46 protein-coding genes and 2 pseudogenes (1 of these 48 only partly in view) are annotated in these 57,671 nt (G+C 59.2%); 35 read left to right on the top strand and 13 right to left on the bottom strand.

Going from position 1 to position 57,671, the window contains the following annotated elements:
- Positions 1-139 carry the 5' portion of a tyrosine-type recombinase/integrase gene (locus ACYP5B_RS25305; protein WP_459571513.1) on the bottom strand. 434 nt of this gene lie to the left of the window's left edge, so 139 of the gene's 573 nt are visible here — the first part of the coding sequence; its start codon is at positions 137-139; its stop codon lies beyond the left edge, outside the window.
- Here ACYP5B_RS25305 and ACYP5B_RS25300 point away from each other — a divergent pair.
- The 3 genes from ACYP5B_RS25300 (at position 138) to ACYP5B_RS25290 (ending at position 4,282) form a co-directional block, all read left to right on the top strand.
- Complete coding sequence (locus tag ACYP5B_RS25300; RefSeq protein WP_459571512.1) at positions 138-590, top strand: DUF2958 domain-containing protein; 453 nt, start codon at positions 138-140, stop codon at positions 588-590. The two genes, ACYP5B_RS25305 and ACYP5B_RS25300, sit on opposite strands and share 2 nt — an antisense overlap.
- 841 nt (positions 591-1,431) lie before the next feature.
- On the top strand, positions 1,432-2,508 hold the full coding sequence (locus ACYP5B_RS25295; protein WP_459571511.1) for a Rieske 2Fe-2S domain-containing protein: 1,077 nt from the start codon (positions 1,432-1,434) through the stop codon (positions 2,506-2,508).
- Between the two features lie 403 nt (positions 2,509-2,911).
- Positions 2,912-4,282, top strand: a complete 1,371-nt coding sequence (locus ACYP5B_RS25290) for an MFS transporter (RefSeq protein WP_459571510.1) — start codon at positions 2,912-2,914, stop codon at positions 4,280-4,282.
- Positions 4,283-4,364: 82 nt separating this feature from the next.
- Here the strand turns inward: ACYP5B_RS25290 and ACYP5B_RS25285 are convergent, their stop codons facing one another.
- Positions 4,365-4,868 carry a MarR family winged helix-turn-helix transcriptional regulator gene (locus ACYP5B_RS25285; RefSeq protein WP_459571509.1) on the bottom strand — a complete coding sequence of 168 codons (504 nt, stop codon included), beginning with the start codon at positions 4,866-4,868 and terminating at the stop codon, positions 4,365-4,367.
- A 176-nt stretch (positions 4,869-5,044) separates the two neighbouring features.
- On the opposite strand from ACYP5B_RS25285, the gene ACYP5B_RS25280 reads away from it, so the two are divergent.
- The 9 genes from ACYP5B_RS25280 to ACYP5B_RS25240 all read left to right on the top strand — a co-directional run bounded on the left by ACYP5B_RS25280 (position 5,045) and on the right by ACYP5B_RS25240 (position 16,969).
- Positions 5,045-5,878 (top strand): p-hydroxycinnamoyl CoA hydratase/lyase, encoded by an 834-nt coding sequence (locus ACYP5B_RS25280; protein ID WP_459571507.1) that lies wholly within the window; start codon positions 5,045-5,047, stop codon positions 5,876-5,878.
- Positions 5,879-5,966: 88 nt separating this feature from the next.
- A complete protein-coding gene (locus ACYP5B_RS25275) occupies positions 5,967-7,418 on the top strand; it encodes an aldehyde dehydrogenase (RefSeq protein ID WP_459571505.1) in 1,452 nt (483 codons plus the stop codon).
- 98 nt (positions 7,419-7,516) lie between these two features.
- On the top strand, positions 7,517-9,409 hold the full coding sequence (locus ACYP5B_RS25270; RefSeq protein WP_459571572.1) for a feruloyl-CoA synthase: 1,893 nt from the start codon (positions 7,517-7,519) through the stop codon (positions 9,407-9,409).
- 138 nt (positions 9,410-9,547) lie between these two features.
- Entirely contained in the window at positions 9,548-11,335 is a 1,788-nt protein-coding gene (locus ACYP5B_RS25265) for an acyl-CoA dehydrogenase family protein (RefSeq protein WP_459571504.1), read from the top strand.
- A gap of 414 nt (positions 11,336-11,749) precedes the next feature.
- On the top strand, positions 11,750-12,616 hold the full coding sequence (locus ACYP5B_RS25260) for an amidohydrolase family protein (protein WP_459571503.1): 867 nt from the start codon (positions 11,750-11,752) through the stop codon (positions 12,614-12,616).
- Positions 12,617-13,179: 563 nt separating this feature from the next.
- Positions 13,180-14,349, top strand: coding sequence for a porin (locus ACYP5B_RS25255; RefSeq protein WP_459571502.1), 1,170 nt, complete (start codon positions 13,180-13,182; stop codon positions 14,347-14,349).
- A 146-nt stretch (positions 14,350-14,495) separates the two neighbouring features.
- Complete coding sequence (locus ACYP5B_RS25250; RefSeq protein WP_459571501.1) at positions 14,496-14,900, top strand: hypothetical protein; 405 nt, start codon at positions 14,496-14,498, stop codon at positions 14,898-14,900.
- Between the two features lie 72 nt (positions 14,901-14,972).
- Positions 14,973-16,022, top strand: coding sequence for an aromatic ring-hydroxylating dioxygenase subunit alpha (locus tag ACYP5B_RS25245; RefSeq protein ID WP_459571500.1), 1,050 nt, complete (start codon positions 14,973-14,975; stop codon positions 16,020-16,022).
- Positions 16,019-16,969: a PDR/VanB family oxidoreductase gene (locus ACYP5B_RS25240; protein WP_459571499.1), complete on the top strand. Its 951-nt coding sequence runs from the start codon at positions 16,019-16,021 to the stop codon at positions 16,967-16,969. Before ACYP5B_RS25245 ends, ACYP5B_RS25240 begins: the two co-directional genes overlap by 4 nt.
- A gap of 668 nt (positions 16,970-17,637) precedes the next feature.
- Here ACYP5B_RS25240 and ACYP5B_RS25235 read toward each other — a convergent pair.
- The 3 genes from ACYP5B_RS25235 to ACYP5B_RS25225 all read right to left on the bottom strand — a co-directional run bounded on the left by ACYP5B_RS25235 (position 17,638) and on the right by ACYP5B_RS25225 (position 21,582).
- On the bottom strand, positions 17,638-18,975 hold the full coding sequence (locus tag ACYP5B_RS25235) for an MFS transporter (protein ID WP_459571498.1): 1,338 nt from the start codon (positions 18,973-18,975) through the stop codon (positions 17,638-17,640).
- 17 nt (positions 18,976-18,992) lie between these two features.
- A complete protein-coding gene (locus ACYP5B_RS25230) occupies positions 18,993-20,189 on the bottom strand; it encodes a porin (RefSeq protein ID WP_459571497.1) in 1,197 nt (398 codons plus the stop codon).
- A gap of 193 nt (positions 20,190-20,382) precedes the next feature.
- Positions 20,383-21,582, bottom strand: a complete 1,200-nt coding sequence (locus tag ACYP5B_RS25225) for a M20 aminoacylase family protein (protein WP_459571496.1) — start codon at positions 21,580-21,582, stop codon at positions 20,383-20,385.
- 123 nt (positions 21,583-21,705) lie between these two features.
- On the opposite strand from ACYP5B_RS25225, the gene ACYP5B_RS25220 reads away from it, so the two are divergent.
- The gene (locus tag ACYP5B_RS25220; protein ID WP_459571495.1) at positions 21,706-22,608 is read left to right on the top strand and encodes a LysR substrate-binding domain-containing protein; all 903 of its coding nucleotides are present in this window, start codon (positions 21,706-21,708) and stop codon (positions 22,606-22,608) included.
- A gap of 373 nt (positions 22,609-22,981) precedes the next feature.
- The gene (locus ACYP5B_RS25215; protein WP_459571494.1) at positions 22,982-24,037 is read left to right on the top strand and encodes a MarR family winged helix-turn-helix transcriptional regulator; all 1,056 of its coding nucleotides are present in this window, start codon (positions 22,982-22,984) and stop codon (positions 24,035-24,037) included.
- A 226-nt stretch (positions 24,038-24,263) separates the two neighbouring features.
- On the opposite strand, the gene ACYP5B_RS25210 is transcribed toward ACYP5B_RS25215, so the two are convergent.
- The 4 genes from ACYP5B_RS25210 to ACYP5B_RS25195 are packed head-to-tail and all read right to left on the bottom strand — an operon-like array spanning position 24,264 to position 29,136.
- Entirely contained in the window at positions 24,264-25,661 is a 1,398-nt protein-coding gene (locus ACYP5B_RS25210; RefSeq protein WP_459571493.1) for a carotenoid oxygenase family protein, read from the bottom strand.
- 38 nt (positions 25,662-25,699) lie between these two features.
- Positions 25,700-26,767: an amidohydrolase family protein gene (locus ACYP5B_RS25205; protein ID WP_459571492.1), complete on the bottom strand. Its 1,068-nt coding sequence runs from the start codon at positions 26,765-26,767 to the stop codon at positions 25,700-25,702.
- A 10-nt stretch (positions 26,768-26,777) separates the two neighbouring features.
- Positions 26,778-28,214, bottom strand: coding sequence for an NAD-dependent succinate-semialdehyde dehydrogenase (locus ACYP5B_RS25200; protein ID WP_459571491.1), 1,437 nt, complete (start codon positions 28,212-28,214; stop codon positions 26,778-26,780).
- A 49-nt stretch (positions 28,215-28,263) separates the two neighbouring features.
- Positions 28,264-29,136, bottom strand: a complete 873-nt coding sequence (locus ACYP5B_RS25195) for an alpha/beta hydrolase (protein WP_459571490.1) — start codon at positions 29,134-29,136, stop codon at positions 28,264-28,266.
- A gap of 264 nt (positions 29,137-29,400) precedes the next feature.
- Here ACYP5B_RS25195 and ACYP5B_RS25190 point away from each other — a divergent pair, with 264 nt between their 5' ends.
- The 11 genes and pseudogenes from ACYP5B_RS25190 (at position 29,401) to ACYP5B_RS25140 (ending at position 43,451) form a co-directional block, all read left to right on the top strand.
- A complete protein-coding gene (locus tag ACYP5B_RS25190) occupies positions 29,401-30,846 on the top strand; it encodes an MFS transporter (RefSeq protein ID WP_459571489.1) in 1,446 nt (481 codons plus the stop codon).
- A gap of 325 nt (positions 30,847-31,171) precedes the next feature.
- A complete protein-coding gene (locus ACYP5B_RS25185) occupies positions 31,172-33,952 on the top strand; it encodes a LuxR C-terminal-related transcriptional regulator (RefSeq protein WP_459571488.1) in 2,781 nt (926 codons plus the stop codon).
- A gap of 581 nt (positions 33,953-34,533) precedes the next feature.
- Entirely contained in the window at positions 34,534-35,808 is a 1,275-nt protein-coding gene (locus ACYP5B_RS25180) for a glycine cleavage T C-terminal barrel domain-containing protein (protein ID WP_459571487.1), read from the top strand.
- 31 nt (positions 35,809-35,839) lie between these two features.
- Positions 35,840-36,700, top strand: coding sequence for a formyltetrahydrofolate deformylase (gene purU / locus ACYP5B_RS25175; RefSeq protein WP_459571486.1), 861 nt, complete (start codon positions 35,840-35,842; stop codon positions 36,698-36,700).
- A 76-nt stretch (positions 36,701-36,776) separates the two neighbouring features.
- Positions 36,777-37,982, top strand: a complete 1,206-nt coding sequence (gene fdhA, locus ACYP5B_RS25170) for a formaldehyde dehydrogenase, glutathione-independent (RefSeq protein WP_459571485.1) — start codon at positions 36,777-36,779, stop codon at positions 37,980-37,982.
- A gap of 129 nt (positions 37,983-38,111) precedes the next feature.
- Positions 38,112-38,285 (top strand): annotated as a pseudogene (locus tag ACYP5B_RS25165) (c-type cytochrome); the annotation flags it as partial.
- 278 nt (positions 38,286-38,563) lie between these two features.
- On the top strand, positions 38,564-38,980 hold the full coding sequence (locus ACYP5B_RS25160; RefSeq protein ID WP_459571484.1) for a 4-hydroxyphenylacetate 3-hydroxylase N-terminal domain-containing protein: 417 nt from the start codon (positions 38,564-38,566) through the stop codon (positions 38,978-38,980).
- A 66-nt stretch (positions 38,981-39,046) separates the two neighbouring features.
- Positions 39,047-39,667, top strand: a complete 621-nt coding sequence (locus ACYP5B_RS25155) for a 4-hydroxyphenylacetate 3-hydroxylase N-terminal domain-containing protein (RefSeq protein ID WP_459571483.1) — start codon at positions 39,047-39,049, stop codon at positions 39,665-39,667.
- A 219-nt stretch (positions 39,668-39,886) separates the two neighbouring features.
- Positions 39,887-41,551 carry a methyl-accepting chemotaxis protein gene (locus ACYP5B_RS25150; RefSeq protein WP_459571482.1) on the top strand — a complete coding sequence of 555 codons (1,665 nt, stop codon included), beginning with the start codon at positions 39,887-39,889 and terminating at the stop codon, positions 41,549-41,551.
- A gap of 26 nt (positions 41,552-41,577) precedes the next feature.
- Entirely contained in the window at positions 41,578-42,549 is a 972-nt protein-coding gene (locus tag ACYP5B_RS25145) for a helix-turn-helix domain-containing protein (protein ID WP_459571481.1), read from the top strand.
- A 398-nt stretch (positions 42,550-42,947) separates the two neighbouring features.
- Positions 42,948-43,451 (top strand): flavin reductase family protein, encoded by a 504-nt coding sequence (locus tag ACYP5B_RS25140; RefSeq protein WP_459571480.1) that lies wholly within the window; start codon positions 42,948-42,950, stop codon positions 43,449-43,451.
- 52 nt (positions 43,452-43,503) lie between these two features.
- On the opposite strand, the gene ACYP5B_RS25135 is transcribed toward ACYP5B_RS25140, so the two are convergent.
- Positions 43,504-44,412 (bottom strand): sterol desaturase family protein, encoded by a 909-nt coding sequence (locus ACYP5B_RS25135; protein ID WP_459571479.1) that lies wholly within the window; start codon positions 44,410-44,412, stop codon positions 43,504-43,506.
- 139 nt (positions 44,413-44,551) lie between these two features.
- On the opposite strand from ACYP5B_RS25135, the gene ACYP5B_RS25130 reads away from it, so the two are divergent.
- From ACYP5B_RS25130 to ACYP5B_RS25110, 5 genes are all read left to right on the top strand, one after another.
- The gene (locus ACYP5B_RS25130) at positions 44,552-45,478 is read left to right on the top strand and encodes a LysR family transcriptional regulator (protein WP_459571478.1); all 927 of its coding nucleotides are present in this window, start codon (positions 44,552-44,554) and stop codon (positions 45,476-45,478) included.
- Positions 45,475-46,515: an AraC family transcriptional regulator gene (locus tag ACYP5B_RS25125; protein ID WP_459571477.1), complete on the top strand. Its 1,041-nt coding sequence runs from the start codon at positions 45,475-45,477 to the stop codon at positions 46,513-46,515. Before ACYP5B_RS25130 ends, ACYP5B_RS25125 begins: the two co-directional genes overlap by 4 nt.
- A gap of 263 nt (positions 46,516-46,778) precedes the next feature.
- A complete protein-coding gene (locus ACYP5B_RS25120) occupies positions 46,779-48,263 on the top strand; it encodes a coniferyl aldehyde dehydrogenase (RefSeq protein WP_459571476.1) in 1,485 nt (494 codons plus the stop codon).
- Positions 48,264-48,634: 371 nt separating this feature from the next.
- Positions 48,635-50,227 carry a GMC family oxidoreductase gene (locus tag ACYP5B_RS25115; protein WP_459571475.1) on the top strand — a complete coding sequence of 531 codons (1,593 nt, stop codon included), beginning with the start codon at positions 48,635-48,637 and terminating at the stop codon, positions 50,225-50,227.
- A gap of 352 nt (positions 50,228-50,579) precedes the next feature.
- A complete protein-coding gene (locus tag ACYP5B_RS25110) occupies positions 50,580-51,677 on the top strand; it encodes an aldehyde dehydrogenase family protein (RefSeq protein WP_459571571.1) in 1,098 nt (365 codons plus the stop codon).
- Here ACYP5B_RS25110 and tnpA read toward each other — a convergent pair.
- The gene (gene tnpA, locus ACYP5B_RS25105; protein ID WP_459571474.1) at positions 51,589-51,993 is read right to left on the bottom strand and encodes an IS66-like element accessory protein TnpA; all 405 of its coding nucleotides are present in this window, start codon (positions 51,991-51,993) and stop codon (positions 51,589-51,591) included. The genes ACYP5B_RS25110 and tnpA overlap by 89 nt on opposite strands.
- 21 nt (positions 51,994-52,014) lie before the next feature.
- On the opposite strand from tnpA, the gene ACYP5B_RS25100 reads away from it, so the two are divergent.
- Positions 52,015-52,473 (top strand): hypothetical protein, encoded by a 459-nt coding sequence (locus tag ACYP5B_RS25100; RefSeq protein WP_459571473.1) that lies wholly within the window; start codon positions 52,015-52,017, stop codon positions 52,471-52,473.
- 693 nt (positions 52,474-53,166) lie between these two features.
- On the opposite strand, the gene ACYP5B_RS25095 is transcribed toward ACYP5B_RS25100, so the two are convergent.
- Together ACYP5B_RS25095 and ACYP5B_RS25090 are read right to left on the bottom strand one after the other, a co-directional pair.
- Positions 53,167-54,144: a zinc-binding alcohol dehydrogenase family protein gene (locus ACYP5B_RS25095; protein ID WP_400092693.1), complete on the bottom strand. Its 978-nt coding sequence runs from the start codon at positions 54,142-54,144 to the stop codon at positions 53,167-53,169.
- A 211-nt stretch (positions 54,145-54,355) separates the two neighbouring features.
- Positions 54,356-55,207: an alpha/beta fold hydrolase gene (locus ACYP5B_RS25090; RefSeq protein ID WP_459571472.1), complete on the bottom strand. Its 852-nt coding sequence runs from the start codon at positions 55,205-55,207 to the stop codon at positions 54,356-54,358.
- A 139-nt stretch (positions 55,208-55,346) separates the two neighbouring features.
- On the opposite strand from ACYP5B_RS25090, the gene ACYP5B_RS25085 reads away from it, so the two are divergent.
- From ACYP5B_RS25085 to ACYP5B_RS25070, 4 genes and pseudogenes are all read left to right on the top strand, one after another.
- Entirely contained in the window at positions 55,347-55,961 is a 615-nt protein-coding gene (locus tag ACYP5B_RS25085; protein WP_400092696.1) for a CGNR zinc finger domain-containing protein, read from the top strand.
- Positions 55,962-56,070: 109 nt separating this feature from the next.
- Positions 56,071-56,269, top strand: a pseudogene (locus ACYP5B_RS25080) (haloacid dehalogenase type II); the annotation flags it as partial.
- 59 nt (positions 56,270-56,328) lie between these two features.
- On the top strand, positions 56,329-56,748 hold the full coding sequence (locus ACYP5B_RS25075; RefSeq protein ID WP_459571471.1) for a VOC family protein: 420 nt from the start codon (positions 56,329-56,331) through the stop codon (positions 56,746-56,748).
- A gap of 112 nt (positions 56,749-56,860) precedes the next feature.
- Positions 56,861-57,661 carry a DUF427 domain-containing protein gene (locus ACYP5B_RS25070; RefSeq protein WP_459571470.1) on the top strand — a complete coding sequence of 267 codons (801 nt, stop codon included), beginning with the start codon at positions 56,861-56,863 and terminating at the stop codon, positions 57,659-57,661.
- The last annotated feature ends 10 nt before the right edge of the window (positions 57,662-57,671 follow it).

Raw genomic sequence — 57,671 nt, 5'->3', positions numbered from 1 at the left:
CGATCTGCCCGGGCCTGAAGAGGATTGCCCGAGGAAGACCACGTGGGTCGAGCCTGGAATTCGTGTGATCCATCTCAGGGACGGAACAATCGGTGTGTTTGATTTCCGGATGTCCTACCTTGCGGCAGATTTCATCCATGCGAATTTCTGTGCGTCATGGCGTGAGATTCAATGTGTGCGGGATCTCCCGTGTTCCGGGGCGCTTCGTCGACGACCGCTGCGATTGGCGGCGTACCCGCTCGGCGCGCAGGCCGAGGCGAGCGATCCGATTCGTCGTGGCCAAGCTCTTTGACGTTGCCGGGTCTGCGACCTGGTGGCTGACAGAGTATGACCCCAAGGACAGGATCGCCTTTTGCTACGTCACTGGCATGGCCTACGACGAATGGGGAACCACCTCGATCGACGAGCTGTTTGAGCTGTGGATGACTTTCGCAGTCGATCCTCGGCGCAATGTCTGGCGCGTGCAAACCACGAAGCCGGGCATCGGGACGCCACGGGTTGAGCTCGATTGTTTGTTCGAGCCGAAGCGGTTCAGTGAGGTTAAGCAGATGGTGGCGAAGTATGCGTTGAGAGCCAATAACGCTGTTTGAGCTTCGCTTCGTACGTAATCTGGAGAGGGCAACCTCTTTGCACTTGGTCGGAACCGCCGAGAATCCTGGAGGCAGGATCCTTGGCGGTCCGAACCATATCGCGTCACCTGAGAGGCGCATTTCGCCCCTCGCGAATCCATCGGGTTCGCTGAGCGTCCTGCAGGCAGGGTTTTCGGCCAATCTGATTGCTGCGCATCAAGACCAATCGCTCCGGCCGTTGCAATCCGCTTGGCCGGCTGGCGCCGAGCAGTCGCGATGTCGCTCTCCGCGCAGCAATCAGCATTGGCAACGCGTTGCAGAGACCTCGAGTTGCAGGATGCTCGCAAACCATACGGTCCTCGACGGGTGCCTTCATATGCCCCCCGGCTGCCGCTAGGGGTCGCTGCACCTGACGTCGCGACAACGTGGACCGCGCCCTTGGCTCAGCACAGCATCTTATGGCACTGCCCGCGTGGGAAGACGGCACGCGATCTGCTCCTGCGCGGCGTATCTCAAAGAAAAATAGAAGGATATAGCCTTTTTTAAGATCGGTCTAAGGACCTGCAGCGGCGTCCTGTGGTGGGGAAGGGCCTCCTGTGCCCATCGCAATGTGCGAGACATGCTGTCTGATGCGGATAAAACCCGAGAATAGGCGAGAAATTCGTTATAGAGGCATCTCATCATCCTGCGAAGCACTTAGTGTATACACCTATGAACTAGCCGCCAAACGTGGTTGACGCGCTGATGCAACAACCAATAATATAGGATCTCAAACTAAATATTTGGCGCAGTGGTGAAGCCATGCCGTCGCGAGCATCCTTATGACGCAATCGAGGTGGTGGAGCCGGCATATGGAGGCAACATGTTTATTCGCGACGCATGGTACATGGTGGGTTGGGCCCAGGATTTTCCCGAGGCGAAGCTTGTCCCGTTCACTCTATTGAGTGAAAAGCTGGTGATCTTTCGCAAGAGCGACGGATCGCTTGCTGCTCTGGCGGACCGGTGTAGCCACCGATTAGCACCGCTGTCGCTGGGACGGCTCGAATGCGATCAGATCCGCTGTATGTACCACGGGCTCAAGTTTGACTCGAAAGGATGCAACACCGAAGTTCCATTCGGTGGGCGCGCTTCGCCGACCATGAACGTGCGCTCGTATCCGATCGCAGAGCGACATAGTGGAGTGTGGGTGTGGATGGGGGAAACCGAAAAGGCTGACGTTGACCAGATTCCGCCATTTGTGGGCGTCGATCATCCTGACTGGGCCTTGGCGCCGGGTCGAATGGACTACAAAGCGAACTATCGGCTCGTTAACGACAATCTACTGGACCTGTCGCACGTGACCTTTGTGCACAAGGATAGTTTCCTTTCGGGTCGAGGGTACAACCCCAAGACGATTGACGCAGCGCGGCCAACCGTCTCCGCGTTGCCCAATGGGGTGCAGGTTCAACGCTTGGCTTCTTCCGTGCCAGTCGTCCAGTTCCTGGCGCATCGATTCGAGCCAGGGCTGATGTGCGATCAGGTCATGCGGTATGACTTCCTGCTCCCTGGTGTGTTTCTCATGCGCCACACCATGTATCCGGAAGGCGCTTTGGCACGTGCGAAAGCCCTTGGTCTCCCGGATGGAACAGTTAGCGAAACGCCGTTGTATGACCAATTCACCTGTCAGGCGGTAACACCGATCACGGAGACGTCCACTTGCTACTTCTGGGCTTTCGGACCGTGGGAAAGGGCACGTGAGGACAAGGATCTCTTTGCCACGCTCGGCATTCAGGCTTTCGAGGAAGATCGCATGATGGTTGAAGGTCAGCAGGAGATCATCGACGGTAGCCCCGGCGAGAGAATGAAGTTACTGGCGATGGACGGAGCGGCGGTGATCTACGGGCGTCTGGAAGCACAACGCATGGAGGCTGGGCGAACGGATGCGCAACTGGCTGCCTGAGTTCTCCTAGAGCATGCCGAATCTGCTATGGCTGATCAGGCTATCAGAGGAGCGTGCGTCACGGACCTACGCGTCAGCGCGACAAAACGGCACCTTCATATTGCGGTGTCAAGCTTCCATATCAGATTCGAACAGCAAGGTGTCAGGATCCTGTCCTTCGTGGCGGCCCACTGTCCGACGGGCCCGGTGGCCACTGAAGACTGGGAGTCGGGCCGGGGCTGCCCGTGGCGCACAGGTCCACGCCGGGGACCAGCGCATTGGCCGACCCGACTTCTACTTCAAGCCGAAGTTGTTTTTGCATACCGGTACCTGGCGTTCGCCCTCCCTACTAAGACGGTTGAACTCAGGACCCGGCTACGGAACAAATCAAGGCCTTCCGCAGAGAAGGCGACAGGAGACACGCTTGAAATCCCCTTCGATTCACAATCTGTCCGAGGCGATCGATGCCCGGCCCCTCAGTCGCTTTCAGTGGCGCGTTTTCGCCCTCTGTTTTTTGTGTCTCATGTCGGACGGCTTCGATGCGCAGGCTCTGGGTTACGTTGTGCCGCCCATGAGCAAGACGTGGGGTGTGATGCCATCAACATTCGCGCCCGCGTTCTCAGCGGGGCTAGTTGGTATGGCGTTTGGTGCGCTCGTGCTAGGCAGCTTGGCGGACTATGTCGGCCGCCGCAGGATCATCGTCGCTTGCATGTTCATCGCGGGCGTCGTGACATGGGCGACGTCGTATGTGAACACGATGCCAGAACTCATTGGTGTGCGGACGGTCGCCGGCATTGCGATGGGGGGGCTGATTCCAAATGTGCTCGCGTTGTGCGCGGAGTACAGTCCCTCCCGCCGACGCGCGCTGGTGGTGATGGTTACTGCCTGCGGTTTGTCTATGGAGTCGGCATTGGGTGGCTTTGTGGCGGGATCGCTGCTTACGAGCCACGGTTGGCCGGTCGTGTTCCAGATCGGCGGAGCGATATCTGTGGCCCTCTCCGTGCTCACGCTGGTTGCGCTGCCCGAGTCGATCCGTTTTTGCGCCCTGCGCGAGGGCAAAGGAGCTGAACTTACCAGCCTGATGCGACGGGTCTGCCCTGACCTTGGGCGAGACACGCAGGCGCGCTGGATCGTCAACGAAGAAAAGGCGACGGGCTTTACGGTGACACATCTCTTTGCCCAAGGCCGTGCTCGATTCACATTATTGATTTGGATAATCTACTTTACTTGCCTGCTCGAGATCTATTTTCTCGCGAGTTGGCTGCCCACCGTGCTCGCGCGCGCGGGCCTGTCGACCTCGTTATCCGTTTATGCGACCTCCGTCCTGCACATTGTTGGCACGGTAACAAGCATTACCCTAGGCACTGTGCTCGACCGCGGCAACCCCGCGAGGGTGCTCTCCGCGCTCTTTATGATGGGTGCGATGTCGATTGCCTTGATTGGTGTTTCGCTGGACAACGCGCTGATGCTTTTGCTTGCCACAGCCGGAGCCGGCGCTGGCATCGTAGGGGGGCAGGCTGGCATGCATGCGATAGCCACTCGGACCTATCCCACCTTCATGCGCTCCACCGGCATGGGTTGGGGATTGGGCATCGGTCGCATCGGCTCGGTGGTCGGGCCGCTTGCGGGCGGCTTGCTGCTGGCTATGCAATGGCCCGCGCAGGACCTGCTACTGGTGGGCGCATTGCCTGCTTTGGTAGCGGCGGGGGCGGCATTCGCGCTTTCCCGCCTGATCTCGGGCGATATGGTCACGCCCGCAACGACTCACGGGCCGGGCAGCGGTATTGGGAGGTAGTGCTGCATACGCAGACTCTTCGATTGAAGGACTCAGCAAAAAAATGAAGGCATTGCCATCAACGCGCTCGTCCACGCTAGCGCTAACGAAGGTTGCGTGTGCACTGCTGCAGCAGTGCACACAAGAGTGCCGCATGCTCGGTGTCGATGCCTTCCAGCATTTCACGCTCTACCCCTTCAATCGTCTCATCGCATTGCGTTAGCAGCGCGCGCGCCGTTTCGGTCAGGCTGAGCAGCACGATGCGACCGTTTGCGGGGTCTGGCTGGCGGACAATCCAGTCGCGCGCTTCCATGGTTTTTACGACTTCATTGGCTGCCTGCGGGGAGATTAGCGAGCGGTCCGCCAATTGCGCGTTCGACGACGGACCACGCGCATGCAATACCGAGAGCGCCGTGAACTGTGGCGTGCTGAGGCCATGCTGGGCCAGCACTTCACCCAGGCGCTTCTTGACGATCCGGTCAGCGCGTCCGATCAAGTAGGCCAATCGGGGCGGCTGCGCGGCAGGCGCCTTCTCGCCCGCCAGTGCAGTTCTGTCGTTCTTTGCAATCGCGCGTGCTTTGGATGCTGTGACATTCTGGCCCTTCATCGCTCTGATTTGTCTCGCTCTGTCTTGGTGCTTGAGATCGCCTCCGAATATCGGCGACCCAGGACGGGTTAAGGATAGGTTTTTCGAGGTAGCAATGATATTCTACTTGCCATATCAGGTAGCTTGATATTAAATTGATTTGTTGATGAACAGAGAAGCATGAATAGGAGGAAGAGATGGCGGATTACGAGGGACGCTGGAAGACCGTAACGGTCGAAGTAGTGGAGGGCATTGCTTGGGTAACGTTCAACCGCCCGGAGAAGCGCAATGCGATGAGCCCGACGTTGAACAACGAGATGGTCCAGGTGCTCGAGGCGGTTGAGCTGGATGCCGATGCCAGGGTGCTGGTACTGACGGGCGCCGGCGACGCATGGACTGCAGGCATGGATCTGAAGGAGTACTTCCGCGAGATCGACGCGGGCCCCGAAATCTTGCAGGAAAAGGTTCGTCGCGATGCCTCCCAGTGGCAATGGCGGCTGCTACGGATGTACTCCAAGCCGACTATCGCGATGGTCAACGGCTGGTGCTTCGGCGGCGGTTTTTCGCCTCTGGTAGCGTGCGATCTCGCCATCGCCGCCGACGAGGCCGTGTTCGGCCTGTCAGAGATCAACTGGGGCATCCCCCCGGGCAACCTGGTCAGCAAGGCCATGGCCGATACGGTTGGGCATCGTCAGGCGCTTCACTACATCATGACCGGCGATACCTTCACTGGCCAGCAGGCCGCGGCGATGGGGCTGGTCAACAAGAGCGTACCGCGCTCGCACCTGCGTGATCACGTACTTGAGTTGGCTGCGAAGTTGCTGGAGAAGAATCCGGTGGTCCTGCGCGCGGCCAAGCTTGGCTTCAAACGCTGCCGTGAGCTGACCTGGGAGCAGAGCGAGGACTACCTGTACGCGAAGCTCGACCAAGCTCAATTGCGCGATCCCGAACATGGGCGTGAGCAGGGTCTGAAGCAATTCCTTGACGACAAGTCGATCAAGCCCGGCCTGCAGGCCTATAAGCGGGACTGACGGCGCCGGCGCGCGCTGGGTTCACACAAGATCCCCAAGAGATGCGGGGTATGCCCATCGCGCATGCCCCGCCAGGAGACTTCACGTCATGAATGAGCTGACCATGCTGATCGGCGGGCAAGACCGGCCTGCAGCCAACGGTGCCACTTTCGAGCGCCACAATCCCCTTACCGGCGCTGTGGTATCGCGTGCCCCTGCAGCAACGCCGGCCGACGCGATTGCTGCGGTGGATGCGGCAGCAGTGGCTTTCCCTGTGTGGGCAGCGCTTGCGCCGGGTGAGCGCCGCAAGCGCTTGCTCGCGGCCGCCGATCTGATGGACAGGCGAACCGCCGACTTCATTGCCGTCGGTGCTGCGGAAACCGGCGCGATGCCAAACTGGATCGGGTTTAACGTCATGCTGGCCGCCAACATGCTGCGCGAGGCTGCTGCCATGACGACGCAGATCGATGGCAGCGTCATTCCATCCGATGTGCCTGGCAGCCTGGCTCTGGCTGTGCGGCAACCATGCGGCGTGGTACTGGGAATCGCGCCATGGAATGCCCCGGTGATCCTCGGTACCCGAGCCCTCGCGATGCCACTGGCATGCGGCAACACCGTCGTACTGAAGGCAGCTGAAGCCTGTCCCGGCCTGCATCGCATGATTGGCGCCGCGCTGCAGGAAGCTGGGCTTGGCGATGGCGTGGTCAATGTGGTGACGAATGCGCCCGAGGACGCCGCGCAGGTGGTCGAGACACTGATCGCCCATCCGGCCGTGCGGCGGGTAAATTTCACGGGATCGACCCACGTGGGCCGCATCATTGCCCAGCATGCCGCAAAGCATCTTAAGCCTGCGCTGCTCGAACTGGGGGGGAAATCTCCGGTCCTGGTGCTCGACGACGCAGACCTTGACGCGGCCGTGGATGCAGTCTCCTTTGGCGCCTTCTTTAATCAGGGCCAAATCTGCATGTCGACCGAGCGAGTGATCGTACATCGGGCTATTGCCGATGAGTTCGTCGAAAGACTCGCTGCCAAGGCCCGCACGCTGCGCGCAGGAGATCCATCCGACCCGTCGTCGGTTCTTGGTGCAATGATCAGTTCGCAGGCCGTGCAACGTGTATGCGCGCTAGTGCAAGACGCGCGCGACAAGGGCGCAAGGTTGCCGGTGGGGCTGCACAGCGACGGCGTCATCATGCAACCGGCGATTGTCGACGGCGTCACGCCGGAAATGGCGCTCTATCGAGACGAGTCATTCGGGCCGGTGGTGACGGTGGTGCGCTTCGATAACGACGAGGAAGCCATCCAGCTAGCGAACGACAGCGAGTTTGGCTTGTCGGCCGCCGTGTTCAGCCGCGACGTTTCCCGGGCACTGCAGGTGGCCAAGCGCATCGAATCCGGCATTTGCCACATCAACGGACCAACCGTGCACGACGAAGCGCAAATGCCATTCGGTGGCGTCAAGAGCAGCGGCTATGGCCGTTTCGGCAGCAAGGCGTCGGTGGATGCGTTTACCGAACTGCGCTGGATTACGATCCAGAGCGGTTCGCGTCACTATCCGATCTGAGCGCTGCCGGCACTAAAAATCGGAGACCAGTTCGGTCAAGGCCGAACGTGGCCGAGGGACACACCAATGGTAGGAGACAGGACGTGAGCAACGTCACGATACAAGCCAACCCTTCCCCTGGCACGGCGCCGGCGATTGCACCAAACAGCGCTGCTGGCCCGCGCTACCGCGCGGTCGATGTCGGGAATGCGGGTGCCATTGTGACCAGAGACGGTGACATCTGGCACTTTCGCTCCAGCGAAGCGCTGCAGAATTACCCGCTGCGAATGACGGACTGCCTGGTGGCCGGCGCGATCCGTCACCCGGATCGGATCTTGGCCGCACAGCGTAGCGCCGACGGTGGCTGGACTGCAATCACCTATGCCCAGATGCTGGATCGTGCACGCTCGATCGGCCAGTCCTTGCTGGACCGCGGGCTGTCCGAACAGCGCCCGCTAGCAATCCTCTCCGACAACGACCTGGAGCACCTGCAACTCACGCTCGGCGCCATGTGGGCCGGCGTGCCGTTCTCGTCAGTCTCCGCACCGTACTCGTTGATTTCGACAGATTTCGGCAAGCTGCGCCATGTGTTCTCCGTGCTGACGCCCGGCCTTGTCTACGCTGCCGACGGGGAGGCCTTCGCTAGGGCGATCTCCGCAGTCGTGCCGGCAGATCTGGAGGTGGTCACCCGCGACGGCAACTTGCGCGGGCGCGGGGCTACGGCTTTCGAAGAATTGCTGCGGACGCAGCCCACCAGCGTTGATCAGGCGCAAGCAGCGACGGGCTGGGACACCATCGCGAAATTCCTGTTCACTTCCGGCTCCACCCGCGAGCCCAAGGCCGTGCCGACCACGCACGGGATGTTGTGCAGTAACCAGCAGATGCTGCGCCAGACTTTCCCCGAGTTCGCCAAGACGCCTCCGGTACTCGTTGACTGGTTGCCATGGAACCATACTTTCGGTAGCAGCCATAACTTTGGCATCGTGCTCTACAACGGTGGCACGATGTATCTTGATCATGGCAAACCGGTCTCCGGGCGGTTCGAGGAAACACTGCGCAACTTGCGTGAGATTGCGCCCACGGCCTACCTTACGGTTCCGAAGGGCTGGGAGGAACTCGGGCTCGCTCTGGAGCGGGACTCTGTCCTGCGCGAGACCTTCTTCTCGCGCGTGAATCTCTATTTCTTCGCGGGCGCTGGGCTCTCTCAGGAAGCGTGGGACCGGCTTGAGCGCGTGACGGAGGCCCATTGCGGCGAGCGCATTCGGATTATGTCAGGCCTGGGTATGACCGAGACCTCGCCTAGCAGCCTCTTTACCACGACATCGATCATGCAGGCAGGCTATGTTGGCACGCCAGCACCGGGTTGCGAACTTAAGCTGGTGCCGGTCGATGGCAAATATGAGGCACGCCTTCGAGGTCCTCATGTCATGCGCGGCTACTGGCGCCATGAGGGGGCAACGAACGAAGCGACGTTTGACGAGGAGGGTTACTACTGCACCGGCGACGCGCTGAGGCTTTATGACCCGGCTCGTCCCGAACTTGGTCTGATGTTCGATGGGCGCATTGCGGAAGACTTCAAGCTCAGTTCAGGTACTTTTGTCAGCGTGGGCCCACTGCGCGCACGTGTTATCGCCGCCGGCGCGCCCTATGTGCAGGACGTGGTTGTTGCGGGTGCGGACCGCGATGCTATCGGCCTGCTGGTGTTTCCACGTGTAGCGGATTGCCGTCGGCTTGCAGGCCTGTCAGAGGACGCGTCGGTACGTGATGTGCTGAGCACACCGGCTGTCAGGTCCGCATTCTCCGTATTGCTGCATACGATTAACCAGTCCGCTACCGGCAGTGCCACACGCGTCAACAGCTTGCTTCTGGTCGACGAGCCGCCCTCGGTGGACCGGGGCGAGATTACGGACAAGGGTACGTTAAACCAGCGGGCGATCCTCAAGCATCGAGCGACCCAGGTAGACGCCTTGTATCGAGACGATTCATCGCATCTGGGTGTGATCAGAGATTAGCCCGAAGCAGATTTGCCCGCGCCGCACCCAAGGGGGTGTGGTGCCGATTCGCGCTGCGCTCGACTTTTCCACCGGGGCCGCAGCGCCCCATAGTCAGCGTCATTTAAGCGCCGCCCCTGCAATCGACATTTTATAAGCATGCTTACCTATACCGCCCCCTTGCGTGATATGCGCTTCGTCATCGAGGAATGGCTAGACGCGCCATCTGCTTGGGCATGCATGCCGACATTTGCAGAACTGGATGCCTCGATCGCAGCGCAGGTGCTAGACGAGGCTGCGCGCTTCGTCTCCGACCGGCTGGCGCCGCTCAATGCTCCCGGCGACCGCGAGGGTGTGCAGTTCAGCGGCGGGGCGGTGAGCATGCCGAAGGGTTTCGCGGCCGCGTACCAGGACTACGTGGCGGCAGGCTGGCCCGCGCTCGCCGCGGATCCATCGCATGGAGGGCAGGGCCTACCTCAGCTCCTCAATGTGGCTCTGGTCGAGATGCTGGCAGCAGCGAACCACGCCTGGCTGATGTCGCCGGGGCTTTCAGAGGGGGCGGCCGAATGTGTCCGGGTGCATGGGTCGGACTGGCTCAAGGCGCGTTACCTCGACAAGCTGGTTAGCGGCGAGTGGCTGAGCACGATGTGCCTGACTGAGGCGCAAGCCGGCAGCGATCTCGGGCGGATTGCCACAAAGGCGGTGCCTCATCACGACCCAAACGACGCGGAGACCGCATATAAGATCAGTGGCACGAAGATCTTCATTAGCGGCGGGGACCACGATCTGACCGCAAATATCCTGCATCTGGTGCTGGCCCGCTTGCCAGACGCGCCAGCGGGAACCCGGGGACTGTCTCTGTTCCTGGTACCGAAGCTTCTGGAGCAGGATGGTGTGTGGCAGGCCAATGGCGTGACGTGCTCAGGCATTGAAGAGAAGATGGGCCTGAAAGCAAGTCCCACTTGCACACTGAGTTTCGACAACGCGCTGGGATGGCTTGTTGGGGAAGCCCACCGTGGGCTGCAGGCGATGTTCGTGATGATGAACGCTGCGCGGCTGCAGGTAGCGATGCAGGGTCTGGGCCATGCCGAGACGGCACGGCAATGGGCCACGGCCTACGCTGTCGACCGCCGGCAATCGCGGGCCGTTGGTCGGCGGGACCGGACGGAATGCGCTCATGAGTCCGATGCGATCATTCTGCTGCCGGCAATCCGGCGCATTCTTCTGGACTTGCGCTGTGTGGTGGAAGGCGAGAGGATGGTCGGCTACTGGCTCGCGCACTGGCTGGATCTTGCCGCGGCCCACGCTGATCCCGAGCAGCGCCGCGAGGCAGCTTTGTTTGCTTCATTGCTGACGCCAGTAGCCAAAGCAAGCTTTACGGCCAACGGCTTCGAGGCCGCTTCGAAGGCGCTGCAGGTGTTTGGCGGCTATGGCTACATGCACGAGTTCGGCATTGAGCAGACCCTGCGCGACAGCCGGGTCACCATGATCTATGAGGGTACCAATGAAGTCCAGGCGATCGACTTTGTGGTGCGCAAGGTCATTGGGGACGAGGGCAAGGCCTTGCGCCGGCTCCTCGAGGTTATCAGCGCGGAGTCCGAAACCGGGGAGTGCGGCGAGACAGGTCGAAGCGCACGACAGCTTGCGTTGCTTTGCGAGCAGACTCGCACGACAGCAGCAGCGCTGATTGCCGAAAGCGGGGACGACCCGGAACTGCCGTATCGGGTAGCCGCAGACTTCCTGGCGATGATGGATTTGCTGCTCCAGGCTTATGCCTGGACACGGACACTGCGCCTGACAATGTCACGCAATACTTCGCAATTCCATGTGGAGAAGTCCGAAATCGCAAGGCACTTCTTCAACTACCGCCTTTGTGAGTTTGAGTACCGAAGGAACCTTGTTGACTGCGCGCGCCGTTGCACTTTGCCGCTCCTTCGCGAGTCATGAGCTCTGTGGGCTCGGCAAGGTCGGCCATGCATGAACGGCGCGATCTGATGCGGCAGCTGAGGCGTACCTCCTTGGAACTTAGTTGTGAACTGCAGCACGCTAACTGGCTCGTGGGGCGTGACAATTCGACCTTCATTGCGTTGAGGATTGAGGCAGCCCTACGCGAGAAAAGAGCATCGCGCGCAATACTTTTGCTTGCCGCGGCTGCGGAGTTGCGGATAGGCGTCACTGGCCGGCTACTGGATCGCTGTGGGGCCGTTGTACCAAACACCGCCTCATCCGGGCTGCGATGCTTATTTTGGGCAGCCAGCGCGCGGCTGATGCGCCACCGGCTATTGCTCTCCGATCGCTCCCAATGAGTCGCTTGACACCTGCGATCAGCGCCTATCCGACCAGAAGACGAAGAGGTATCCATTGGACCACAAGAACCTGATCGCCATCGACATCCACACTCACGCTGAAGTGAGTTGCTGGAATCCCTTCGACAACTACGGTGAAGAGTATGACCGTGCGGCAGACAAGTACTTTGGCAGCAACAGCCGGCCCACTATTGCGGAGACGGTGGGCTACTATCGCGAGCGCAAGATAGGCCTGGTTATGTTCACCGTCGATAGTGAGTCCCAGCTGGGCCGCCGTCGAATCCCGAACGAAGAGATCGCACAAGCTGCACGTGAGAACAGCGACATGATGGTCGCCTTTGCGAGCATCGACCCGCATAAGGGAAAGATGGGCGCGCGGGAGGCAGAACGCTTGATCAAGGAAGAGGGTGTCAAGGGCTTCAAGTTTCACCCGACGGTGCAGGGCTACCATCCCTACGACAGGATGGCCTGGCCGATCTATGAGGTGATCAACCACCACAAGCTGCCTGCCATCTTCCACACAGGCCATAGCGGCATAGGCTCCGGCATGCGGTGCGGGGGTGGCTTGCGGCTTGCGTACTCGAACCCCATGCACCTCGATGATGTCGCGATAGATTTTCCGGAAATGAAGATCGTTATGGCCCACCCAAGCTTTCCGTGGCAGGACGAAGCTCTAAGTGTGGCGACGCATAAGCCCAACGTCTGGATCGACCTCAGTGGGTGGAGTCCGAAGTACTTTCCGAAACAGCTTGTGCAATATGCAAACACTCTTTTGAAGGATCGAATCCTCTTCGGTAGCGACTATCCGCTCATTACGCCAGAAAGATGGATGCGGGATTTCGAAGTTGCTGGCTTCAAGCCGGAGGTGATGCCAGGAATATTGAAAGAAAACGCAGTGCGACTGCTTGGACTGCCTGAGTGATCGATATCTCCCTGAAGTCAATCAATGAGCACATCCCAGGTCCGGGGAGACGATCGTCGCTTCTCCTTGGAAATAGCTGACATCCCAGTGGTTTTGTGTACGGCATCGAAAAGAAGAAGATCAAGAATCATACGCGGTGATTTATATCGGTGTTTGTACCTATGTTTTTGCCTGCTGCAATGGTTGACTGCTTCGCGTAAATGATCAAATATAGGATGTCAAACTAATACAGTAATATCGTTCCGATCGACTCGTCGCTGTCCTGGGGAAGGATGTGAATAGGATGTGAAGAGTGCGTTCTAGGCATATTCTTTGCGCGATTTGATCGGATCAGGTGATGCTGACCTAACCTCGGCAAGGCTGGCGGCCAGCGCGATGTAGTTTGTGTCATAGATAGAAATTTAGGACGTATTACAAGAGTTAAATGGAAAGTAGGCTTTAAGATTGCAAAATTGATATGGTTGGCGCGTTATGCGCGATATGGAAGGTGTTAGGGTGGCGAAATATAGGTGGGATGTTGAATTATAAAAATAGATTTCAAGATTGGATTATCTGATCAAATTATGATGACCAAATTTTGGATAATTGAACCAAGTGGAGGAGATAAATTGAGGAAGACAAAGATTTTGATGGCGGCACTCTGTATGCTTTCCGGCGTAGCGAGAGCTCAGAGCGGATTGACTCTCTACGGTGTCATAGACACCAACATCGAATATGTCAATCAGAGGAGTTCGTCAACTGGAGCGTCAGGGCCCAATTTCGGGGTGAACACCGGTGGCCTCGCGGCAAGTCGGTTTGGTTTCCGTGGTGTCGAGGATCTCGGCAATGGATTGCGGGCATTGTTTGTCCTCGAGGGACAGTTCAATTCCGATACCGGAAGTATGGTTGCGAATCCAAGCGGAACGCGCCTGTTCGATCGACAGGCGTTCGTTGGTCTGGAAGACGGTAGCTTTGGGCGACTTACCTTTGGCCGCCAGTACACTTCCCTGTTCATTGGCCTGGCAAGCTACTCCCCGACGGCCTATACGCTGTATGAACCCTTCATGTTTATGACCGGCCTGGCTTACCGGTCGGATAACGTCGTAAATTACTCCGGAAAGTTTGGGCCAGTCGCGGCGCGAGCACACTACAGCTTCGGTAATGGGGTGTATGGTCCCGGTGAGACCCCTGGAAATGCACGGGCCAATACCGGATACGGTGCGGCATTGGATTATTCCAATGGTCCATTCGGTGTTGTAATTGCATATGACCAGTTCAATCCGACGCTTCCCCCGCCCTTTGCCGATTCCGGAATCGGGAGATTCAGAAAGGCAGCGCTTGCCGGCGGATACAATATCGGCGCATTCAGATTGACTGCAGGATATCGCTGGGGCAAAGACGAATTCTCGAATGGTGTGGTTGCAATGCGAGATGACCTTTTTTGGGCGGGTGTAGGTTATCAGGCAACACCGGCTCTCAACTTCGTGCTGGCGTATTACTACGACAAGCTGCATACCGTTCGGTCGACGCCGTCGGGTGTTTCCTCGCCGTCGTCAAATCCATACCAGATCAGCTTTCTCACGACCTATGAATTCACCAAGCGAACGAGTATTTATCTTTCGACGGCCTATTCAAAGAACAGTGCTTTGGGATTCCAGGACGTTTCAAGCACCGAGTCAGCAAATATCTACATGCGAGGAAAGGGCATGAGTAGTCAGTTTGGTGCGGCTCTGGGCATCCGTCACATATTTTAGCGCCTAGTCATCTAGGGGGCTCGTTTGGCACCCTCGGGTGCCTTTTTTGTCATTCCGGCGCGCGCCAAAGAGATAGGTCCGGTCTGCATATGGCGAGGAGAAAGATTCCATGGAATATGACAATTATTCCCTAGGCGATACCAAACATGGAAGCAGTCCATCACAGTCAATCCGGGCTTTGCTTGGGTCGAGAGAACTGGTGCGGGGCTGCGAGCTCAAGCCTGGTGTATGAATCTCCTAACGCCGCCGGCAGCGCGCTGGTGGCGAGACAGATGGAAAAGATAATGAGCATCCCTTTCGCGTCGGCAAGCGCTTTCGAGATGGTCCAATCCGTTGAGGAGAGCGCACGTGAAATGCTGTTGCTCGCACAAGCCCAGCACCGCAGCGTAGTGGAAGCAATCGAATGTCGCGAAGGCGCGCGCGCCGCAGCACTGATGCGTGAGCACAGCCGCATCGCAAATCGAAATCTAATGGTCGCCCTTCAGAATCAGAAAACAATGTCAAAGGTTGTCGGAGGAAACTTGATTCGCCGTGGTGGTCGCACGACCTGAAAACTCAATCCCCTACTCAATAAACACATCTCACTCTGGTGCTGACGCCCCGGAGGCGATGAAGGAGAAGCAATGTTCATAAAGAACACTTGGTATGTGGCCTGTACGCCTGAGGAACTCGCTGGCAAGCCACTTGGTCGCACCATTTGTAATGAAAAGATGGTGCTGTTCCGTGACAATGACGGGAAGGTTTCCGCGCTGGAGGGCTTCTGTCCGCACCGCGGTGCGCCACTCTCGCTGGGCTTCGTGCGCGATGGCTCGTTGGTGTGTGGCTATCACGGTTTGGCCGTGAGCGGCAATGGAAAGTGTGCAAGCATGGCCGGTCAGCGAGTGGGTGGATTCCCGTCCATCCGCAGTTTCCCGACAGTGGAGCGTCACGGCTTTGTCTGGGTCTGGACCGGCGACGCTGCGGCAGCCAACCCTGACACAGTCCCCCACTTGGCCTGGGCGGATAGCCCTGACTGGGCCTACGGCGGCGGCCTGTACCACATCCAGTGCGACTATCGACTGATGATCGACAACCTCATGGATCTGACACACGAGACCTACGTGCACGCAAGCAGCATCGGGCAGAGCGAGATCGAGGATGCCGCGCCGGCGACCACGGTGGACGGCGACGAGGTCATCACCAGCCGTCATATGGAAAGAATCATGCCGCCGCCGTTTTGGGCCTCCGCACTGCGCGGGAACGGCTTGGCCGATGACGTACCGTGTGATCGCTGGCAGATCTGCCGCTTCGAGCCGCCCAGCCACGTGATGATCGAGGTAGGTGTCGCACACGCCGGCAAGGGTGGCTATCATGCTGAGGCGCAGCACAAGGCATCGAGCATCGTGGTGGATTTTATTACCCCCGAGACTGAAACCTCGATCTGGTACTTCTGGGGCATGGCACGCAACTTCAAGCCCGAAGATGCGCAGTTGACCGCTACCATCCGAGAAGGCCAGGGCAAGATCTTTGGCGAGGACCTGGAGATGCTGGAGGCTCAGCAGCGTAACCTGTTGGCCAATCCGCAGCGCGGGCTTTTGAAGCTCAATATCGACGCTGGCGGCGTGCAGGCGCGTCGGGTGATTGATCGTCTGATCCTGCAAGAATCCTCTCAACAGCAGGTGGCTGAAGCATGAAGGTCAGAATCGCAAGGAAGATTGCCGAAACGGCGGACATCGCAGTCTTCGATCTCGTCGCGCCAGATGGCGAGGCGTTGCCGCGTTTCACTCCTGGTGCCCATGTCGATGTGAAGGTTGGCAATGGTTTGGTGCGCCAATATTCACTCTGTGGTCATCCCGAGGAGACGCACCGCTACCAAATCGGTGTAATGCGCGAGCCCGCGTCGCGAGGTGGATCTACTGCGATGCATGAGTTGGCGACGGGCGACACCCTGGAAATCAGCGAGCCGAGGAACCACTTCCCGCTGGATGCCGCTGCCAGTCACTCGATCCTCTTTGCCGGAGGGATAGGGGTCACTCCTATCCTTAGCATGGCCCTGTACCTTGCCGGTGTCGGTGCGTCGTTCGAGGTGCATTACTGCACTCGCGCGCCGGAGCGCACAGCTTTCCGGGAGCGCTTTGCGCAGAACGATCTCCGCGATTGCACAACTATCTACTTCGACCAGGTCGGCAAACAGCGCGCGGATCTTGCGGCTATCCTTGCTACACCAAGACCTGACACGCATCTTTATGTATGCGGGCCTGCAGGATTCATGGATGCAGTGCTAGGGCAGGCGCGGCAAGCAGGCTGGAACGAAGACAAACTTCACCGCGAGTACTTCGCCGCGCCAGTCGGCTCCGACAGCGCTACTGCCAATACCGCCTTCCAGGTGAAGGTGCAGAGTTCAGGCTTGGTTGTCGACGTTGCTCCTGATCAGACTGTGGTCCGGGCGCTCTGTGCAAATGGCGTGGAAATTCAAACGGCCTGCGAACAAGGAGTTTGTGGTACATGCCTGACGCGTGTGCTTGCTGGCCAGCCGGATCATCGCGACGTGTATCTGACGGAGCAGGAGCGGGCCGCGAACGACCAGTTCCTACCTTGCTGCTCACGCGCGAGAACGCCTTTGCTGGTGCTGGATCTCTAACAGAGAGGCTGTGCGCGTGCGTCGCTGCGGACTCCCCGCAGCGTGTCGCGAGGTTCGTATCGACGCCTTTCAGCACCTCATCCCTCATTCCTGCGCCCGTCGTATGGCATGCATGAGCGGGTCGCGCGCCATATCGATCGGACTCAGCAGCATGCTGCGACCGCGTGCGGAGATGGAGCTCGCGGACGGTCCAGAGGCGAGATTCTATCGTTCTTGCAACCTCATCGATTGACGAACCTTCCACCAAAGGTGAATCCGTCTACTGACCACGCGCGATCGCCTTGCCCGGGATGGGTATTGACAGGTTTGTCGGAGGTTGGCCGTTGAATCTCCGTCAGGCCAGCATCTTGTTGGACGCAGGGTAGCGACGCCGCCAAAAATTCGCATTTTGCCCACACGGATTATCCCGCGAGAGCCCGCACAATTTGAGTGCGAATCTGAGGCGATGATTGCTCGCAACGCTCGCCGGCAACGAAGAACCGCAGCCAATTGCGACTTGGCTACCATCGACTCCGGTCGGGTGTCCTGGCCATTTAATCCAGCCGCCGCAATCCGATGGATTGACGAAGTGAGCCGCCCCGAACGATCTGGGGCGGCGCCTTCCCAAGCAGCCAATGCGGGATGTGGTCGATCTTGGCTTTGGTAGGGCTACGCAGCGAGATCCACGATCAGTCCTGCTTGTGCAGGTCGCTGAATGCGAACAGGGCAAGTGTGCTGACGGCGGTGCAGGCTAGCAGATACCATGCAGGGGCCATTGGGTTACCAGTCTTGCTGAGCAGCCAGGTGACGATGAACTGCGCGAAGCCACCGAACAGCGTGACGCCGCAAGCATAGATCACGGAGAGTCCAGTGGCACGCACGCGCTGCGGAAACGCTTCCATGATCAACAGGAACCCTGCCGGGCTGCCAATTGTCATCAGTGCCACGAGCCCGACTACCACCACCAGCACGTTGGTCAGTGTGGGCTGCTGTTGCACCAGCGTGAAAGCCGGCCAAACGGCGGCCAGCGACACCAGATTGACCGCCACTAGCAGCGGCTTGCGGCGCGTGAGTCGATCTACCAATCGGCCAGCCAATGGAGCCAGCAACAGGGTGGCGCCAGCCGCGCAACCTGAGAGCATCGAAGTGGCCGGCGGCATGTGCATCACTTTGACTAGATAGGATGGCATAAAGAACACCACAACGTACATGGTGGCGGTGCCGCCCAGAATCAGCAGCGTCCCAAGTAACAGCTTCCCGCCGTGAGCCCGAAATGCCTCTGACAGCGCGCTATGCTCGCGTACCTGTCCGCTATGCGTCTCGTCCAGATGGCGACGGATATAGACACCGACGGGCCAGATCAACAGGCCCAATAGAAATGGCAATCGCCATCCCCAGCTCTCCAATGCATGGGGCGACAGCCAGCGCGTCAACAGGGCCGCACACAAGGCGCCCGCCAGGGCAGCGCCGCCTTGGCTCGCCATCTGCCAGCTCACCATGTAACCGCGGTTGGCGCGCGTCCCCGATTCCATCAGGAAGCTCGCAGCTGCGCCGATCTCGCCACCGGCCGAAAAGCCCTGCAACAGGCGGCCCGCTACGATTAGGACGGGAGCCGCGATTCCTATCTGCGCATACGTGGGCGCGAGTCCGATGATGGCCGTACCCATCGCCATCAGGCCTATGGTCAGAGTCAGCGCCGGCTTGCGACCCACTCGGTCAGCGTAGTTGCCGATGACCACACTTCCCAGAGGCCGCATCACAAAGCCGATGCCAAAGGTAGCCAGCGCGAGCAGCAGCGATCCGTCTTCGCCGTCGACAGGAAAATAGAGCCGGCCGATCAGCGCGGCGAAGAAGCTGAAGACCGTGAAATCAAACAGTTCCAACCCATTGCCTAGTGATGCTGCGAATATCGTGCGGCGCTGGTTGTTGCGAATGGACGGCATTCCGGCGTGACTGCCGTTAGCGGCTTCAGGCGCCGGTTTGGTTTCTCCTGCGGCAGCGCTGACTGTCTTGAGGCTTTCATGCATGGGGGATCCTTGCTGGCTTAGAAGTTATGGGATATGCCGGCCGAAGTCGTTACCGGCGTCGTGCCGTAGACCGGCGTGCCGTTAGGCTGGGTGGGCAGGAGATTGTTGTTTAGGAGGATGGCAGAGATGCCAAAGTTGCGAATGAAACCGGCGCGCGCATACAGGGAGGTACGCTTCGACAGTTTATAGTCGTAGCCAAGCATCACGCCGAGGGCAGAGTCGGGGGCCAGATGACCGGCGCTATCTCGCACACCCGAGGTGTCACGGTATACGGCGGAGATTCGCCACTCGTGCTGGCCGCTGGGCAGGATGGCGCCCAGCGCGTAGACTCGCGCGATGCCGCTGCCAGCCAGCTTGGGGGCGTATTGATTGAAGGAGGCGGAGAGTACCAAGCTGCCGACGTCGTAGACTATGCCAAGCCCGTAGAGGTCGTTGCGCACGCTCTGAAACGCGCCGCCCGTGTTGATCTGCACAGGCGAACTCCACACCTGGCCGTAGCTTGCGGCAAGATAGATTGGACCACTAAAGTAGGTGAGCAGCGCGCCCTGGTTGGCGGCGTGTGGCGCGGCGCCGGCAGTCTCGTTGAAGGCGTAGACCAGTTCGGTGCCAAAGCCGCCAAAGCGGGGGGAGATGTACTTCAGCGTGTTGTCCACACGCGCGGCCGGCAGTGTCGATCCTCTGCCTAGATCCGCGTTGGATTCCACACCCCTGGCGGTCTGCACCACGCCCATGCCCAACCAGGTATAGACCGAGTTGGTACCTACTGTACCGAAGACGTCGATGCCAAGCGGTAAGCCACCGCCTCCGGTCTGCTTGCCCAGGCGCACCGTACCATAGTCCTCCGCCACCAGGCCGATCCAGGACTCGCGATTGAACAGCGTTCCCGTTGTCTGCAATGCGCCGGTGTCGGCCTGTAGGCCACCTTCTAGGCTAACCTCTGCCTTCCAGCCGTTGCTCAAGTTCTCGCGTGCGAAGATGCCGATCTTGGACGTCCAATTCCCCCCACTTTGCATCTGCAAGAGGGACTTGCCGCCCACGCTTTGGTAATTGACCCCGACATCCACGGCGCCGTATAACGATATGCCACCGTCCGCCAAACTGCCGTTGTACTGGGGTAGCACCGCGTAATGGGATAAATAGTAAGACTCCGCAGACGCGCATTCTGCAGCCAGCATGCAACACAGTGCGCCAAACACCGAGACAACAACCTTCATCAAAGACTCTCCCTTACTCTCTAGTGGATAACCGTCGCGACGCCGGCGGGTACGTTTTGTCCCGCGCTCGTTGTTGTGCTGAATAGATGCCGTGCCGATCGTCTTGCTGGACGCCGGCCGGCGATGTTGTGCGGCGTCGCGTCGTGGTAGGGCCTGGCCTATTTCAGGACAGGCTCAGCAGCGCTCACGTGCGCTATGCTTCGCGGGATGCGTCGGCGATCAGATAGCGCTCGACCAAGCGTGCCCATAGCGAGGCGCCTAGCGAAAGGGCCTCGTCATTAAAATCGTAACCGGGGTTGTGCACCATGCAGCCACCTTGAGATCCGGCGCCGTTCCCCAGCACCACGTAGCAGCCGGGGAGTTGCTCCAGCATCCAGGAGAAGTCCTCGCTACCCATGATGCCTTTGGGTGGTTCCACCACATGGTCGGCGCCCACCAATTCCTCAAGGACACTACGCATCAATCGTGTTTCGGCAGGTGTATTGACCAGCACGCGCGACACGTTGGTGTACTCAATTTCGGCACTTACACCAAAGCTGCGCGCTTGCAGATCCACCAGTTCCCGCAGGCGGCGCTCCATGGCGTCGCGGACCTCTCGGTCTTGCGAGCGCACTGTCAGCAGGATCTGCGCTGTGTCTGGGATGACGTTGTGTGCGCTGCCTGCTTGCAGCGCGCCAACTGTTATCACGCCAGCCTCAGTCGCGGGAAGATTGCGTGAGACGATCGTCTGCAGGGCCATGACAATGCCCGCTGCGGCCACAATGGGATCGCGACCGAAATTCGGCATAGCTCCGTGCGTGCCCTTTCCCGTCAAGGTGATGGAGACAGAATCGGAGGAAGCCGCCATTGCTCCTTCGCGTACCGCGAAATGCCCCACCGGCAAACCTGGACCATTGTGCAGTGCGAAGATCGCATCGCAGGGATAGCGATCAAACAGGCCGTCTTCTATCATGCGGGCTGCACCGCCGAGGCCCTCTTCGGCCGGTTGAAAGATCAAATTGAGGGTGCCGCTAAACCCACGTGTATTGGCCAGGTAGTATGCTGCGGAAAGGAGGATTGCCGTGTGGCCATCATGCCCGCAAGCGTGCATCTTTCCCGGAAACGTGCTTGCATAAGGTAGACCAGTGGTTTCCGAAATCGGCAACGCGTCCATATCCGCACGGATACCGATCCGGCGGCTACCTTCGCCCACGCTAAGTTGCCCGACTACTCCGGTTCCACCGATGCCCTCTGTCACTGCATATCCCCATTCGCGCAGCCTGTCCGCCACCAGCTTGCTGGTGCGGAACTCTTCATGGCCGAGTTCGGGGTGGGCATGAATGTCGCGGCGAAGCGCGACGAAGGCCGGGGCGGCAGCGTGTATTTCAGGAACAATACCAATCTGGGCAGGCATCCGAGCATCCTCATTTAGGTGATGTGCAATACTATGAAAATTGCCCTCGCATGACTAAGCACAAATGTTGATAGCAATAACCCCGAGTTATTGGAAGTTCTCCACGCAGAGGGAGTCCATCGAATGAAGCTGCATCAACTTCGCGCACTGGTAGCCATCGCTGAGCACGGGAGCATCAACGGTGCGGCCCGCGCGCTATGCGTGACGCAGCCCGCGATCACGAAGACCATGCGCGAGCTGGAAACAGAGGTGGGCGTCGCGCTTCTGATCCGAAACACGTGGGGGCTCACTATCACTGGAGAGGGCCAGAGGTTACTGGCGCGGTCACGCCTGATCGTGCACGAATTGGAGCGGGCCGAGGAGGACATGGCGCAATTGCGCGGGGTCAGGGCGGGCCATCTGCGCATTGGTGTGTCGCCGTTGGCAGGGCTGTCGATGCTGCCCGAGGCGTTCGCTCGCTTTCGTCGCGCCATGCCTGACGTGGCCGTGGACTTTCTCGAACTCGACAGCGCTCAACTGCTAGAGAACTTGCGCAACAGCCGTTTGGATTTTGCTCTGGCTGCATTCCAACAGCAGCCGGATGATTCACTTGTCAGTTGTACCGAGCTGTTTTCGTTTTCCACCGCCTTTTCTATCCGTCGGAGCAGTCCACTCGCAGGGAGTACGTCTCTGGCGCAACTGCAAGATGTGGAGTGGCTTCACTCGGATGCGAGTGAAAATTATCCACGTTTTCTTGCTGTCTTGTTTGAGAGCCACGGCCTCCCGCCACCTCGCCGAATTACGCGGTGCACTTCCAACTTGTTGTTCGCCAGCTTGCTGCTTGAGACTGACGCGGTGGCGCCACTTTCCATCGCTTCACTGCAAGCAAAGCTAACCGTTGGCCAGTTGGTGCCACTGCCGCTGTCCGAAAAGCCGCCGGACCTGAAGCTGGCGCTGATGGTGCGCGAGGGTGCCATCTTGACTGAGCCAGCCGACTACTACCTGCACTGCATCCGAATGCTCGCTTCACAAGACGAGGCCGCTTAGGCAGTGCGGTACGTCCGCGTCACCTGTCATCAGGAGGTGCTTCTCCAGACTCTGCCGAGTTCCGCAAGTGATGGCCAATCGGCTGCTATGGAAACAGGCGGCCCGGGCACAGGCCGCACGCTTGCCGGCCGCGGGCATGCCCAGGGGGGCGCTTGACGGTTTGCAATACAATTGGCGGTTTCGCATCGAGACTACGCGTTGGTGCGCCCCTACAGGATGGTGTGGGCCTGTTTTCAGGTGATATGTCAACAACTGGGGTGTCAACAAGCGAGAAGCGGTATCTTTCGCCGCATCATTTTCTGCCCGCATTCCGAGCCGTGCCCATTTGGCCTTGTCGGAGCTCGGGGGCGCGGCATAACGATCTGGTCAAGACATGAAGAATACGAGGCAAAAGAGGACCATCGCGCTAGACCTTGAAGGCCTGGGATATCTCTACGCCAGGGTGCCATTCCTGATTCAACGGGTCGAGCAAATCATGAACGCGCTGTTTGCCCTTCAGCACTCCGAGCAGACCACCCCCGCCCAGATACAAATGCTGGGCCTGCTAACGGAGGGTCCGATGCTGCAGACCGAGCTTTCCAGCAGCTTGGGCACAGACAAATCTACCACCGGACTGGTGATCAACAACCTGCTGAAACAGGGCTTGATCATTCGCGAAACAGATGAGGAGGACCGCCGTAGGAAGCCCGTGAGCTTGACTCCGGTGGGCCGATCTCACCTTGCCGAGGCTAGAAAGGACCTGAAAAAAGCCGAGGGAATGCTGTTGTCCCCACTCGGGCCTGCTGAGCGACAACAGTTGATCCACTGGTTGAAGGTGCTAGCCGGCGACCATGCCGCCACCGAGGAGAAGTTGTGGATCCACGAAAGCCCCTCCTGGATCTTGCGTAGGTGTTTGCAGGCGATCGAGGCAAGGCTCACGAGCGAGGCTGGCATGTTCGGCCTGACTTTGCGGCAGGACGCGATGCTGCACGTGGTGCTATGTCACCCCGGCATTGCAGAGGCAATGCTGAGGAGACTGCTTGGGTTCGAGGTGACCAACGCAGCCCTGGTATCCAAGCTGCTTTGCGGAAAGAACATGATGGAGTTGGCTCCCGGAAGTTCGCAAAGCCACAAGCAATACCGCGTAACCGTCCTGGGGCGAGATGTCCTACTGGCAGTCGAACCCAGACTGGCCACTCTCGAGCATGATTGGACATGTTCAATCGGTCTTAGGAACGTCGCCGGATTACAGCAAATGCTTGGGCGGCTGGTTTCCGCCCACGCCGACAAGGTCCGGGCACCGCTGCTCGCTATCGACGAGGCGATGGCGTTGCCAACCTGGCCGATGCCGCCGTTTCCAACGTATGCGGGGGCGCATGAACCACGGCGTACGGCTAGCCCCGTACCCGCGGCAAAGCGCGGTCGCCAGAGCCGTGGGGAGGCATCCTAGATCCGCTTCCGCCGATGCAGCTGCATCTTCGTACCGTGCGGTTTGGCATGTCCGGCCGACGCGCCAAGCCCAGAAGAATCCTGGGTCGCCGCAGCCAGCGACGCTAGTGCACCCATCCTAGCGGGATGCTCTTCGCTAGGAGGCGCGCAACCCTGTCCGGTGCGCGCCTCGATCGGGAGTGCGAGGCTAGGCGGGCGACTGGCTCTCCGTCTTGGCCGGCTTCCTCTTATCCGCGCGCTACGAACATGCCGTGGAACGCGCCAGGTTGATTGAACGGTAATTTCACCGTAGCCACTGCTGGGCCCTCGATGTTCATCGCGTCCAGGATCACGAGATCGGCGCGATTTTCGGACCCTCGGTTCACCACAAACAGAAGGTAGCCGTCACCTTCGGGGCTGTCGGCATAACGAGGCACAAACACGGGCTCTTGAGCACTGTCTGCGGGGTCGGCGAAGCGGTGCACAGCCAGTTGCATTGTCTGCCAATCGAGCCGCGCAACTCCATCCCGCGTTTTGATGTATCCGTAGCGGTAGGGGGCCATTGCAAACCGCTCGTCCAGGCGAGGCATCTCGCCAGTGGCGTTGGCAAAGGACGTCCGAGTGTAGGTGTTCTCCGGGTTCGACAGATCGAAGCTAAGTCGCGTAATCGTTGGAATCCCATGTGATGGATCCGTCGGCTTACCATTGACATCAGGATAGAACCGGAATGCGTTACCCGGGCTGATCGTGGCGTCGACATGGACCACGTTGCCCTCGGTAAATCCATTCATGATGTGGCCGAGGAAGCACTGCGGAACCTCGAACCAGCGGATCTCTCGCGCGGTTCCATCACGGCGCATGATGCCGAAGCATGCCGGCAATTCAGGATCATAGGCATAGAAGGGACCGCCAGATTTAATTCGGTCATCGCTGACGGTAAGCGGCATGATCCCGAAGACGACATGCTCGCGGGTAACGGCGAAATCATGCGAAATGCCGGCATACGGCGTTTGAAACTCCTCTTGCCGAACCAGGTTACCGTCACGGTCGATCACGTGCAACATCATGTCGCAATTGAGCTTGCCATGTGCGAAGAGGCCAAACGACCACCACTCGCCGGTGACCGGATCGATCTTGGGATGCGCGGTCAGGCTGGTGCTTTTCAGCTTGCCGTTGAAGTTCCACTTGGGCAACGTTTCCAACGTGTCCGGATGAATTTCATGGGGATGCGAATCCTCCCTCAGTGCGAACAACCGATTGGCATGGAAGAACGCGTACGTGTTACCTGTGTTGTCGCGGTCTGTTCCTTCGGTGCTTGGGTCGTCGGAGTAGGGGTTGCGATAGTGACCGTATACCCGGCGGCGCGCCTCGCGTTGCTTGAGAAAACGCTCCGTCTTGACGTAGCGGCTCTTGAAGTCGACGTGACCCGACGTGAAGCGAAACTCCGAGACCACTCCATCTCCGTTGATGACGACGTCGTTCTCAAGGGTTGGATAAAATGCATCGGGGCCGGCGCGGTAGAGGCTACCTTCGACAGCGGCGGGGATTTCCCCAATGACTTCACAATCGTACACATCGGCCTCGAAGCGTTGGGCTTTGACAGGGCCGTAGAAACCGTGAATCTCACGGAAAACCGCATCTTGCATGAATGTCTCCTAATTCTTCCTGAAGTTCGATAGGGCGATCAGGCCAATTTGAATAGCCGCTCGGCGTTAGTCTGGAAGAAGATCTTCTTGTCCGCCAAAGACATGTCCATCGCGTCAAGGGTTGTGACCTCTTCGACGTCGCACTGGTACGGATAGTCCATCGCATAGAGCGTACGGTCCCGTCCGATGGTCTCTTGGGTGAACTTGATGGCCGGTGCCCATGCCATGCCTGAGTTCGTGATGTGGAAGTTCTGCCGCAGGACTTCACTTGGCTTGCGCTCGAGCGGCTTCATGCACGCATATCGGCCAGAGTTCACCGTGGCACGGTGCATATAGTCCAAGCGGTATTGCCAGAACGGAAGCGCCTCGCCCATGTGGCCAAGGATGACCTGCAGTCGCGGAAGCCGGTCGAATACGCCGGAAGTAATCATCCGCATCGCATGGAAGCCCGTCTCGACGCCGAAACCGAAGATTGCACCATCCAGGCCCATCTCGACGAAGGGGGCGATCATCGCCTTGGGGGGCGTGTTCGGGTGCAGGTAAATTGGTACATCCAGGGCCTCGGCGGCCTCGAGGACCGGTGCAAACTTGGGGGCGTCCAGGTACTCGCCTTGAATGTGGGAGTTGATGATTACAGCGCGCATATCCAGTTTCTGAACACCGCGCTCGATCTCGCGGGCCGCGGCTTCGGGATCCTGAGGAGCAACGGCCACCATCCCGGTAAAGCGGTTCGGGTGCTTGCGGCACGCTTCGGCCAGTTGATCGTTGGCTGAGATCGCCAGGGCGGTGCCTTCGGCAGCAGGCAGCACCTGAACGCCCGGAGAGGTTAGCGCAATGATCTGACGGTCGATGCCACGCTCATCCATATCGGCCAAGCGCATCTCGCCCAGGTCCTGAAGGCGTTCGAGGACAAAGCGCGCCCGGGGACTGGGGTTGCTTCCGTAAAAGCCCCACAGACTGCGAAAGCCCGGATCATCAATCTCATTGCGATCGAGCATGGTCTGATACCGCTGCAGAAGCTCCGACGTCACGAAAGCCTCTTCGGTGGCGATGCGCAGGTATCCGGGCGCACCGTCGCGCAGCGGCTTTGTGTTGGGGGATGTCATGAGTGTCTCCTCAGGCTTGGTGAATTGTTTTGGTGACCAAATAGGCAGCGAGGCCTTCCGGTCCGTCTTCGCTGCCATGGCCGCTTTCCTTGACGCCGCCAAATGGAGCGTCGGGAGCTGCCATGGCTGTTGTGTTGATGCCAAGCATGCCGGTTTCGATCGCATCGCCAATGAGCAAGGCGGTCTTGGCCGATCGTGTGAAGGCGAATGAGGCCAGACCGTAGGGAAGGCTGTTGGCCTTGGCGACCGCATCATCGAAGGTGGAGAAGGGCGACATGATCGCCACGGGCCCGAAGGGCTCCTCGTTCATGATGCGCGCATCGGCGGGCACGTCGGTCAGCACTGTCGGCTTGAAGAAGAAGCCGGGACGGTCAATACGCTCCCCCCCGGCGCGCAGCTGTGCGCCATGAGACAGCGCATCGGCGATCAAGGCCTCCACGGCAGCCGGGCGACGGGGATTGGCCATCGGCCCCATCTCCGCGCCATCACGCAGGCCATCGTCGATTTTCACTGCTTGCAGTCGCTGAATGAAGGCACTGACAAAACGGTCGTAGACCCCCTCTTGCAGATAGAACCGAGTGGGAGAGACGCATACCTGTCCGGCATTGCGGCATTTGGCCGTGACCAGCAACTCTACGCTACGCTCGATATCGGCATCGTCAAACACGATCACCGGCCCGTGGCCTCCGAGTTCCATGGTGGTGCGGATCGCGTTGTCGGCGGCCAAGCGCATCAGGTGCTTCCCAACGGCCGTGGATCCCGTGAACGACATCTTTCGGATGATCGGCGAAGCAAGCAGGTGGCTCGAGATCTGGTCCGGCACACCGAAGACCACCTGTGCAACGCCGGCGGGCAGGCCTGCATCAATCAGGGCCTGCATCACCATCAAGGCAGAAGCGGGGGCTTCCTCCGCCGGTTTCAGGATCACGGAGCAACCCGCTGCAATTGGCGCGCTAAGCTTGCGCACGGGATTGTGGATGGGAAAGTTCCAGGGCGCGAAAGCTGCAACGGGTCCTACTGGCTCTTTCAAAACGACGCTTCGCGTACCTGTGGGGCGAACGAGCACGCGCCCGTAGGTGCGCCGACACTCCTCTGCGTAGAAGTCAAAGAGCCCGGCAGCAGCCATTGTCTCGAAACGAGACTCGTGTAGTGTCTTACCTTGCTCCATCGTCGCGATACGTGCGATTGTCTCGCATCGTTCACGCAATAGCGTGGCCGCGCCGCGCAAGACTTTGGCACGTTGGTCCGGAGTGCTAACCCTCCATTCCTGCCACGATCTCTGCGCGGTGGCCAGAGCCAGGTCGAGATCCGCTGCATCGGCAAGCGGTAACTCTCCCAGGATCTCACCGGTGGCCGGATTCAACACCGGTTGAACGTCGCGATGCTCCGCTGGAACCGAGCGGCCGTCGATATGTAGGGATAGGGTAGGGTATTCGGCTGTGGTCATGCGTGTCATCGTGTGGTGATGGAATGGAGGGGCCGGGTAGCTACGCGGCTCATGCTGTCTCAGCGATAAACCTGGTCAGCAGTGGTCCGACGTCGTCGTCGCCGCTGCCGAGGGTGTGAACGGGCGAGAGGTGGTTATGGCCCGCCAGGAAATGCATGCGGGGCCATTCGCCACGCTCTGTCAGGCGAGCCTCCACTAGGCAAGCCGCCTGGCGCTGGAAGCGCAGAGGGTCCAGTTCGGACACTGTGTACAAACACGGCAGACTGGTCACCGCAAGCCCGCGGATGCTCGATTGCTGCGCAAATCGGGTGGTGTCTGTGCCAAAGTAGGCATGCTCTAGTGGACTGTGGTCCAATGCCTCGAGGTCGTACAGGCCTGACAGCATCAGGGCGCCAGCGAGCCTGTGCTGCTCGCCGACGCGGGTGAGCTCGGCAATGGCGTCGGCGACATGGACCGCGCCGGCAGACTGTCCCATCAACCAGATGCGATTCGGATCGCCACCCCACTGTCCGACCTGGTCGCGTAGCCAAGCTACCGCGGCAAGGGTATCGTCGCGGCCAGCTGGCCAGACGGAGTCAGGGGCCAGGCGATAGTTGATGGTCACACCCAACAGCCCCGACTTGGCTGCCCATGCACCCACGTTCCGATAGAACGGTGTATTGGCTTGACCCTTGTCGCCTGCGACGAAGCCGCCCCCGTGGACATAAACCAGGACAGGCCGGGGGAGGCCATCGCTTCGTGCGCCATATACGTCAAGACGGTGGCGCTCATGTGGGCCGTACATCTGGTCACGAATGACATCGCCATCTACGGGGTCGGGCTGGATAGCGCGAGGTGCCGTCAAGGCGATGGTGGCTTGTATGAAAGTGGGGTTGAGGTCACGGCCGAGGGCCTTGAGCGCAGTGCGAAGTTCAGGGTTCATGTGTGTGTGGAGGCTCGTTCTACGGAGTGCAGAGTGCTATTGAAGGGCAATGTACGGAGCGTGGAACCGGATCGCACCTATCTTTCCGATTGCGAAGCGCTTCTGGCGGGGCATCTACGGGTAAATCCCCGGTTGGGGCTATCGAAAAGATAGGTGCCGGCGCAGCCGATGCTCATCAAACTCGCGTTACCTCGAGAGTCACCTCTTCATCGAGCGCCAAACGACAAAAACGACGCCCGCTACTAAGGGCTAGCTGGAGACAAAATGCGCCACTCGCCTAGCACAAGGCCGACAGATGCCGCCCTGATCGGGGAATATCAGCCAACGAACCAAACTGCCATCGACATAGGTGCTGTCAGGGACGGCGCCTCTCTGAATCGCTTCCACGTCGCTTTGGTAAGCCTGTGCGCCGGTGTGATGTTCTTCGATGGCTTTGACTTGCTGACGATCAGCTTCGCTGCGACGGCAATTGCAAAGGAATTCGGGTTGTCGGCCCAACAGATGGGCTTTGTCTTCTCTGCTGGACTGCTCGGGCTGGCGGTCGGAGGGCTCACCCAAGGACCGTTCAGCGACCGTCTGGGCCGCAAGCCGGTACTGATCGTTTGCGTGCTCCTATTCTCCGCTGGCACGTGGGCGACTGCTCTGGCTACCTCATTCCATGCGCTGCTCGCGCTGCGCTTTGTGGCGGGGCTTGGCTTGGGAGGTGCAACTCCGGTCGTATTCACGCTCGTGACGGACAATTGCCCAAAGCGGATTCGCGCGTCTCTGAGCATGGTGATGTACTGTGGTCTCATGGTGGGAGGGGTCGCCGGCGGTGCCATCACGGCAGCGATTACTCCCGCGGTGGGGTGGCAAGGTGTGTTCCATATCGGCGGCATCCTGCCGCTGTTCTATATGCCGGTACTTCTGTACTTTCTGCCGGAATCCCTGGAGTTCTTGGCATTGAAGAGCCGACGCACCGACGAGGTTACGGCTCTTCTGAAACAGCTGGCCCCCGGATTCAAGCCGGTCCAGGACACGCGCTATGTCAGCGCAGCCTCGGGGGCTGTTAAGGGCTCGGTTATCGCGCTGTTCCAGGGCCATCTCCGCGCTCGCACCTGGACGGCAGCCCTCGGTTTTTTTTGCACGATGTTATCGCTGTACTTCTACGCCAGCTGGCTACCGGCGCTGATGCGCGGCATTGGCTTGAGCGAAGGGCAGTCGATCACGATCACGATGTCGGGGCAGATCGGGAACCTGTTGGGCTCACTGGTCATTGCCCGTCTTATCATCTCGTGGCCACCGTACCGAGTCATCACGGTCACGTATTTCGGCGCAGCCGCGGCATTGCTGGCCGTTTCGATGACCGGTCCGGAGCTGTACTGGCAACTTACGTTTAACTTTTTGGTCGGTGCGTGTCTTTCCGGCTCGCTGAATGGGTTCATGTCTATGGCGCCCCAGCTCTATCCAGCCGAGCTTCGAGCCACGGGGACCGGGTGCGTCAGAAGTGTGGGTTACATTGGAGCTGTGTTAGGCCCGGGCGTAGCCGGTGCCTTGATGGCCGACCACTGGTCTACAGGAGGACTATTTCAGCTTGCTTCGGTGCCTCCCATTGTCGCTGCCGCGACGTGTGTGATTCTCCCGTTTCTTATGGAGGGGCAGCGTTTCCCGTCTAGGGCTGTCAACCAAGCTACCGTCGGTCGCGCACACGATATGAGTCCGAACGGATGAGGTGGCGCCTGCTCTTGAACAAGACGCGCCCTCAAGGAGTTTGGTCACTCCTGCGGCGCGACAGGTTCCCCTCGCTGCCCGCGAGCAAGCCATGACAAGCCTGCCGTTTGCGTGCCTCTTGCCTTCTGTGTGCGTCCCGGTCGGTTGCGAGCCAGAAACCTGAGGTCGACGGCGAGAGTGCAGGAGACGATGTACCACGGCAGTCGAACTATGAACGGGAGTCGTGGAAAATCCCGATAGGCGCTAGGATGGTGCTCAAGCACCATATAATGTTTGACAGTTCATGGGTATCGTGCCGTACCCCTGCTTTAAGGAGAGAACTAGCTTGATTCAGTCTCGCCTGCCCCAGGGTCTTGCCCCTGAAGTCGAACATTGCGCCTGGAATCCTGAGGTACCGGCTGCACTGGTGTCGCCGGATTGCCCTTCCGATATCCTTCTGCGCAATCGTTTGTCACTGAGTCGACACGACAGTGATGCTCGTACGACGCCCCCGCGATTCATTGTCTTGCGTGCCCCAGCCGGTTGGGGAAAGTCAACGCTGCTTGCTCAATGGAAGGAAGAGGTGCAGTCGCACGGCATCCATCACGCATGGATTACGTTGCATCCTGCATTCGTTAGCGATCGGGAATCATTGCTACGTCATCTCGCGGCTGCCTGGCAACTACATCCGGAGGCTGCTAAGAGCCTCAGTTCCCTCTGGCAGGCACTGGCTCCGCGTCTTCAATCAGACAATATCTCCGCGGTTCTTTTTGCAGACCAGTTGGAGGCTTTGCAGGATGGGCCAGCTTGGTCTCTGTGGATTCAACTGATCGAGTCAGCGCCGCCTACGGTGCGTATTGTCATGGCAACTCGTGGAGAGCTGCCGTCGCCGTTGATTCGTTTGCGTCTCTACGGTCAGGTCAGAGAGATTGGTTCCGCTGAATTGCGCTTCACCAGCGGTGAGTTGCGGGAATACCTCTCCCGGCTCCTGGGAGCCTCAGGAAATCTGTCCTGCCTCGACGAGGTAATGACAAGCACTGATGGGTGGCCGTTGGCCGTGTCTCTTGTGGGCAGAAACAGTCTATGGCCTGAATCTGAGGACCGATCCAGCGACGCCAGGATCAGGAAGGCGATATCTGAACTCACCGGCGATCGCGCGGATCTTTGGAGCTATTTCTATCAAGAGGTCTGGACGCCACTGCCGCCTCGGATGCAGGCTTTTCTGAGGGAAATCGCGTTTCTTGAGAATGTAAGTGGTCCGTTGTGCGATGCCGTTCGCCGCTCCAAGGATTCGGCAAGTTGGCTCAATCAATGCGAACGCTCGCAACTGTTCATTCAGCCACTTGATCTCACCCACGACTGGTTCAGGCTGCAACCGCTGTTTGCGCAGTTCCTAGCCCGGATGCAAGGCCAGCACGCATCGCCGGAGTCGCTTCGGCGGGCCTCTGAGCGAGCCATCGAGTGGCTTTCGGCGCATCGCGACCATCTCGGTGCATTCCGACTCGCTATTCGGCTCGGAGATTCGGGGCGCGCCGCAGAGGCTCTGGAAGCGATATACGATACCTCCTATGCGACCGATGGGGCGGTTTTTGTCGAGCTTGCACGCTGCCTTCCACAAGCGAATGTCGCGTCTCGGCCGCGGATCCAGCTGGCCATCGTGATGCGCGACATCGTGCAGCGCCGGTTTGAAGACGCACGCAGGATGCTTGATGCGATCGCTCTCCAAATCAACCACCAGGCTGAGGTGACGGGCGTGACGCCTGAGATCCAGGAGTTGCGAAATCTGCTGATCCATCGGGAGGTACTCCTTTCATTCTTCATGGAAGATCTGGCTTCGGTGAAGCGGGGCTGCGAAGAGCTCCTCACCACCTACCCCGATGCAGCGCAGTGGATCAAGCTTAGCCTCTTTACATCACTTTTGGCGACATACGCGGATATTGGTAACCTCCGCCGAGTCGACGCCCTGGCTGGGAGCGCCTCCCGGCTTTCCGATAAATCGGAAGCGTCGATCAGTCGAATCTATTTCCACGCAACGCTCAGTCATTGCTATCTCCAGATGGGGCGAAGCGAGCAGGCTGTGCGCCAACTGGAAGAACTCTTCGAGGCGAAGGACACTATAGGCAGGCTCGATGCTTCGGTTCGTGCTGTCGCCGGTCTTCACCTTGCGCAAGCGCTGTTCGAGATAAACCGCCTCGCAGAGGCAGAGGCGCTTCTGGATGAGTACCTACCGCACAGCCATGCGCATTGTCCATTTCATGTGCAGATTGCCGGTTGGGTGACACGAATTCGTCTGACGCGTGTCCTTCAGGGTACGGAGGCAGCGATTGCGGTTGCGGACGCGGCAATCATCCACGCCCGTGAGAATAGGTCTGAACGGCTGGAGCTGACAGTTCAGGCTGAACTGATGGCGTTGGCACTCCAAGCCGGCCGCCCTGAACTAGTCAGGCGAATTGCTGTGGAGATGGGCCAACCTTCAACGCATACCCAGCTTCTCCCACATGCGCAAGCCAACGGCATCTTGGAAATGAGGGCACTAGGCTGGCTCCAGACCGCTCGGTTACAAAGCGATCTCGGCCCCGCGATACAGTTAGCCAGACATTGGGCTAGCCATCATACACAGACCGGTGGTGTACGCGCTCTGATACGCTGGACGACAGAGCTGGTCCAGCTTCAAGCAATGCAAGGGGATACGGCCGCCGCGCAGCGTTACATCCGGCGCGCTATCGAACTGGCCGTAGAGGGTGAATTTTCGCGCCGGATAGTGGACGATCCGACTTGTGCGGCCCTTTTGCAGGAACGCCCCGAGATCGCGAACGGCCTTGCTCCGCTCGCAGCCGCGTTTCATCAGCGATTGGTAGCCCTTTGCCATCCGGTGACGAACGGCCTGCTGCCCGGGGCACTTTCGGTCGACAGTTGTCAGATACCAATAACGGGAGCACTGAACAACGCGGAGATTGAGATCCTTCGAATGATCGCTGTTGGCTATGGAAACGCGGAAATCGCCAAAGCCCTTGGGCGTTCGGAGGCTTCGGTGAAATGGTCACTCCAACAGGTCTTCGACAAGCTCGGGACGCGTAGGAGGCGACAGGCACTGGAGCGCGCACGTAGCCTTGGATTGCTCTCGTAGACGTGGGGGCAACTAACCTGCGACCTATGTTGTGGTCTAGGCGGTAAATGGAGGGCTAGCCTGAATATCAGGCCGCAGCCCCATTTTTGCCCGTCATAGCGCCAGATCCGGAGGGCCGCCGCATGAGCGAGCCCGGCAACGCAATCCCTCCGTCGCACACCTCCAGGTCCGTGTGAATACCCGCCGGGATCCTGTCACTTTGCGGATCCGATGCTGCTCGGCGTTCAGCCTGATTTGCGCGCGTTAGCCCGTCTGATCCCGCTAACCCTTCCAGACGGAAGCAATGCTCGCCCCAGTGCCTCATGCGGGCACAATCCATCTCGCCATTCAGGATCGATGTTTACCCTATGGCGGAACCATCGGAAAGATAGGTGGCACCGTGCGTATTGGTCGGCAAACTTTGCCGGCAAATATTCGCACAGCTCGCCGCGTGTACGAGTGCCAGGTAGAGCTAGGCCGCCCCTAGCAGAGCCTCCAAGAACGAAGGGGCTGGCGATGAAGAGGCGGTGCGATCTGGGATCAATGGCCTCCGACACCGGCGATAGTTGTGTCGCCGCAATGCTCTTCTATGGAATCGTGAAATGAGCAAACCAATTATCGACATGCTACGTAGCAACCTGCCAGTTGCTCATCCTGGCTGGGGCGCGTCCGAGTACAGTGACTGGCAGGATGAGCAGTTGTCGTGGAAGACTACCTGCTACATTGGGGATTGGTCCTTCCTCTGGGACATCGAAGTCGAAGGCCCCGATGCGCTCCAGTTCTTCACTGATACCGGAGTAAATAGTCTTCAAAAATTCGATGTCGGCCAAGCGAAACATCTGATCCAATGCTCCTCACGCGGGAAAGTTGTTGGCGAGGGCATTCTTATGCGGCTGGCAGAGGACCGATTCCGAACTCAGGCCGGTCCAGCAACATGGTCGGCCTTTCTGCTGGATAAAGGCAATTGGAATGCGAGGTGGAGGCAAATCGAAACCTTCCAGTTCCAAGTCTCTGGTCCAACCGCTCTCCAGGTTTGTCAAGACGCAACTGGCTCACCGCTAACCGATGTGAAGTTTATGCACTTTATCCCCGTCGTCATCGACGGATGTAAGTGCTTCGCGCTTCGACAGGGCATGGCAGGCGAGGTCGGATTTGAGTTCCACGGCGATGCAGCCGATGCTCCGCGGGTTTACGCCGCCCTGATGTCCGCAGGACGAAATCTTGGGATGCGGCGGCTAGGTCGCCGGACAGCCATGATCAATCACCTTGAGGCGGCGTTTCCGACGATCACGTGGCATTACCTGAACGACGTCTTTGGGCCGGACGCAGCCGGATTTCAAGAGTTCTTGCGAACGACGTTCGATATGAAGGGATTGATTCCCGTCATAAAGGGAAGCTACGTCGGCGCGGAGATCTCTGACTACTGCCGTACCCCTTTCGAACTCGGCTGGGGAAAGAGCGTCAAGTTCGACCACGAGTTCACCGGTCGTGCCGCGCTCGAGGCCGAGGCAGCGAACGGCCAGAAGCTCACGCGTGTCACCTTGGAGTTCAACTCGGACGATGTGGTCGATATCTACGCATCGCTCTTCCGCGCAGGTGAACCATACGACTATCTGGATATTCCCCATCCACAACGTTGGATGGTGTGGGCGGATTCGATCCAATTGCATGGACAGACCGTCGGCATCTCCACCTCCCCGGGGTACAGCTATCACTTCCGCAAAGTACTGTCTCTAGGCTACATCGAACCATCACTCGCCACGCCTGGAACAGCGGTAACGATCGTCTGGGGCTCACCCGGGAAACGTCAGAAAATGGTTCGGGCGCGCGTTGCCCCCGCTCCTTACAAGCAGGACCATCGGCGCGATGCGCTGTGATGTGGCTCTTGGTTACCTCGCTAATTCGGCTATGAAACTCCCAGATTATGTAATGCGCTTGGCGTGCAGGAACCGCCCCGGCATCGTCGCCGCAGTTACCACGCGGCTGTTTGAGGCGGGCTTTGATATCCTGGATTCGCAACAGTTCGATGATACTGACAGCGACAGCTTTTTCGTTCGCATGCACTTCCAGGCAACCGATCCAAACGTCACGAGCGACATCGAATCGCTGATGCAGCCGATGGTGGCGAGATTCGATATGAGCATCACCGTTCAACACTGCGATCAGAAGCGGCGCGTCCTGATCATGACCTCAAAGGCAGATCATTGCCTGGCGGACCTTCTCTACCGGTGGCGCACGGGTGAGATTCCGATGAATGTAGTGGCCATCGTTTCCAATCATCCACGCGAAGCGTTCAGCCATCTGGATCTGCATGACATCCCGTTTCACTGGCTACCGGTAGGCGAGGGTGGAAAGAGTGTCCAGGAGGAAAGGGTGTTGCAGCTTATCCGCGAATCGAAAGCGGATCTGGTGGTGCTAGCTCGCTATATGCAGATTCTCTCGGATCATCTGGCTGAGAATCTCAGAGGGAAATGTATAAATATTCATCATTCATTTCTCCCGGGCTTCAAGGGCGCAAAGCCATACCATCAGGCGTACGAGCGTGGTGTGAAGCTGATCGGTGCGACTGCGCACTACGTCACGGCAGACCTCGATGAAGGGCCGATCATTGAGCAGGATGTCGAGCGTATCAGCCATCGGGACATGCCGGATCAACTGGTGCGAAAGGGGAGGGACATCGAACGCCGCGTACTTGCGCGAGCCGTCCGATACCATCTCGAGGACCGAGTACTGCTCAACGGACGCAAAACCGTGGTGTTTCCCGGATAAGCGCGACAGAAATAATGCTGACGCGCGTCTATATCAGAGCGCGCGATTCTTTTCAATGTTCTGGACGGAGGTGTAGATGACTGTGAATCGTGGCGTCGTATACGTTAAGCAAGGGTTGGTTGAGGTGCAGTCGATCCCCTTTCCAAAGTTGGAAACGCCGCACGGCAGGAAGATCGAGCACGGCGTAATTCTAAAGGTGGTGTCGACGAATATTTGCGGCTCCGATCAGCACATGGTCCGTGGCCGTACTACAGCCCCGGCGGGATTGGTTCTCGGACACGAGATCACCGGTGAGGTGCTTGAAGTTGGTCGTGACGTGGAAACGCTCAAGGTTGGTGACCTGGTGTCCGTTCCGTTTAACGTGGCCTGCGGCCGCTGCAGGACTTGCAAGGAGCAACATACGGGTGTCTGCCTGAGTGTCAATCCCTCGCGGGCTGGCGGCGCTTACGGTTATGTCGATATGGGAGGATGGATTGGCGGCCAAGCGGAGTACGTCATGGTGCCGTACGCGGACTTCAATTTGCTGCGTTTCCCGGACAGCGCCCAGGCGATGGGAAAGATTAAAGACCTAACCTGCCTGTCTGACATCCTGCCGACCGGTTACCACGGGGCAGTGACGGCGGGCGTTGTCCCTGGCGCAACCGTCTATATCGCGGGGGCTGGACCGGTGGGGTTGGCTGCAGCAGCCTCCGCACGCTTGCTGGGCGCGGCGGTAGTCATCGTGGGCGACGTCAATTCTGCCCGACTGGAGCATGCAGGCAAAGTCGGCTTCCATACCGTCGATTTGTCATTGGACGCAACGCTCGCTGAGCAGATCGAGCAGATCCTTGGCACTCCGGAGGTGGATTGCGCTGTGGATTGCGTGGGCTTTGAGGCGCGCGGTCACGGCCATGAAGGTTCTCAGATAGAGGCGCCAGCCATCGTGCTCAACTCCCTCATGGAGGTTACACGCGCGGCTGGGAAGATTGGTATTCCTGGCTTGTATGTGACAGATGATCCCGGCGCCGTGGACGACGCTGCCAAACGCGGCAGCCTGTCGGTACGTCTAGGACTGGGATGGGCGAAGTCTCATAGCTTCCACACCGGCCAGACGCCAGTGATGAAGTACAACCGCGCGCTGATGCAAGCAATCCTTTGGGACAGGATCAATATCGCGGACGTAGTGAATGTACAGGTCATCTCCTTGGAGCAGGCGCCCGAGGGCTATTCGGCATTCGACGCCGGCGTGCCGAAGAAGTTCGTCATAGACCCGCACGGATTGTTGAAGGGGGCCGCTTGCTAGCATAGCCGCCCTCAGACGGCGCCGGACCGACGTTGACTCGGCGCCGTCTTCACGGGCCGCTGTGGATGCGGGACTTCGGGGTGGCGGTTCCCTCTCGTGCAGGTGGGGGAGAAGCAGATCGATATGCACAGTGCTTACATCGAGAACCTCGACAAGTTCGTCTTCAAGGGACCCGCGATGGCGCGCGGTATGCCCGACTTCTCTGGCAAGTTGAGCAAGGAAGACGTCGAGAAGATCCAGGCGTTCATCCAGGGCACGGCGGATTCAATCAGGCCCAAGGCGGTCGCAGATTCGGCACGGTGAGTGGCTCGCGGGCGGCGCCGACGACGGTCGCCTGATTGGACTGCCTGCCGACACCTGCTGGCGGTCGAAACCCGTTGCATTCAATAGCTCCGCTGCAACAGCTATGAGCCGGCGGAGCTCGATGAGCCCGTGGTAACGGGACGCGCGTTGATCCAATCCAGGCTGGAGAACTTCCAGCCCGGCAAAGCAGGGTGCCACTTCGTACATCAAAATCTCAGTCACCCAGCCGTGATCTCTATCTAGATGTCGGCTGGTCGCAAACGAACTGGGAGACAAGCATGGCGGTGAGAAGTGGGAATGAGTATCTGAGCGGTCTGGAAGACGGGCGTACGCTATGGTTCGGCGATCGACAGGTTTCGCCAATGAGTGAGCCGGCTTTCGCCGGGTCCGTACGCGGAATTGCAGGCTATTTCGACTGGCAGAAACTGCACGCTCAGGATTGTTTGACAACTGATCCCGAAACCGGAGAGGTGATGAGCGCCAGCTTGCTGGTGCCCAGGTCAAAGGAAGACCTTGCTATCCGGCATCGCTGTTTCGATCGGCTGGCGCGCTATTCAGTGGGGATGATGGGGCGCACCCCGGACTATGTGAACGTGACATTGGCTGGCTTTGTGGGGCGCTCGGACGTCATGTCCAGCAGCGGTGATGCGGAGCCGGCGTCCAACCGGCGATTGACCGCAGCGTTGACGAACTGAGCGGCCTGAACGCCGAACTGGCGCTGCGCGTCGTGGGCCGCACTGATACCGGCGTTATTGTGCGCGGTGCCAAGGTTTCTAGCTACCATGGGGCCGTTTGCCGACGAAATGTTTGTCTATCCGTCGTCGCCGCTCCCTCCCCATGCCGATCCTGCATGCGCTCTGATGTTCTCCGTACCAGTCGGTACCAAAGGATTGATCCAGGTTTGCCGAGATCACTACGGCCAAGGCGACGTAGCCGACCGGCCGTTCTCTTCCCGATTCGATGAGCAGGACTCCTTTGTGATCTTCGATGACGTGGAGATCCCGTATGAGCGGCTGTTTATTGACGGGGACATTGCAGCGTATAACGCCTTGATCAAAGCAGGCTGGTACGCCAATATCGCACAGCAGACAAATGTGAGGGCGGCTGTCAAGCTCGAGTTCGCTTACGATCTCGGTTGCCAGATGGCAGAGGTCATGAACGCTGCGAAGCGGCCTGAGGTTGCTCTCGCGCTAGGTGAACTGCTCGAGTACGCCCGTCTCACTCGGGCTTCGGTCGCAGCAGGAGAAGCGCAAGCACGCGAGTGGGGTAACGGCACCTGGTTTATGGCAGATTCCGCCACTTTTCTGCGGCCACCATCTCCATGCGGAGGGGCGTTCAAAATATGTTTCGATATCAAGGCGCTTAAAGCAGTTCTACCGTGAGGTGGTGCGGGGCGATCTGGCGTTGACCCACTGCCAAACTCATTCGTCAACGGCTGCAATGGGAATCCGTGTAGGGACAAATACTGATTAGTTTCCAGCGATTACTGGGATCGGTAAATATAGGATATCACACCAAGAATTCGCGCCGAAGCCGCGTAGTGCGGACGGGGATCTGCGGATCCGGATGCTCGCAACCACACGGGCGTCAAAAAGCTAAGAATGAAACTGGAGGAGGAGATGCGGCGCTTGCTGATTCTGGGGATTGGAGGGCGCCTGACAGTGGCCTTTTCTGCTTTGGTACTACTTCTGGCAGGTGTGACGACGCTTGGGGTTCTGTCACTTCGCGCAATGAATGGAGCTATGCAGACGGTGGTGCGGTCGGGCGTAGTCGAACTTGGGCGCATTAAAGAAGGGGCGCAGTCTAGCGGAATCCTGGTGCGGGACGCAGCCTTGTTGGAGGATTCGGTCATTGCCCAACGCAACGCCGAACTTGTCGAGAAGCAGCGCAAACTCATGTCCGCTACCTTGGAGCGGCTCGACGAGCTAATGGGATCGGGGACGGACGTCCCACTAAAAGAGGACCTCCGCCAGCTCAAGTCGGTGGGGGCATCCTACGACGATCAGCTCGACGCAGTGCTGGTAAAACTGCGCAGCGGCGATTTCGGTGGTGCGCGCGAGGCGTTGCTCGTTGCGCTTCCCAGGGTCCAAGGGCTGTACTTCGACAAGCTGAACGAATTGACCGACTCCCGTCGCCAGATCGCACTAGATGCAATGACGGTTGAGTACGGGCTCTACGAGAGGGCGCGAAGTCTTTTGATCGGCTTGGCTGCGGCTGCGGCGGCGCTGGCGGTGGTCCTTGGGGCTTGCATCACGATCTCGATTACGCGCCCTGCGCGCCGCGTGCTGGCTGCTGCGGAAGCACTCGCCGAGGGCAAGCTGGCGCCGGATATCAAAGTGCGTATCGACGACGAAATGGGGCGCATGTCGGCCGCGCTGCGGCACGCGATTGCGTCCCTATGCGTAATGATTCAGGGAATCCAGTCCGTAGCCGCAGCGATTGATGGCGCGTCCCGCGAGATTGCACAAGGCAATATGGATTTGTCGCAGCGTACCGAAGAGCAAGCGTGTTCGCTCGAGCAGATGGTAGGTTCGATGGAACAGTTGACTTCCTTCGTACGGAAGAACGTGGATAGCGTGCGCCAGACGCACCAGTTGGCGGCCGATGCTTCGGCGATCGCGTACGCGGGCGGACAGGCTGTTCGCAGTGTGGTCGATACAATGCGCAGCATATCGGCATCGTCTTGCAAGGTGGCGGAGATCATCGGTGTGATCGAAGGCATTGCCTTTCAGACCAATATTCTGGCACTCAACGCGGCAGTTGAGGCCGCGCGCGCCGGGGAGGGGGGCCGTAGCTTCGCTGTGGTGGCGGCCGAGGTGCGAAATCTGGCTCAACGCTCGGCGGCAGCGGCCAAGGAGATTGGCTGGCTGATCGAGGATTCCGTAGAGCAGGTGGCCGGTGGTGCGCGCCAGGTCGACCAAGCCGCCGGCACCATGAGTGAGATCGTCGAGGCCGTCAAGCAGTTGAGCGATATCATGGGCGGAATCGCCGCCGCGAGCGAGGAGCAGTCGTCGCGCATCGAGGAAGTCAACCTTGCTATCGCAAGGATGGAAGGCGTGACCCAGCAGAATGCGGCCTTAGTCGAACAAGCGGCGGCAGCGGCAGACAGCCTGCAGCAGCAATCGGCGGAGTTGGTGGCAGAGGTCAGCCGGTTCGAGGTGATGCCCCCAGTTGGTCAGCGGGCCGACACCTATGTGCCAGGTACGTCGGCGGCCCAGCACAAAGTGACCGCGCGCGAAGTTGTGGCGGTGGCGCGATCAGCCTGACGTTACGGTAAAAAGGTAGCTCGATCATGGTTGAACTGGATCTGACACAAGTGATGGTGGCGCAGAGGGCTAGCGTCTGGCAAGAATGGCACTCGGGTCTATTCAAGGATCGGGTTAGGTTGGGCCCTCCGCCGGTGCGTCCCCCACTGGGGGGATCCATTCGGGGCGTGGGGATTGGCAGTTTTGGCCTCTATCGTGTTCGAACAGCCTTCGCGCTTGTGCGTCACGGAATGCATATCGAACTCGATCGGACGCAGCGCGAATCCGATGATCAGCATGGTCACTATGCAGTGTTCTTGCTGCTGAATGGGTCCTGCACCGTTAAGCAGGACGGGCGGGTGAATCGGCTGGCTGCTGGTGACATAGTATTTGTCAACAGTGGCCGGCCCTTCGAGAAGGAAATGGAGATTGGCTCAGAGCTTGTCTTGTTTCTCCTACCACTTCGGCTGGTTCGAGCGCACCTGCCTGATGCTTTGCGCAATGTAAATCAGCGCTTTCTGGCGGGAGCTCCCGGCACGCAGATGCTCTCTCGGCTGTTGATCTCTGCGCTCGAGATGTGTCCACTGCTGAACGTCCCGCAATGCAAGCGGCTGATGTCGATGCTGGTCGAAGCCCTCAGCCTACCCGTATTGGACCAGGACCCGGTGTCGAATCGGGACGAGGCACGCATGAGACGCGCGATGCAACACCTGGAGTCCTCCGCATTCGATTCCACCTTCAGCACGGAACAACTCGCTGCCTACATGGGGGTGAGCAGACGAAGGCTCGATGAAATATTCGTGGCTCAGTTGGGACGACCCGTGGCGCCCTTGATCTGGCAAAAACGACTGGACCGGGCTGCGGAATTGTTGGCAGCATCAAACAGCTGCGAATCCAAGGTTACCGATATCGCTTTCGATGTTGGCTTCGAGAATGTTTCTCATTTTTCCCGGGCCTTCAAAAAACACTTTGGATGCACTCCGATGGCGTGGCGCGAGGCAGCGCGGAAGGACGGGTAGAAGGATTACATCGCGTCCAAGTTCGGAGGATCGGGATGAGACCATGCGGCGTATCACGCCGATGCATGCCTGTGAGTGGGGGAAGATCGGCCTGAACGGTCCGCTCTCGCTGATTCTTTCCGCTGGCTGCGGCGAAGGCGCCGGTGCAGCAATCAAAAACAAAGCCACTTGCGGCGGGCGGATTTGTTCCAGCTAGCGCATCCTCACGAGGTTGCAAGCGGCCATACTCTGGATCTACCTACCGATGACGCTGGAATGCAGCCGGTACAGCCTCGTGAGACCGCGTTCTGACGCTCTTTCCAAATAGATCATCTTTCTCTCTCGTTTGGAGCAGCACTCGTTTGCGGGAATCAATAAGATCGATTCAGGTATTAAACCATCGATCGGAGCCATTCCAAATGTCAGATTTCTCGCCAAGTGATTTGCGCCGTGCCTTCGGGCGGTATCCTACCGGCGTTACGGTCGTAACAACACAGACTAAAGATGGGAAGAATGTCGGGTTCACGGCCAACTCCTTTACCTCGGTATCGATGTCTCCGCCTTTGGTCTTGGTCTGTTTGGATCATCGATCGACCGTGCACCAGGCATTCATTGAGGCCGGCGGCTTGGTGATCAATATCCTTGCTCAGGATCAGAAGGATACTGCCATCAGGTTTGCTTCGAAGGTTCCAGATCGTTTCGATGGAGTGCAATGGGTGACCGGAACAACAGGACTACCGGTGCTTGCACAGCATGCCGCCTACTTCGAATGCGTCCTCGACAGTGCAATCCCTGCCGGCGATCACACTATCTTTGTCGGGAGAGTGATTGCCATAGGCGACACCGAAGCTGCTCCGCTCGGATTCCATTCGGGATCGTTCAAACGCGTGTCCTGTGATGACCTCGCCAGCAGTAGCGCTTGATGTCATGGGCCTCCCGGCGAGCGCAGGCTTTGTTTGTGCTGTTCGCTGTTTGTCAGCCCGATCTCTGCCGGTCCTTGCACTGCGCGCCCGCATCGGAGTGCACTTGATTGTCCTCATACGCGCGTCCGCCGAAGCGAAGTGCCGAATGCTCGCGGTGCGACTGGACTAAGGGGTAGAACATTTGAATGTACCAGCGCTCCTGTCCGAAGAGCAGGTCGTCCTGTAAGCCAATCCCCGCGGGGTATTGCCGCGTGATATGCGCCGTGCCGAACAGGATGTCCCAAAGGAACAGGAGATTGCCGAAGTTGCCCTTGTAGTGCCCGATGCCATCGTCGTTAGTGATAGCGTGGTGTGCCCAGTGCGTTGCAGGCGTCGAGATGGTTCGCTCCAGGATCCACATTAGCGGACGCAGCGCGCGGATCCGGTACAGTGGCTCGTCCCAGCGCCATGCGCTGTGAGCCCCTAGGATCACGCTCACCTTGATGAGAAAGTACACGCCGAATACCTTAGCGAAACCCAAGTAAAGAAGAACACTGGCGATCCACAAGCCCGGCATCATCAGGTAGTAGAAGAAGTTGTTGCGGTACGTCATTCGGATGCTCATGTACTGCGCGGTGTGGTGTGCGCGGTGCAGAGGCCATAGGAGCGGCGAATGCGAAACGCGGTGCCACCAGTACTGAGTCATGTCGTCGCAGACTAGCAGGATTGCGGCCATTGCCCACCATGGCAAGTTTGCCCACGCGCCGCGCTGCTCTGGCATGAGCCAAGCACAAAGCTTGCCCGTGACCAACATGGCTACCGGCTGGGTGACCGCAACAAGGCTCACGAACATCGCCAGCTCCAGCCTGGTGTCGTCAGAGGTGGGGTGGACACTGTTTTTGTAGCGCCGCGTGGCGAACTCCATGCCGGCGAAGCCAAGCATGATGGTGACAATAAGGATGTTTTGTAGTTGCAGACTCATTGGTGGCGTCTCCTATCGCGTCTGTTATCCGAGCGGTTCCACGTCTGGACTCCCGTAGGTCTGAGCGACTTTAAGCTTGCGGGCCGAATGCGTCCAATGCATACTGGGTCGCGTGCCAATGCGTGCAGAGCAACGAAAGATGATGGAACTTCGCCGCCTCGCCCACCTCGTCGCACTTGCCGATGTACGGCATTTCGCACGAGCTGCCGAGCAGGTTCACCTCAGTCAGCCGGCTTTCAGCCGTAGCATCCAAAGCATCGAGAACGACCTAGGTATCCGGCTGTTCGACCGGGTAGTGGGAGGAGTCCAGCCGACTCCCGCTGGCGAGTTCGTGATCAAACGGGCGCGCGCGCTGCTGTTCGATGCGCGCTGTTTGCAGCGCGACGTTGATCTGTACCGCGACGGCCATTTGGGCGACACCGCATTCGGCGCAGGCCCATTTCCGGCCGCTACTCTCTTGCCGAAGGCGCTGTCTGAATTGCGTCGCCGCTATCCCAGGGTCGGGCTGCGCGTGGAGGAGAGCAATTGGCAGCAGTTGCTGGAACGCCTGCGCACTGAGCATATCGAATTCTTCGTCGCGGATGTACGGGACCTGCCGGAGGATGCGGCGCTGGAGATCCGGGTGTTAGGGACGCAACACTTCGATCTCTACATTCGGGCATCGCATCCTCTGGCCGCGAGCCAATGCACGTTGGCCGATGCCTGGGGCTACGGCGTCGCGGCAGCAAAGGTGCCGATCGCCGTGAAGGCCAAGCTGGCAAGGGCGCTTGGATTGCCAGCGGGTCAGCAAGTCGTTCTTGCGCTGGAGTGCGATGACATCGCCATCCTCCGGTCTGTTGCCCTGTCCACCGACACTGTATTGGCCGCGACGCAGGCGTCGGTACAGGCCGATATCGACGCAGGTTCGCTGCTTCCGCTGCGTATCCGGGGATGGCCATCACTGCATTCGGAAATGGGCGTCGTGAGCCTTCGCAACCGCACGCCGTCGCCCATGGCAAAAAAGGCCATCGCATGCATCGCCCAGGTCGCCAGCGAGGTCGATACACCTGTTCCATACGCGCAATGAGCAACCTGATCCGTGCCGCCGCCCTTGCGGGGTACGCTGAACTGGCGCAGTCGCTCGGGCTGGATGTTGCTCGCCAATTGCGTCGTGTCGGCCTGTCTGTGAAGTCGCTGTGTGACCCAGATGCTTTAATCCCCCATGCTGCGAAGATCGAATTACTGGAACGTTCCGCCGTGGATGCGGCTTGTCCCGACTTAGGACTGCGCCTGGCACGGCGCCAGGGCATGGATACGCTGGGCGTTGTGGCGCTGGTTTTTGAAAGCGCATCCACCTTGCGAGAGGCGATTGACCTCGCGGCGCGATACATTTACGTGCACAGCGCCGCCGCACGGCTGTCCCTGGTGCCCGTTCCCAGACATGCCAATCTCGTCGACTTGGTCCTCGCTGTCGACTTGCCCGAGGCTCGCGGCTGCGCGCAGGCGCAGGAACTCGCCCTAGCGATCGCCTGGCAATGCTTGAGTCTGGTTTGCCAGGGCGGGCTTCGTTCCCCGCAGGTGATGTTTCCGCACGCAAGGGTCGCACCCGCCGAGGTGTACGAGCAATTCTTCGGGGCACCGTGTGTCTTTGAACAGGGGAAGGCTGCCATTCGTCTGCAGAGGGGCGACCTGGAGCTACCGCTACTACGAAGCAACTCAGTGGTTCGCCACGTCGCGCAGACTTATCTCGATACGCAGTTCAGGACGCCAGACAAGCCATCCTCCGATCGTGTGCGCTTGCTGATTCGTCAATTGCTGGGGACGGGTCTCGCCACGCATCAGGAAGTCGCACGCAAGCTGGCTGTCCATCCGCGCACCATGCAGCGGCGTTTGAGCAGGGAAGGCAGCAGCTTCGAGCTACTCAAGGACGAGGTGCGGCGCACCGTCTTCAAGCAGATGATCGAGCGGCCCCAGGCGCCACCGATGGCATCGCTCGCGGCGTTGCTAGACTATGCCGAGGCATCGGCATTGACGCGCAGTTGCAGGCGTTGGTTTGGCGCGAGTCCCTCTGGCTTGCGCGCGCAGTTGCGCGAATCCGCCGCCAAGCGCGATCGCCATCGCTGATGGGCTGTTCCCTTCGTACGGGATTGCCTGAGGGCTTTCCCTAGCTGTCGCCAAAAGATAAATCAATGTCCGCAGATGTCAGGGTGAATCCGGGCGGATAGACCCATACTGGCGTCAGTAAGTGGCACCCTTTGACTCGCCCCTTGGCTTGCAGCTTCTTGCTCGCGTTCCATGGATACGCTCGCGAGGTAGCGCCAGACATTCATTTCGCATGGGGCATCGGTTCAGGTCAGGCCCATCGCCACGGTACGCAAGGACGATAGATGTTCACATCCTCGGTAAGCAGCACTGTAGTAGAAGAATGCTCCACGTTCGGGGTTCCTCCCATCGTCGCTCCCGCGGCCAATACGGCCGGAGCGCTCCATGCTAGCTTGGCATGTCAACGCCAAGCGTACTTCGCTCATCCGGTGCCTAGCCTGCGGGAGCGCAAGGCAGATCTTCGCACGCTTCAGCGCTTCATTCGGGACAACAAGCTGGCGTTGTGCGATGCCATCAGCGCAGACTACGGCAGCCGATCGCGCCACGAGACCCTGTTGGCGGAGGTATTCCCTACGCTTGACGGAATCAATCATGTCATCAAGCAGTTGCGCGGCTGGATGAAGCCGCAGCGGCGCTCGGTGGATCTTCGCGCCTTTTTCGGCGCGCGCAATCGTGTGATTCCGCAGCCCCTGGGCGTGGTCGGGGTGATCGTGCCCTGGAATTTCCCAATCAACCTGAGCTTCGGTCCTTTGACCTACATCTTCGCATCCGGCAATCGTGCCATGGTGAAGATGAGCGAGAATTCCCGCAACCTGGCCGCTCTGCTGATCGAGCGCATGCCAGCGTACTTCCCGGCTGAAAAACTCCAGTTCTTTGATGAAACGGGCGGCGTCGGCGTCGAATTCTCCAAGCTCAAGTTTGATCACCTAATGTTTACGGGATCAAGCCAGACCGGGCGTGCTGTGATGGCAGCTGCAGCGCAAAACCTGTGTCCGGTAACGTTGGAGCTGGGCGGCAAGTCGCCGGCCATTGTCTGCGACGATTTTCCCTTGCGCACGGCCGCGGAGCGCATCTTGTACGTCAAGTGCCTCAACGCCGGGCAGATCTGCACCACTGTCGACTATGCCTGGCTACCGGAGGGTCAGATTGACGAGTTCGTCCGGTTGGCGCGCGAGATTGTCGTCAAGCGCTACCCCGATCTGGCAACGCCGGACTTTACGTCGATCATCAATGCGAGCGCATTCGAGCGCCTGCTTAAAACCTTGGAAGACGCCCGTCAGCGTGGCGCCACTGTCATCCCGCTGCTGCCGGGCCTGCCATTTGATCGCGCTTCGCGGAAGATTGTGCCTCATCTGGTGCTCAACGCGCCCGACGACAGCCTCATCATGCAGCATGAAATATTCGGTCCGATCTTGCCGTTGCGGAAGTACAGATCTCTTAACACCGTGATCGAAAAGATCAACGCCGGGCCGCGCCCATTGGCTGTTTATCCTTTCAGTCTTGATCGCCGCCGGGTACAGGAGGTGCTGAATCGTGTGATGTCCGGCGGTGTCTCTGTCAACGATGCGCTCTTCCACGTCGGCCAGCACGATCTACCATTCGGCGGCGTTGGTGAGTCGGGAATGGGCCATTACCACGGAAAGGAAGGGTTCGACGCTTTCTCGAAGCTGCGCCCTGTCTTCTATCAGGCGCGCTTCAGTTCGCTCAAGTTCCTGACGCCACCTTATGGGCGCTTTGCCGATAGAGTTCTGTCATTTCTAACGAAGTAGCGCAGGCCGTGTGCTGGAATTTCGGTGTCCGAAGATCGTGGTAGAAGGGGGGGGATGCCGAATTCGAGCGCGTCCATGTCTTGCCGGCTCGGGGGATCGAAAAGCATCCAGCATTTGCTTGAAATCAATCGACCACCCGGGTGATGACGATTGGCATGAGGACATCATACTTATATTCTGGAGACCCTCCCATGTAAGCTCAAGCAAACTTGCGCTAGCCCGCTTCTGTCGACTGCCGCGCTTCCGGTGATCGCAGCCCTTTCGAAGCCCATACAAGGCTCCGTCGCCATTTTCTCAATGCCAACCTCACCTGGTCCAATGCCAGGGCAGAAGCGAAATTCGCCGTGAACGCGGCAACTGTAGAAGATCTTATGTCCGATTACATCATCATAGGTGCCGGGTCCGCTGGTTGTATCCTGGCCAATCGTTTGAGTAGCGATCCTGCTGTGCGGGTCACTTTGATTGAGGCCGGAGGCAAGGACCGCAACCTTATGTATCGAATGCCCGCCGGATACTTTGAGCTGATGAAGTCTGGCATGGGCAACTGGAACTTTGAAACGGTGCCGCAACCGGGACTGAATGGCCGAACCATGTATGTCCCTCGCGGCAAAGTCCTGGGCGGGTCCAGTTCGATTAACGGCATGGCCGTTTCTTGGGGCAATCCCGGCGACTATGACCACTGGGAAGACCTCGGCAACCAGGGCTGGTCATTCCGTGACTGCCTGCCATACTTTAAGCGGGTGGAAAGTTTCGCTGAAGGCGACGAGGAGTTTCGTGGACGCACAGGGCCTGTCGGGATCACCCTAGCCAAAAGAATGGAGATGACTCATATCTCCAAGAGTTGGATCCAGGCGGCCGTCGAGGCTGGTCATCACTTCAACGAGGACTACAACGCCAAGACGCCTGAAGGCGTCGCCATAATGCAAGGAAACTATGCCAACGGCCTGCGCCAAAGTACCGCGCATTCGTATTTAAGGCCGGCGATGTCCCGCCCAAACCTGAAAATCATCAGCAATGCGCTCGTCTCCAGGATTGTCATAAAAGAAGGGCGCGCGGTCGGCGTCGAGTACTTCGACCGTTCGGGACTCCGTTTCTGCGAAGCGACTCGAGAGGTCATTCTTTCGGGCGGCGCGATCAATTCGCCGCAGCTGCTGCAGCTATCGGGGATCGGCAATCCAGAAGATATCAAGCCGCACGGGCTAGCCGTCAAGCATGAGTTGCCTGGCGTGGGCCGCAATTTGCGTGATCACCTTTCAATTTCCCTCAAGCAAAAGATAACCAAACCATATTCGGCCCTGTCAAGCCTCGGACCACTTGGCATGGCTTCCTCTTTTGCAAAATACCTGTTGTTCCGATCGGGTCCAGCCGCCACAAATGGACTGGAAACCTGGGCGCATGTCAAAACGCAGGCCAGCCTTGAGTATCCAGATATACAGGTGTATTGCCTTCCCCTGATGTTTTCCAATCATGGTCGCGACGTTATCCGCGAAGAAGGCTTCATGGCCGGTGTCACGGCGAGCCGTCCCATCAGCTCCGGCAGCGTCAAGATCGTCAGTGCTGATCCGACATCAGCACCAGCCATCGATCCCAATTATCTTGCCGATCTCGACGATCTCCGGGTTCTGCGCGACGGCCTTCGGATTGCACGCGACATCATCTCGCAAAAGCCTTTCGACGCATTCCGCGGCTTGGAGCTCGCTCCAGGCAAGCAGGCCACTACCGATGGGGAACTAGATCAGTACATTCGACAGAACGCCTTGTCCATCTATCACCCGGTCGGCACCTGCAAAATGGGAAATGACGACAACGCGGTAGTCGATACCTCACTCCGTGTTCGCGGCCTCGATGGTTTGAGAGTCATTGACGCGTCCATCATGCCGAAAATACCCAGCGGCAATACCAATTTCCCGGTCATGATGCTCGCCGAAAAAGGCGCTGAAATGATCATGAAAAGTCAAAAGTAGGAACTGCCACCCCCGCCTGTGATCGACGGGGGAAGCAACGAGGCCGTTGCCGGGCTTTTATCTAAGTCAAGCCGCGCTATTCACGCTGCTGTTAAAGCAGCCAGCCTGCAGCAGTTGGTGCAGGCTGGCGAACTGATCGTGACCGGCGACCCGCAGGCGCTGGGGGCCATCTCTAGCGGGCACCTTCTATCCGCCATTCCCTGTCGTTACCAGATAGCACACCATGCACATGCGAGACACCGCCGCGCCAGCCGAGGGCGTAGTACACCCTGACATTGTGCCCATGCGGGCCGCGTTCGATGTATTGAAGGCGGCCAGTGAGGCCGACCGCACGCCGCCGTAGGCCACGCGGCTGGACCGGCTGCGCCGCCTCATGGCGCTGACGGTCCAGCACCAGCATCGCATCGTCGAGGCGATCAGCGCCGATTTTGGCCACCGCTCGGAGCACGAAACGCAGATCGCCGAAATTTTCTCGACCATGGCGACGATCCGCCAGAACATACGCCATTTGCGCAACTGGATGAAACCGCGCCGCGTGGCGACGCCGATACATATGCTGCCCGGCCGCAGCCGCCTGCTGCGCCAGCCGCTGGGGGTGGTCGGCATCATCGCCCCCTGGAACTATCCGTTCCAGCTGGCTTTTACGCCGGCCGCTGCCGCTCTGGCGGCCGGCAACAGCGTGATGCTCAAGCCCAGCGATTTGACGCCGCGCCTGTCGGCACTGCTGCGTGAACTGGTGGAGCAGAGCTTCGCCACCCATGAGATGACGGTGGTGACGGGCGGCGTCGAGGTGGGCGCGGCATTTTCGGTGCTGCCGTTCGACCACCTGTTCTCCACCGGCTCCACCAGCGTGGGCCGCGTGGTGGCGCTAGCGGCGGCGCGCAATCTGACCCCGGTGACCTTGGAATTGGGGGGCAAATCGCCGGCCATTATCGGCGCGGATTGCAAGCTTGATGAAGCGGCGCCGCGTCTCGCGTACGGCAAGCTGCTCAATGCCGGCCAGACCTGCGTGGCGCCCGACTATGCACTCGTGCAACGCGAACGCGTGCCCCAATTCGTGCAAACGATGCAGCAGGCGGTGGCGGCGATGTATCCGTCGGTGGCGGACAACCCGGACTACACCAGCATCGCCACGCCGCGCCACCACGAACGCCTGCTGCGCCTGCTCGCCGACGCCCGGGACAAGGGCGCGCAGATCGTGCCGCTGGCGCCGCAGGACGGCAGTGGCGCAAGCGGCCGCATGCTGTCGCGGGTCCTGGTGCTCGACACGCACGACGGTATGGACCTGATGCGCGAGGAAATCTTCGGCCCGCTCCTGCCCGTGATCGCGTACGACACGCTGGACGAGGCGCTGGCCTACATCAACCGGGTGGAGCGTCCGCTCGCAGGACTTCCGGATCGGCACGGCCCTCAATGCTCAATTGGCCCTTGGCCAGTTGCAACCGCATAACCCCGGTGGGAGACGCTTTCGGCTGCTCGCAAGGCCTTCCTGTGGGAGGCACCGCGACCGATTCTTCGACTGCGGGTGCCCCGACTACGACAGGGAGCAGCAATGGGGCGTCGGCAACCTCAGAGGCACCGAATTGGCCTGCTCGAAACATGCGACGCCACCGGAAGACCATGTTCACGTTCAGACCGTGTTCCAGCGCCAGCTTTGACACAGACACGCCTGGCACGCAAGAAGCTTCTGCCAATCTACGTTTCAGTTCAATCGGGTGATTGCGGCTGCCGTGCGTGCGGCCCCCCCGCTTTGCTACAGACTCCAAAGCAGTCCCCGCCAGATTTTGATGGGAACTACTCTGGATAGATTCGACTATCGCTTCTACACGGCCATCAGCGGACGGTTACGAGGCAGCGAAGGCCACCGGCGATACGGGCCGCGCGCTCAATTAAAGGTGCAGCCGCCTGCGGGTGGCTTTTTCGTCGCAACCGTCCATGCCGATAACTATTCTTATCAGCATGAGGATTCGGAATGCAAAATTGGTCGGTTCAAGATTGGGTCGGACCGAATTCCAGCGAAATCAACGGCTTGTGTTAAGGCTAGGTTCGGTTGGCCAGCCGTTGCGGGAGCGCCGCCGGCCGGGTTACGTGGTCATTGCCGGTACTGCCTGATCGCTTCGCAACGGGTCAGCAGAAAGTTCGGAGAGTTGCTGCTCGGCGTGATGCTGGAAGTTGGCCAAGGATTCGATACGGAGAAGTTCGGAACGATGGACACATCCGAATCCCTTATCGGGCGCGGCTCATAGCTCCAAAACCGTGTCCATGCCAGATGGCTCTAATCGACCCCTTGCCGTCATTCGCTATGCCGGACCGGCAACGGCCGTTCCCAAAATCGAGCGGACTTTCGTCAAGAGCCAGTTAACGACTCTCGCTCAGCCTAAAAAGGCTTTGGATGTCTTAACGAAGTGAGGTGCACTCCGCAACGTAGCTCCTCCCTAATGTCCACTCTGGCCGATTTGCGAAGGCTGTGATCGGAGGGCGACCGACCGTAGCCGACTTCACGGTCGTTTGACGGTGCCAGGTCGAACGGCCACTATGGCTAGGATGAGACGTCCAGTTGGGGCTTGCGTACGCGGCACCCGTCTTCAGGTTGTTGGCACTTTAGAGTCGTCGGCCAGCAACCGGAACGAAAGGTAGGAAGCTATTGGACGCGGTTCTCGCTTTGCGGTGGCAGCATCAGGTTCATCAACCGCAAGTATTTCGAGCAGCCTGTTACTCCTTACTGAGAATGTCTCAAGGAACTGGCCTGCGCTGTCATGAGGATCGAAACCGCCCAAGGCGGCGCCCACCCGGGTCCTGGTTTGCGTTGCAGAGCGTGGCCAAAATTTCGTCAAAAATTTGTCATTCTCCAGTTGGACGAATGCCAGCCCGCGCCCTGCCTATGTAGCACGACCGCGCCTCCGCGCGATCGCCGACGGCGTCCAGCCGAATCGGAACGTTCACTCGTCATGCACAACTACCATCTTGCCCTTTGCTTCGTTGGCTTCCATGATACGGTGCGCCTCGGGAACCTCGTCGAAACGGAAAACCCGCCACGGCTTTGCTGAATACTTCCCCGCCGCGATGTCAGCGGCGATCGCTTGAAGTGGCACATCCGACAGTGGGAAACCCGGTGTCCCGAACACGAAGCTGCCGAAGAACGTGAAGTCCACGCCGCTCGGCATCTGCAGCAGGGGATTGAAATCGGCAATCGGCGCCAGTCCGCCAAGCCAGCCCGCCAGACATACTTTTCCGTCACGGCGAACCATGGACAGCGAATCCAGCAGCGTGCTGTTACCGACTAGATCCAGCACCGCATCCAGTTGCTTGCGCTCCGCGATATGCTGGGAAAGATCGGGGCGTTCGATCTCACAACGGCTTACCCCAAGCGCCTTCAGTTGCTCAAAGCTCGATGTGCTGACCGTGGTGCCAATTACCGTCAACCCCGCATTCACCGCCAGGTTCACTGCGGCAAGCCCGAATGCAGACGACGCGCCGCGAATCACAATAGTCTGCCCACGCTGAATTTTCAGGTTACGGAACAGACATGTCCACGCTGTTGCGTATGACTGCGGAATGGCAGCTAGCTCCGCCCACGAAAGATCCGACTCGATCACCGCCACGTTGCTCGCCTGTACGCGTGTGTACTCCGCGTAGCTCCCATTGATCGTACGACCAAGGCCGCCCATCATTGTCGCCACTTTGGTGCCCACGGCGAACTCGCCGCCAGGGCATGATTCAACGATACCGACACACTCAATGCCGCTCACCGGTGCGGCTTCAGCCCATTCGCCGCGACGCATGTGCAACTCAGCATGGTTAATGCCGAACGCCTTGATCTTGATTACTACGGTTCCTTCCTTTGGCTCGGGCTTCGGGATTTCCTTGTATACCAAGGCTTCGAGGCCACCAAAACCTTCTAGAACAATCGCTCTCACGTCACTACTCCTAAAACACTGCCGGCAGGTAAAGCCGACTTTCGATAAACTTTTTCATCACTTGCCCCATCAGGTGGCACCGCTTCTCCACAAGCAACGCGGTATAGACGAGTCCGTCAAGACCCCGAAGTTTTTGAGCACCGTTTCGCGTATGTGGCTACTCCTTTGATTGACACCGGCTTGTGAAACCGGCCCAGGGAGTCCGCGGTCATCAAATCAGGAAATCAGAAATCGCCGCGGCAATGTCTGCGGCATGCGTCTCCAGCGCGAAGTGGCCGGTATCGAAGAAGCGGACTTCCGCAGTGGGGATGTCGCGCTTGAATGCCTCAGCCCCTGCGGGCAGGAAGAACGGATCGTTCTTTCCCCAGACTGCAAGGAACGGAGGCTTGTGGTTGCGGAAATACTGCTGGAATGCGGGATACAGCGCGACGTTGCTCTGGTAGTCGCCGAACAGGTCAAGCTGGATCTCGTCTGCCCCGGGACGGCTCAGATAGTAGTCGTCCAGCGAGTATCCGTCTGGGGATACCGACGTCGTATTGCTTACGCCGTGCGTGTACTGCCAAACGGTGGTCTCCTTCGTCAGCATGACGCGAAGTGCCTCCCGATTGGCTTGGGAAGCGTCCTGCCAATAGGCCCGAATCGGGTTCCATCCGTCGCTCAATCCTTCTTCATAGGCGTTTCCGTTCTGCGAAATGATCGCGGTGATCCGTTCGGGATGCTTGAGCGCAAGCCGAAATCCCGTAGGCGCACCGTAGTCGAAGACATACACCGCGAACAGGTCGAACCCGATCACCTCGGTAAAGCGGTCGATCACGTTCGCGATGTTGTCAAACGTGTACGCGAAGGTGTCGCGGCCTGGCATGTCGGAGAGACCAAATCCCGGCAGATCCGGCGCGACGATGTGGAAGCGATCCTCCAGCCGGGGGATCAGGTCCCGGAACATGTGGCTCGAACTCGGAAAGCCATGCAGAAGCAGCAACTTGGGCGCGCCCGCCCGGCCGGATTCCCGATAGAACACCTTGAATCCGTCGACGTCGGCATGGCGATAAGCGATGGTGGACATGGTTTCCCCTCCATTGAGTTGATGACCGGTGTTGTGTAACCCGTCAAATGACTGATTACAGGTTACAAATGCATTGGTAACTTGTCAAGACGATTTTTAGCGGTTACGCTTCAGGCATCGTGGACAGAGGCCTTTCGACATGGACTACCGACAGATTCCGGCGATCTTCGTCGCCGATGCGCCAGGGCTCGATTTCCTGAACTCGGTCGCGACGCCCGTTGATGAGCAGGTCGACTGGATCAGCGACGGCGAGGGGTTGTTGGCCTGGCTGGAACAGGCTGGACTCGTGCCTACCGAGGTGCTCGGAGCGATGCGGTCACAGTACACCCCTGCGGAACTGGATGAAATAGCAGCGAAGGCTCGCGGCCTGCGGGAGTGGTTCAGGGGATTTGTGCAGAAGAAAAAAGGACGCCCTCTGCTCGTCAAGGATTTGAAGGAACTCGAACCCTTGAACCGTTTGCTCGAGCGTGATGAGCAACATGGAGAAATCGTTGCCAATGCGGATTCGGGGTTAGCCATTCGTGCCAAGCGGCGTTGGAAATCACCTGAGTCGTTGCTGATGCCGATAGCCGAGGCCCTGGCAAAGCTCGTGTGCGAGGAAGATTTTAAGTACGTGAAGGCCTGTGAGGGCAAGGATTGCACGCTGACGTTCGCAGACCGCACGCGCGGGCACGCCCGCAGGTGGTGCAGCATGGCAAGTTGCGGCAACCGCGCCAAGGTTGCGGCACACCGCAAGCGGCTCAAGGAGGGGTAGACGGAAATATGGACTACATTAAGGCTATCGCATTTGACCTGTATGGGACGCTGTGCGACGTCCACAACAGTCGCTGAGCGGTGCGAGGATCTGTTCCCAGGCAACGGACTACGGACTTGCGGAGCAGGCGTTTGGCGTCACGCGAGCCTCGATCGCCTTTGTGTCGTCAAATGCATGGGATACAACAGGCGCGCGTTACTTCGGTTTTTCGACATGCTGGATCAATCGCACCGGCGTTGCCTGAGGAAATGGGGCAGAAGCCCGATTGGGAGGTGAGCGGCCTCGACGGTTTGCTGAAGTTGTTTTGACGCAGCTTTTCCGCAGTCGGTCAGGCCGCAGTGGTTGGAGATTACCTGCAGGAGTCGTGATGCTGGCATTGGAAGTAGTTCTGCTACCTGTCACCGACGTCGATCGTGCGCTAGCTTTTTATACCGAGAAGGTCGGCTTTGCGTTGGACGTCGACTACCATCCCACCGCCGAGTTCCGGGTTGTCCAACTCACTCCGCCTGGCTCCGCATGTTCCGTGCAACTGGTCGCTGCTGACTTGCCTGGCGGCGAGCGCAACCTGTACCTTGTTACGACCGACCTCGCGGCCGAACGGGCGAAGCTGATTGACCGTGGCGTCGCCGTCAGCACGGTCCGACACAAAAACCCGGTCGAAACATGGGCCGGCGGCTGGAGTGAGGGTCTGGATCCCCAGCGTCGTGATTACGCCAGCTTCGCCGACTTCGCCGACGTGGACGGTAACACCTGGACTCTGCAGGAACGCGGTCACCACGCGTCATGATCCCTTCTACTGGAATGAAAGGAGCGGAATTATGGGTCTATCGTGGCAACAAGGTCCTCTGAGCGGTTCATCGGTGGGGCGCTTCCTCACTCCCGGGCCGCTCCCAGAGCGAATGCTGTTTGTCGAGCCCCTTCGGCGGCGGCTCCGAGTCAAGTTCGCTGGCGAGTGGATAGCTGACAGCGAGGACGTACTGCTCCTTCACGAGCCCGCCCGCTACCCTGTGGCGTATTTTCCGCTTGCCGATGTTCGTCCAGGTGTGCTGATCAGCGAGAGCCGGCACACACGGCACCGCGATTTGGGTGAAACCGAATGGTTCACGGTAAGCGTCGGCGACCAGCGTGCTGCTCGCGGTGCGTGGCAACATACCGACTTGGCCGACTATGCCAGCGAGCTGCGCGGTCGGGTCGCATTCGCCTGGCGGGCGATGGATGCTTTCTACGAAGAAGACGACCGCATCGTCGGGCACGCTTCCGACGCCTACCACCGCATTGACATCCGCCAGAGCTCACGCCACTTGGTTGTCAAGGATGGAGCGACAGTCATTGCAGACACCTCGCGGCCGGTCGTGCTTTACGAGTCTGGTTTCGCGCCGCGCTGGTACGTGCCGCGGCAGGATATCAACGAGAGCGCGCTGATCCCAGTCGAGGGACAGACTTTCTGTCCCTATAAGGGTCTGGCAAGTTATTACGACATCGGCGAGAACAAAAAGGCGGCGTGGTCCTACCCACGTGCATGGCCTGAGGTTGCACGCGTCTCCGATCTTGTCTCCTTCGAGCCGGACAAGGTCGATGTCTTTCTCAATGATAAGAAACTCGCCCTTGAGCCGGGTCAGTCGGTCGTGCCGCACGGGATCGACCGTGGACTGGATCCCGACGAAATCCTGGAGCCGGGAAACGGTCCGGCCCGCCCCTAGCCTGCTGATC

The sequence above is a fragment of the Cupriavidus sp. 8B genome (assembly GCF_054589115.1).
Note: the sequence above shows the minus strand (reverse complement) of the source record. Positions and strands in the feature narration are given on the sequence as shown.

Bases quoted from the DNA above. Each gene is read 5' to 3' on its own strand.
- ACYP5B_RS25125 (WP_459571477.1), top strand. From the start codon at position 45,475: ATGAGCAACCTGATCCGTGCCGCCGCCCTTGCGGGGTACGCTGAACTG.
- ACYP5B_RS25070 (WP_459571470.1), top strand. From the start codon at position 56,861: ATGCTGTTTGTCGAGCCCCTTCGGCGGCGGCTCCGAGTCAAGTTCGCT.
- ACYP5B_RS25180 (WP_459571487.1), top strand. From the start codon at position 34,534: ATGAGCAAACCAATTATCGACATGCTACGTAGCAACCTGCCAGTTGCT.
- ACYP5B_RS25230 (WP_459571497.1), bottom strand. From the start codon at position 20,189: ATGAAGGTTGTTGTCTCGGTGTTTGGCGCACTGTGTTGCATGCTGGCT.
- ACYP5B_RS25300 (WP_459571512.1), top strand. From the start codon at position 138: ATGCGAATTTCTGTGCGTCATGGCGTGAGATTCAATGTGTGCGGGATC.
- ACYP5B_RS25145 (WP_459571481.1), top strand. From the start codon at position 41,578: ATGGTTGAACTGGATCTGACACAAGTGATGGTGGCGCAGAGGGCTAGC.
- ACYP5B_RS25210 (WP_459571493.1), bottom strand. From the start codon at position 25,661: ATGCAAGATGCGGTTTTCCGTGAGATTCACGGTTTCTACGGCCCTGTC.
- ACYP5B_RS25190 (WP_459571489.1), top strand. From the start codon at position 29,401: ATGCGCCACTCGCCTAGCACAAGGCCGACAGATGCCGCCCTGATCGGG.
- ACYP5B_RS25285 (WP_459571509.1), bottom strand. From the start codon at position 4,868: ATGAAGGGCCAGAATGTCACAGCATCCAAAGCACGCGCGATTGCAAAG.
- ACYP5B_RS25100 (WP_459571473.1), top strand. From the start codon at position 52,015: ATGGGAACTACTCTGGATAGATTCGACTATCGCTTCTACACGGCCATC.
- ACYP5B_RS25115 (WP_459571475.1), top strand. From the start codon at position 48,635: ATGTCCGATTACATCATCATAGGTGCCGGGTCCGCTGGTTGTATCCTG.
- purU (WP_459571486.1), top strand. From the start codon at position 35,840: ATGAAACTCCCAGATTATGTAATGCGCTTGGCGTGCAGGAACCGCCCC.
- ACYP5B_RS25245 (WP_459571500.1), top strand. From the start codon at position 14,973: ATGTTCATAAAGAACACTTGGTATGTGGCCTGTACGCCTGAGGAACTC.
- ACYP5B_RS25135 (WP_459571479.1), bottom strand. From the start codon at position 44,412: ATGAGTCTGCAACTACAAAACATCCTTATTGTCACCATCATGCTTGGC.
- ACYP5B_RS25075 (WP_459571471.1), top strand. From the start codon at position 56,329: ATGCTGGCATTGGAAGTAGTTCTGCTACCTGTCACCGACGTCGATCGT.
- ACYP5B_RS25120 (WP_459571476.1), top strand. From the start codon at position 46,779: ATGTTCACATCCTCGGTAAGCAGCACTGTAGTAGAAGAATGCTCCACG.
- ACYP5B_RS25225 (WP_459571496.1), bottom strand. From the start codon at position 21,582: ATGCCTGCCCAGATTGGTATTGTTCCTGAAATACACGCTGCCGCCCCG.
- ACYP5B_RS25130 (WP_459571478.1), top strand. From the start codon at position 44,552: ATGATGGAACTTCGCCGCCTCGCCCACCTCGTCGCACTTGCCGATGTA.
- ACYP5B_RS25200 (WP_459571491.1), bottom strand. From the start codon at position 28,214: ATGACCACAGCCGAATACCCTACCCTATCCCTACATATCGACGGCCGC.
- ACYP5B_RS25205 (WP_459571492.1), bottom strand. From the start codon at position 26,767: ATGACATCCCCCAACACAAAGCCGCTGCGCGACGGTGCGCCCGGATAC.
- ACYP5B_RS25255 (WP_459571502.1), top strand. From the start codon at position 13,180: ATGATGACCAAATTTTGGATAATTGAACCAAGTGGAGGAGATAAATTG.
- ACYP5B_RS25240 (WP_459571499.1), top strand. From the start codon at position 16,019: ATGAAGGTCAGAATCGCAAGGAAGATTGCCGAAACGGCGGACATCGCA.
- ACYP5B_RS25220 (WP_459571495.1), top strand. From the start codon at position 21,706: ATGAAGCTGCATCAACTTCGCGCACTGGTAGCCATCGCTGAGCACGGG.
- ACYP5B_RS25215 (WP_459571494.1), top strand. From the start codon at position 22,982: ATGAAGAATACGAGGCAAAAGAGGACCATCGCGCTAGACCTTGAAGGC.
- ACYP5B_RS25085 (WP_400092696.1), top strand. From the start codon at position 55,347: ATGGACTACCGACAGATTCCGGCGATCTTCGTCGCCGATGCGCCAGGG.
- ACYP5B_RS25295 (WP_459571511.1), top strand. From the start codon at position 1,432: ATGTTTATTCGCGACGCATGGTACATGGTGGGTTGGGCCCAGGATTTT.
- ACYP5B_RS25150 (WP_459571482.1), top strand. From the start codon at position 39,887: ATGAAACTGGAGGAGGAGATGCGGCGCTTGCTGATTCTGGGGATTGGA.
- ACYP5B_RS25275 (WP_459571505.1), top strand. From the start codon at position 5,967: ATGAATGAGCTGACCATGCTGATCGGCGGGCAAGACCGGCCTGCAGCC.
- ACYP5B_RS25140 (WP_459571480.1), top strand. From the start codon at position 42,948: ATGTCAGATTTCTCGCCAAGTGATTTGCGCCGTGCCTTCGGGCGGTAT.
- ACYP5B_RS25265 (WP_459571504.1), top strand. From the start codon at position 9,548: ATGCTTACCTATACCGCCCCCTTGCGTGATATGCGCTTCGTCATCGAG.
- ACYP5B_RS25250 (WP_459571501.1), top strand. From the start codon at position 14,496: ATGGAAGCAGTCCATCACAGTCAATCCGGGCTTTGCTTGGGTCGAGAG.
- ACYP5B_RS25235 (WP_459571498.1), bottom strand. From the start codon at position 18,975: ATGCATGAAAGCCTCAAGACAGTCAGCGCTGCCGCAGGAGAAACCAAA.
- ACYP5B_RS25280 (WP_459571507.1), top strand. From the start codon at position 5,045: ATGGCGGATTACGAGGGACGCTGGAAGACCGTAACGGTCGAAGTAGTG.
- fdhA (WP_459571485.1), top strand. From the start codon at position 36,777: ATGACTGTGAATCGTGGCGTCGTATACGTTAAGCAAGGGTTGGTTGAG.
- ACYP5B_RS25195 (WP_459571490.1), bottom strand. From the start codon at position 29,136: ATGAACCCTGAACTTCGCACTGCGCTCAAGGCCCTCGGCCGTGACCTC.
- ACYP5B_RS25090 (WP_459571472.1), bottom strand. From the start codon at position 55,207: ATGTCCACCATCGCTTATCGCCATGCCGACGTCGACGGATTCAAGGTG.
- ACYP5B_RS25160 (WP_459571484.1), top strand. From the start codon at position 38,564: ATGGCGGTGAGAAGTGGGAATGAGTATCTGAGCGGTCTGGAAGACGGG.